This is a genomic window from Flavobacterium macacae, from assembly GCF_003865365.1.
GTDB classification, from domain to species: Bacteria; Bacteroidota; Bacteroidia; order Flavobacteriales; family Flavobacteriaceae; genus Flavobacterium; species Flavobacterium macacae.
The window spans coordinates 1-57,671 of record NZ_RQVR01000015.1 but is presented as its reverse complement, the minus strand read 5'-3'; the positions used below and the strand labels follow the sequence as shown (position 1 = coordinate 57,671).

At 34.5% G+C, this 57,671-nt stretch carries 49 protein-coding genes (1 of these 49 running past the window's edge); 29 read left to right on the top strand and 20 right to left on the bottom strand.

Annotation, left to right across the window (positions count from 1 at the left end; translation table 11 throughout):
- From gyrB to EG849_RS12615, 5 genes are all read right to left on the bottom strand, one after another.
- Positions 1 to 959: the 5' portion of a DNA topoisomerase (ATP-hydrolyzing) subunit B gene (gyrB, locus tag EG849_RS12635; RefSeq protein WP_125013452.1), read on the bottom strand. The gene continues 982 nt to the left of window position 1, outside the view; 959 of the gene's 1,941 nt are visible here — the first part of the coding sequence; the start codon lies at positions 957 to 959; the stop codon falls past the left edge of the window.
- Positions 960 to 1,586: 627 nt separating this feature from the next.
- Positions 1,587 to 3,203: an asparagine synthase B gene (gene asnB, locus EG849_RS12630; protein WP_125013451.1), complete on the bottom strand. Its 1,617-nt coding sequence runs from the start codon at positions 3,201 to 3,203 to the stop codon at positions 1,587 to 1,589.
- A 318-nt stretch (positions 3,204 to 3,521) separates the two neighbouring features.
- On the bottom strand, positions 3,522 to 3,971 hold the full coding sequence (locus tag EG849_RS12625; protein WP_125013450.1) for a hypothetical protein: 450 nt from the start codon (positions 3,969 to 3,971) through the stop codon (positions 3,522 to 3,524).
- Positions 3,972 to 4,078: 107 nt separating this feature from the next.
- Positions 4,079 to 5,839 (bottom strand): TonB-dependent receptor, encoded by a 1,761-nt coding sequence (locus tag EG849_RS12620; RefSeq protein ID WP_125013449.1) that lies wholly within the window; start codon positions 5,837 to 5,839, stop codon positions 4,079 to 4,081.
- A gap of 33 nt (positions 5,840 to 5,872) precedes the next feature.
- Positions 5,873 to 8,890, bottom strand: a complete 3,018-nt coding sequence (locus EG849_RS12615; protein WP_125013448.1) for a tetratricopeptide repeat protein — start codon at positions 8,888 to 8,890, stop codon at positions 5,873 to 5,875.
- A gap of 445 nt (positions 8,891 to 9,335) precedes the next feature.
- On the opposite strand from EG849_RS12615, the gene EG849_RS12610 reads away from it, so the two are divergent.
- The 3 genes from EG849_RS12610 to EG849_RS12600 are packed head-to-tail and all read left to right on the top strand — an operon-like array spanning position 9,336 to position 11,852.
- Positions 9,336 to 10,019, top strand: coding sequence for a cell division ATP-binding protein FtsE (locus tag EG849_RS12610; protein WP_125013447.1), 684 nt, complete (start codon positions 9,336 to 9,338; stop codon positions 10,017 to 10,019).
- A complete protein-coding gene (locus EG849_RS12605; protein ID WP_125013446.1) occupies positions 10,019 to 10,906 on the top strand; it encodes a glycosyltransferase family 2 protein in 888 nt (295 codons plus the stop codon). The genes EG849_RS12610 and EG849_RS12605 overlap by 1 nt, the downstream gene beginning before the upstream one ends.
- Position 10,907: 1 nt before the next feature.
- A complete protein-coding gene (locus EG849_RS12600; protein ID WP_125013445.1) occupies positions 10,908 to 11,852 on the top strand; it encodes a glycosyltransferase family 2 protein in 945 nt (314 codons plus the stop codon).
- Here EG849_RS12600 and EG849_RS12595 read toward each other — a convergent pair.
- Positions 11,849 to 12,916 (bottom strand): glycosyltransferase, encoded by a 1,068-nt coding sequence (locus tag EG849_RS12595; protein WP_158611951.1) that lies wholly within the window; start codon positions 12,914 to 12,916, stop codon positions 11,849 to 11,851. The genes EG849_RS12600 and EG849_RS12595 overlap by 4 nt on opposite strands.
- Positions 12,917 to 12,981: 65 nt before the next feature.
- Between EG849_RS12595 and EG849_RS12590 the strand changes: the two genes are divergently transcribed.
- On the top strand, positions 12,982 to 14,118 hold the full coding sequence (locus EG849_RS12590) for a glycosyltransferase family protein (RefSeq protein WP_125013443.1): 1,137 nt from the start codon (positions 12,982 to 12,984) through the stop codon (positions 14,116 to 14,118).
- 19 nt (positions 14,119 to 14,137) lie between these two features.
- On the opposite strand, the gene EG849_RS12585 is transcribed toward EG849_RS12590, so the two are convergent.
- From EG849_RS12585 to EG849_RS12565, 5 genes are read right to left on the bottom strand one after another with little or no spacing between them, the layout of a single operon-like run.
- Positions 14,138 to 15,490, bottom strand: coding sequence for a hypothetical protein (locus tag EG849_RS12585; protein ID WP_125013442.1), 1,353 nt, complete (start codon positions 15,488 to 15,490; stop codon positions 14,138 to 14,140).
- Positions 15,491 to 15,508: 18 nt separating this feature from the next.
- Positions 15,509 to 16,438: a hypothetical protein gene (locus EG849_RS12580; protein ID WP_125013441.1), complete on the bottom strand. Its 930-nt coding sequence runs from the start codon at positions 16,436 to 16,438 to the stop codon at positions 15,509 to 15,511.
- The gene (locus EG849_RS12575; RefSeq protein WP_125013440.1) at positions 16,435 to 17,868 is read right to left on the bottom strand and encodes an MBOAT family O-acyltransferase; all 1,434 of its coding nucleotides are present in this window, start codon (positions 17,866 to 17,868) and stop codon (positions 16,435 to 16,437) included. The genes EG849_RS12580 and EG849_RS12575 overlap by 4 nt, the downstream gene beginning before the upstream one ends.
- A gap of 7 nt (positions 17,869 to 17,875) precedes the next feature.
- Complete coding sequence (locus EG849_RS12570) at positions 17,876 to 18,601, bottom strand: glycosyltransferase (RefSeq protein WP_125013439.1); 726 nt, start codon at positions 18,599 to 18,601, stop codon at positions 17,876 to 17,878.
- A gap of 52 nt (positions 18,602 to 18,653) precedes the next feature.
- Positions 18,654 to 19,928 (bottom strand): O-antigen translocase, encoded by a 1,275-nt coding sequence (locus tag EG849_RS12565; protein ID WP_125013438.1) that lies wholly within the window; start codon positions 19,926 to 19,928, stop codon positions 18,654 to 18,656.
- A 179-nt stretch (positions 19,929 to 20,107) separates the two neighbouring features.
- Between EG849_RS12565 and EG849_RS12560 the strand changes: the two genes are divergently transcribed.
- The gene (locus EG849_RS12560) at positions 20,108 to 21,913 is read left to right on the top strand and encodes a gliding motility-associated C-terminal domain-containing protein (RefSeq protein ID WP_233581800.1); all 1,806 of its coding nucleotides are present in this window, start codon (positions 20,108 to 20,110) and stop codon (positions 21,911 to 21,913) included.
- Here EG849_RS12560 and EG849_RS12555 read toward each other — a convergent pair whose 3' ends face one another.
- Both EG849_RS12555 and EG849_RS12550 read right to left on the bottom strand, forming a co-directional pair.
- Positions 21,914 to 22,516 (bottom strand): trimeric intracellular cation channel family protein, encoded by a 603-nt coding sequence (locus EG849_RS12555; RefSeq protein WP_125013458.1) that lies wholly within the window; start codon positions 22,514 to 22,516, stop codon positions 21,914 to 21,916. It lies immediately after the preceding gene.
- Positions 22,517 to 22,564: 48 nt separating this feature from the next.
- Positions 22,565 to 23,308: an RDD family protein gene (locus tag EG849_RS12550; protein ID WP_125013437.1), complete on the bottom strand. Its 744-nt coding sequence runs from the start codon at positions 23,306 to 23,308 to the stop codon at positions 22,565 to 22,567.
- Positions 23,309 to 23,328: 20 nt separating this feature from the next.
- Here EG849_RS12550 and EG849_RS12545 point away from each other — a divergent pair, with 20 nt between their 5' ends.
- The 19 genes from EG849_RS12545 (at position 23,329) to EG849_RS12460 (ending at position 45,331) form a co-directional block, all read left to right on the top strand.
- Entirely contained in the window at positions 23,329 to 24,297 is a 969-nt protein-coding gene (locus EG849_RS12545) for a stage II sporulation protein M (RefSeq protein ID WP_125013436.1), read from the top strand.
- A complete protein-coding gene (locus EG849_RS12540; protein WP_125013435.1) occupies positions 24,294 to 25,250 on the top strand; it encodes a hypothetical protein in 957 nt (318 codons plus the stop codon). Before EG849_RS12545 ends, EG849_RS12540 begins: the two co-directional genes overlap by 4 nt.
- A complete protein-coding gene (locus tag EG849_RS12535) occupies positions 25,243 to 26,013 on the top strand; it encodes a DUF4129 domain-containing protein (RefSeq protein ID WP_125013434.1) in 771 nt (256 codons plus the stop codon). The genes EG849_RS12540 and EG849_RS12535 overlap by 8 nt, the downstream gene beginning before the upstream one ends.
- Positions 26,013 to 27,236 carry a DUF4350 domain-containing protein gene (locus EG849_RS12530; protein WP_125013433.1) on the top strand — a complete coding sequence of 408 codons (1,224 nt, stop codon included), beginning with the start codon at positions 26,013 to 26,015 and terminating at the stop codon, positions 27,234 to 27,236. Before EG849_RS12535 ends, EG849_RS12530 begins: the two co-directional genes overlap by 1 nt.
- A gap of 14 nt (positions 27,237 to 27,250) precedes the next feature.
- Positions 27,251 to 28,267, top strand: coding sequence for an AAA family ATPase (locus EG849_RS12525; protein WP_125013432.1), 1,017 nt, complete (start codon positions 27,251 to 27,253; stop codon positions 28,265 to 28,267).
- Between the two features lie 2 nt (positions 28,268 to 28,269).
- Positions 28,270 to 29,601: a DUF58 domain-containing protein gene (locus EG849_RS12520; protein ID WP_125013431.1), complete on the top strand. Its 1,332-nt coding sequence runs from the start codon at positions 28,270 to 28,272 to the stop codon at positions 29,599 to 29,601.
- A gap of 71 nt (positions 29,602 to 29,672) precedes the next feature.
- The gene (locus tag EG849_RS12515) at positions 29,673 to 30,458 is read left to right on the top strand and encodes a TrmH family RNA methyltransferase (RefSeq protein WP_125013430.1); all 786 of its coding nucleotides are present in this window, start codon (positions 29,673 to 29,675) and stop codon (positions 30,456 to 30,458) included.
- 19 nt (positions 30,459 to 30,477) lie between these two features.
- Entirely contained in the window at positions 30,478 to 31,998 is a 1,521-nt protein-coding gene (locus tag EG849_RS12510) for a serine hydrolase (protein WP_125013429.1), read from the top strand.
- A 141-nt stretch (positions 31,999 to 32,139) separates the two neighbouring features.
- Complete coding sequence (locus EG849_RS12505) at positions 32,140 to 34,359, top strand: RelA/SpoT family protein (protein WP_125013428.1); 2,220 nt, start codon at positions 32,140 to 32,142, stop codon at positions 34,357 to 34,359.
- Between the two features lie 385 nt (positions 34,360 to 34,744).
- Positions 34,745 to 35,209: a Fur family transcriptional regulator gene (locus EG849_RS12500; protein ID WP_125013427.1), complete on the top strand. Its 465-nt coding sequence runs from the start codon at positions 34,745 to 34,747 to the stop codon at positions 35,207 to 35,209.
- 27 nt (positions 35,210 to 35,236) lie between these two features.
- Complete coding sequence (locus EG849_RS12495) at positions 35,237 to 36,508, top strand: adenylosuccinate synthase (protein ID WP_125013426.1); 1,272 nt, start codon at positions 35,237 to 35,239, stop codon at positions 36,506 to 36,508.
- 221 nt (positions 36,509 to 36,729) lie between these two features.
- Complete coding sequence (locus tag EG849_RS12490; RefSeq protein WP_125013425.1) at positions 36,730 to 38,376, top strand: OstA-like protein; 1,647 nt, start codon at positions 36,730 to 36,732, stop codon at positions 38,374 to 38,376.
- Between the two features lie 57 nt (positions 38,377 to 38,433).
- Entirely contained in the window at positions 38,434 to 39,627 is a 1,194-nt protein-coding gene (locus tag EG849_RS12485; protein WP_125013424.1) for an aspartate aminotransferase family protein, read from the top strand.
- Between the two features lie 133 nt (positions 39,628 to 39,760).
- Complete coding sequence (locus EG849_RS12480) at positions 39,761 to 41,155, top strand: tetratricopeptide repeat protein (RefSeq protein ID WP_125013423.1); 1,395 nt, start codon at positions 39,761 to 39,763, stop codon at positions 41,153 to 41,155.
- A gap of 68 nt (positions 41,156 to 41,223) precedes the next feature.
- A complete protein-coding gene (locus tag EG849_RS12475) occupies positions 41,224 to 41,970 on the top strand; it encodes a shikimate dehydrogenase family protein (protein ID WP_125013422.1) in 747 nt (248 codons plus the stop codon).
- A gap of 172 nt (positions 41,971 to 42,142) precedes the next feature.
- A complete protein-coding gene (locus EG849_RS15640; protein ID WP_158611950.1) occupies positions 42,143 to 42,307 on the top strand; it encodes a hypothetical protein in 165 nt (54 codons plus the stop codon).
- 2 nt (positions 42,308 to 42,309) lie between these two features.
- Positions 42,310 to 44,331 (top strand): DUF349 domain-containing protein, encoded by a 2,022-nt coding sequence (locus EG849_RS12470; protein ID WP_125013421.1) that lies wholly within the window; start codon positions 42,310 to 42,312, stop codon positions 44,329 to 44,331.
- Positions 44,332 to 44,446: 115 nt separating this feature from the next.
- Complete coding sequence (locus tag EG849_RS12465; protein WP_125013420.1) at positions 44,447 to 44,794, top strand: hypothetical protein; 348 nt, start codon at positions 44,447 to 44,449, stop codon at positions 44,792 to 44,794.
- Between the two features lie 81 nt (positions 44,795 to 44,875).
- The gene (locus EG849_RS12460; protein ID WP_125013419.1) at positions 44,876 to 45,331 is read left to right on the top strand and encodes a hypothetical protein; all 456 of its coding nucleotides are present in this window, start codon (positions 44,876 to 44,878) and stop codon (positions 45,329 to 45,331) included.
- A 70-nt stretch (positions 45,332 to 45,401) separates the two neighbouring features.
- Here the strand turns inward: EG849_RS12460 and mazG are convergent, their stop codons facing one another.
- From mazG to EG849_RS12440, 4 genes are all read right to left on the bottom strand, one after another.
- The gene (mazG, locus tag EG849_RS12455) at positions 45,402 to 46,175 is read right to left on the bottom strand and encodes a nucleoside triphosphate pyrophosphohydrolase (RefSeq protein WP_125013418.1); all 774 of its coding nucleotides are present in this window, start codon (positions 46,173 to 46,175) and stop codon (positions 45,402 to 45,404) included.
- A gap of 111 nt (positions 46,176 to 46,286) precedes the next feature.
- Positions 46,287 to 47,756 (bottom strand): aminoacyl-histidine dipeptidase, encoded by a 1,470-nt coding sequence (locus tag EG849_RS12450; protein ID WP_125013417.1) that lies wholly within the window; start codon positions 47,754 to 47,756, stop codon positions 46,287 to 46,289.
- A gap of 144 nt (positions 47,757 to 47,900) precedes the next feature.
- Complete coding sequence (locus EG849_RS12445) at positions 47,901 to 48,179, bottom strand: (2Fe-2S) ferredoxin domain-containing protein (protein ID WP_125013416.1); 279 nt, start codon at positions 48,177 to 48,179, stop codon at positions 47,901 to 47,903.
- 85 nt (positions 48,180 to 48,264) lie between these two features.
- Complete coding sequence (locus tag EG849_RS12440; protein WP_125013415.1) at positions 48,265 to 48,999, bottom strand: hypothetical protein; 735 nt, start codon at positions 48,997 to 48,999, stop codon at positions 48,265 to 48,267.
- A 184-nt stretch (positions 49,000 to 49,183) separates the two neighbouring features.
- Here EG849_RS12440 and EG849_RS12435 point away from each other — a divergent pair, with 184 nt between their 5' ends.
- Both EG849_RS12435 and EG849_RS12430 read left to right on the top strand, forming a co-directional pair.
- Complete coding sequence (locus tag EG849_RS12435) at positions 49,184 to 50,266, top strand: DUF3810 domain-containing protein (RefSeq protein ID WP_125013414.1); 1,083 nt, start codon at positions 49,184 to 49,186, stop codon at positions 50,264 to 50,266.
- Between the two features lie 36 nt (positions 50,267 to 50,302).
- Positions 50,303 to 52,516, top strand: coding sequence for an erythromycin esterase family protein (locus tag EG849_RS12430; protein ID WP_158611949.1), 2,214 nt, complete (start codon positions 50,303 to 50,305; stop codon positions 52,514 to 52,516).
- A 29-nt stretch (positions 52,517 to 52,545) separates the two neighbouring features.
- Here EG849_RS12430 and EG849_RS12425 read toward each other — a convergent pair whose 3' ends face one another.
- Positions 52,546 to 53,850, bottom strand: a complete 1,305-nt coding sequence (locus EG849_RS12425; RefSeq protein WP_125013412.1) for an NAD(P)/FAD-dependent oxidoreductase — start codon at positions 53,848 to 53,850, stop codon at positions 52,546 to 52,548.
- Between the two features lie 371 nt (positions 53,851 to 54,221).
- On the opposite strand from EG849_RS12425, the gene EG849_RS12420 reads away from it, so the two are divergent.
- A complete protein-coding gene (locus EG849_RS12420) occupies positions 54,222 to 54,716 on the top strand; it encodes an RNA polymerase sigma factor (RefSeq protein ID WP_125013411.1) in 495 nt (164 codons plus the stop codon).
- A 15-nt stretch (positions 54,717 to 54,731) separates the two neighbouring features.
- Complete coding sequence (locus EG849_RS12415; protein ID WP_125013410.1) at positions 54,732 to 55,373, top strand: hypothetical protein; 642 nt, start codon at positions 54,732 to 54,734, stop codon at positions 55,371 to 55,373.
- 29 nt (positions 55,374 to 55,402) lie between these two features.
- Here EG849_RS12415 and EG849_RS12410 read toward each other — a convergent pair whose 3' ends face one another.
- Together EG849_RS12410 and EG849_RS12405 are read right to left on the bottom strand one after the other, a co-directional pair.
- Complete coding sequence (locus EG849_RS12410) at positions 55,403 to 56,218, bottom strand: lysophospholipid acyltransferase family protein (protein WP_125013409.1); 816 nt, start codon at positions 56,216 to 56,218, stop codon at positions 55,403 to 55,405.
- A gap of 50 nt (positions 56,219 to 56,268) precedes the next feature.
- Positions 56,269 to 56,907 carry an NUDIX hydrolase gene (locus EG849_RS12405; RefSeq protein WP_125013408.1) on the bottom strand — a complete coding sequence of 213 codons (639 nt, stop codon included), beginning with the start codon at positions 56,905 to 56,907 and terminating at the stop codon, positions 56,269 to 56,271.
- A gap of 70 nt (positions 56,908 to 56,977) precedes the next feature.
- On the opposite strand from EG849_RS12405, the gene EG849_RS12400 reads away from it, so the two are divergent.
- Positions 56,978 to 57,421: a DUF4268 domain-containing protein gene (locus EG849_RS12400; protein ID WP_125013407.1), complete on the top strand. Its 444-nt coding sequence runs from the start codon at positions 56,978 to 56,980 to the stop codon at positions 57,419 to 57,421.
- Positions 57,422 to 57,671: the final 250 nt, after the last annotated feature.

Below are 57,671 nucleotides of genomic sequence, written 5' to 3'. Positions count from 1 at the left end.
ATCTCAAATTTCAGTTTATCTAAAAGCCCAGAAGCATCTGCATATTTTTTCAAAGAACGGGTCAAACCGGTTCTAAAACCTTGCAAGTGCGTTCCTCCTTCGTGCGTGTTGATATTATTTACGTAAGAGAAAATATTTTCAGAATAACTCGTGTTGTAAATCAAAGCCACCTCAACAGGAATTTCTCCCTTGTCGCTTTCCATACTGATCACGTGCGAAATAATCGGCTCGCGGTTACCATCCAAAAAACGGATATATTCTTTCAAACCTTCAGTCGAATGAAAAACTTCGCAGATAAATTCGCCTTTATCGTCTTTTTCTCTTTTATCCGTAAAAGTAATGGTGATCCCCTTGTTCAAATAAGAAAGCTCACGCATACGCGCTGACAATGTATCATAAGAAAACTCTACGGTCTGCGTAAAAATCGTATCATCTGGGTAAAAAGTAACAATTGTTCCTCTTTTATCTGTTTCTCCGATTTGCTTAACCGGATACATCGCTTTTCCTCTTTCATATTCTTGCTCATAAACCTTTCCATCTTTATGAACCGTAGCTCTCAAGTGATTTGACAAGGCATTTACTACAGAGACCCCAACACCGTGAAGCCCCCCAGAAACTTTGTAAGAATCTTTGTCGAATTTTCCTCCAGCACCAATTTTAGTCATTACAACCTCAAGTGCCGAAACGCCTTCTTTTTTATGTATATCAACTGGAATACCACGACCGTTATCTTCTACAGTGATTGAATTATCTTCATTAATAGCAACTGAAATGGTGTCGCAATGGCCACCCATCGCCTCATCGATTGAGTTATCGACAACTTCATAAACCAAATGGTGCAAACCTCTTACACCTACATCTCCAATATACATCGACGGACGCATTCTCACGTGCTCCATCCCTTCTAATGCTTGAATACTATCGGCTGAATAATTGTTCTTCTTGATTTCTTCGCTCATATAAATTTGTCTAAAAAAGGTAATTTTATGTTTAACGAACAAATATATAAAAACGAGGGCGATATACCGCCTTAAAAGCCGACTTTAGCACTTAAGTTATCAACATTTTATTGGGTATAAGTTATAAATTAAACGTTTTGAATTACACGATTTCAACTTAAAAAATACAGCATACACCATTGCGAACATTTTTGTTATTCGATGGGAAAAAGAAATATTTGAAGCGAATCATTTGGCATTTTCAGCCTTCCCTATTCCCGCTGGCACGACTCGCTGTTTTTCTGCCTTACATCGCAGAAAAATGAGCTCAAACAATCGAGCCATCGGGGCTATCTGAGCAACCTTAGGCATTTTTGGAAAAATTGTCACCAATGCGAAATCAGAATCGACAACTGTTGCCACATAATTATTCAAAAGACAACAAAAAAGCGAAAACCAATCTCAAATAGCCCCGATGGTGGAATTGCTTGAGCTCTTAAACCTGGCAGCGAAGCAGGTTTAAAGCGAGTTCCTCCAGCGGGAACTGCCGTTCCTGAAACAGACTGAACTTTCGCTTCAAAAACAAAAAAAGCGCCACTTTACAGCGACGCTTTTTTTAACCAACAAACAAAACTTCTAATTTGAAATTTAAGCAATAACACCTGGTTTTGCAATGGCAGTGTCCGCTTGCACGTGCGCTGCATTGGCGCGTCCGCTTGGGTCTTGGTTTTCTTGCCATTTCGGAATCCATTTTCGCACCGTTTGCGCCGCGCTCACTTGCGGGAAATGTTTGTGGAAAATAGCTCTATAAAAATACGCTTCTTTGGTCGTAGGCGTGTTATACGTAAATCTTTCTCCTGCATGTTCCAATTGATAATCAGTGATTTGAGTAGAACAATAGTCGATCAATTGGTCGATCCAGTTGTAACCAACTCCGTCAGAAAACTGCTCTTTTTGTCTCCACAAAACTTCTTGTGGCAAATAAGGATCTTCTGGCGTATCGAACGCTTTTCTCAAGATGTATTTTTCAACGCCATCGTATGTTTTTGGCTGTTTTTCTTCGGGCTGGATTTTGATTGCCAAATCTAAAAATGCTTTATCCAAAAACGGAACACGAGCTTCTAAACCGTGCGCCATTGTTGATTTGTCAGCACGAAGTAAATCGGCTGTAAATAATTTCTGAACTCTTTCAATCGTTTCTTTTTGGAAATCTTCTGTGGAAGGCGCGTTTCTAAAATACAGGTAACCTCCGAAGATTTCATCTGCTCCTTCTCCCGACAATACCACTTTTATACCTAAATCAGTAATGGCTTTTGAAAGGAAATACATTGGCGTGCTTGCCCTCACGGATGTCACGTCATAAGTTTCTAAATGCCAGATTAATTTTTCAAGAATCTCGATTCCTTGTTCAATGGTAAAATGGATTTCATGATGTTCTGTCCCTAAAAATTCGGCAACTTTTCGCGCAGCTTTTGCATCTGGAGCCTCGGCATCCAATCCGATAGAGAACGAGTGTAATTTTTTTCCTTTTTCTTTTAACAAGCGTGCCGCAATTGAGGATGTCAAAGACGAATCCAAGCCGCCAGAAAGCAAAACGCCGATTGGCACATCGCTCATTAACCTTTTGCGTGTTGCTTCGGTCAATGACTCGCGAATGTCAGTCAAATCTAAAGCTTCGGTTGCTTTTGTGTAATCTTCATATTCTGGTTTGTAATATTTTACGAAACCTGTTTTCGGTGTGTAATAATGTCCAGGAGGGAAAGTTGCAAATGTTTTACATTGGTCTGCGATGGGTTTCATTTCTGAAGAAAAATAAACGCGTCCTCTTTCGTCCAGTCCATAATACAAAGGCTTCACGCCAATTGCATCTCTTCCTGCAATGAAATCATCGCCGTCAATAACTACGAAAGCGAAATCCCCGTCCAATTTATTTAAAAAGTCATAACCGAATTCTTCGTACAAATGCACAATTACTTCAGAATCAGATTTTGTACGAAAACTGTGTGATTTCAAAACGGTTTCTCTCAATTCTTGGTGGTTGTAGATTTCTCCGTTGTGAACCATATAAGCGTTTTTTGTTCCTTTGATGGGCTGTCTTCCTGAATGCAAATCGATGATTGACAAACGTTCGTGGCTTAAGATGTGCCCGTTTTCGGTAACATGCAAATCGCTTTCGTCTGGTCCGCGATGTGACATTCTTTTAGAAAGTTGTTTTACTAACGCTTCATCTTTTCCTTTTCCTATAATTGCTAAAATTCCACACATATCTTTAAATTTTAATCTTGGTTATTTAATTGGTTATTTTGTTGAAGCAAATTTGGGTCATTTGTTTTATTTAATAAAGCTTATTTTAATTTTTAGCTATAAATTAAAACTTATAAACAAAATTTTATTCAAATTTGAAACACAAACTGCACTTGAAATATACTTTTAGTTTTAAATCATAAAAAAAGCCATCCGAATGGAATGGCTCTTTTTATTTGAATGATTATTTTGGCAGATTTTACGTTTGCAATTATATCATAAGCTATTTAAAACCTGTTTCTGAAATGCTTCTCAGCATTAACATCTAACTTTTCACTGCTATTCTACGCTTTCTATTAGGTATTTTGTTCCGTTTATTTCAAAAGTATAATCAACTTGTTGTCCCATTAATTTGCTTCCTAATGGTGATTTTGGCGAAAGTGCGATTATGTTTTTATCTTCAATTTTTATTTTTGGCAAGGCCGAAGACATAAATAATAAAATTCCGTTGGCTTTGATCAAGCTTCCAAGAGCGATAATTTTGTTTGGTTTTGACGCGTCAATTTTATCTAAAACATCTTTTTGCTCTAAATATTCCTTAATCTTATGATTCAATTTTTCCTGTTCCAAATGCATCATGGACAACGCCGTTTCGTGTTTGTCTCCGGCAGAACCTTTGGCGTCGTTTTTGGCGTCTTCGGTTAAATTAGAAATCATATCGTGAAAGACATCGATTTTATCTTGAACCAATTGTTTGTAATAGTGAAGGATTTTTTCTTTGAAAGTCATTTGTCATATTTTTTTCGGAACGCAATTTTACTGTAAACAAAACCGCAGATTCGCAGATTTTAAATTATCTGTGAATCTGCGGTAAAAGTAATTTAATTAATTTCTTTTTAGAAATCAAACTTGTAGCTGGCTCCTAACAAAACTTGAATTCCTTGAACCGGATAATTCAACCACTTTTGGTAGTCTTGGCTTGCCAAATTATTTCCTTTCAAAAACATGGTCCATCTTTCGTTGTATTTGTAACCCACGTGTGCGTTTAGGTCGAAATAACTATCTAAAGTTGTTGTCACACTTTCATCTCTCAACAAAGAAGTGTAGCTAAAAATATCTTTTCTTTCTCCTACGAAAAATACGCTTGTTCCTGCATATAACTTCTCAGTAATATTGAAATCAAGATTTGCTTTCACTTGTAATCCTGGTAAATTCCAAGCTTCTGCCTGAACATCTGTAGTGTAACTGCTGAACGTTCCGCTTACGCCGAAAGAAACATTTTTAGAAAAATCAGCTTTTAACTCTCCGAAGAAACTGATTGTTTTTACATTGTCATACACTACATCAAATGAATTTCCGAAGGCATAGCCTTCTTTATTTGCATTTTCATTATTGTAAGGATTGTTCAGAAACATCGCTTTTTGATCTTCATTTTTATAAGAACCTCTGATATTGAAACCTACGTTGTTTGCGATTTTTCCTTTCATTCCAACATAGATATCATATTTTTGGTCAGTTGGATTAATTCCTAAAGTTGGCGAAACGAAGAAGTTTTCTTGTACCAAATCTCTATAAGTATTTTGCTTCAAGCTTCCTTCCGCTCCTGCGTACGCAATCATCACGTCACCAACAATTCTGTAAGTTGCAGTAATCTGCGGATATACAAAAAACTTGTTGTCGCTGTTCTCATTGTCCATACTATAGAAAAGTCCGGCTCCTAAATTTACTGTCAAATCATCTTGCTGGTACGTAAAGCTCGGCTGCACACCGATGTTAGTGTAAGCATAATCAATGCTATTACCTAAAGCGAAATAATCTTTCTCGAAAGAACCTCCCAAATAATCCACAATGAATTTAGCGTTAACTTTTTGGCCCGAAACTTCAAAACCAACGGTTGGCGTTACAAAAAATCTGTTTTCAGAAGAACCGAACGCGTCTGAAAAATGATTGAATTTAACGGTCGCATCTTTAAAAATACTTTCTTTTGCTGCAAATCTTGCTCCAACATAAATATTTTGGTAGGTCTGTTGCGGATCAATGCTGTTAATCAAGTTGAATCTGTCTTGCGGATCAGCCAGATCTGTTGCAAAGTCATTTCTCAAACCATACCAATTGTAAATTTGGTGTTGGTAACCTGCGTCAACATTCCAAGAAAAGTCTTTTTGCTGGTTTCCGTAAGTCAAGTCTAAAGTCGTATTGTAAAATTTGTCGTCAAGCAAAATACCGTCAATTCCGCCTTGCGAAGAAATGTGACGGAACATGCCGCCCACATATTCGTTTTTATTTAGATTTTCAGTAACAAACAATTCCGCATTTAGCGTTCCATAATTTCCAACGCCAAGCGTCGCATAATTACTGAACAATTTTTCTTGTTTTGATTTATCAACCGCCGCCGCGCGACCTTTGGCTGGCGTGAACGTTGACGCTACCGGAAATGAGAAAATATTATATTTTATTTCTTCCTTTTTAGTATTGTCATCATCTTCTAAAGTCGGGGTTTCTTTTACTTTGAAAGCGTCAGAAATGGTTGGCGTGTAAGGCTTCACCACGTTTACCACTTCTGTCCCGATATTTTCATCTTTTTTTTGTGCAAAAGCGGTTTGAAGTCCTGCAAAAAGGAATACAAAGGCAATTTTATATTGAATTTTATTTGTCATAATACAAGTGTTGAAATTTAGAATTAGATGAAATTAGTTTTGAATCGATGAGTTGCGTTTTGCCTCTTCACCTTTAATAATATCCAATTCTTTTTGTGCTTCTTCAATAACATCTGGATAGTCCTTGAAGTTTTTCAAGACGCTTTCCAAAATGTAATTCGCTTGGAAACTGTCTTTTAATCCATAGAAATTCTTAGCCATTACCACCAATCCTTTCGCTCCAAAATATTTATATCCAGAATAATCTTTTGCCAGTTTTTGAACGGCCGTATTTGAAGTTTCAAACTTTCCGTCCTTGTTTTTGAAATAAGCATCATAGTACAGCGCTTCTGCTGCCAATTCTCCTTTGGCAATCGTCAATAATTTTGCGTAAGCCGTTTTTGCTTTAGCTTCATTATTGATTTTTATGGCAGAACGCGCTATGATCACTTGCGCATCACTTTTTACTTTATCATCTGTTTTTGCATTTGCCAAAACTCTTTCGGCGTAAAGCACCGAGTCATCATAATCTTTTTGCTCATAAAAAGCTTTCATCAAATTTGATTGTGCAAACGTAATATTCTGAGGATAATCTGCTTCTGCTTCCAATCTTTTCAATACCGGAACCGCTTTTGCATAATCTGCTTTTTTCAAATGGATTTGAGAAAGACGCGCCAAAGACTGTTCTGTAAATTCGTTTCTTGGTTTTGCAATTACGAATTCATAATTAGGAATCGCATTGTTTTCCAATCCGTCAGCAAAATAAGATTGTGCCAGATAGAAATTGGCTTTTAATGAATTCACACCATTCGGAAATTTCGCCACATAACTAGTCAATGCCGAAATAGCTGGTTTCAAGTTATTTTGAAGATATTGTTTTTCTGCTACTTCAAAAGCATCATTATCCAATTCAGCATCCGAAACTTCTACAAAATCTAGAGTTCTAACCCAAGTAGCATATTCATCTACTTTTCCTTTGTCAAGATAAATTAATCTTGCCGTTGAAACGGCTTCCAGAGCTTCTGGTGTATTTGGAAATTCTGCCACAACTTTTTTCAATTTTGTCAACGCCAAATCCCCTTTTTCTGCATTGTAATACACCAAACCTTGACGCAAAATTGCTTTTGAGGCATACGAGCTTCCTTTGTATTCTGCAATTAATTTATCATAGGTTTTAATGGCAAGATCAATCTTATTTTCAGCTACATAGGTATTTCCTAATTCATACAGAGCATCATCACGCAATTGCGATTTTGGAAAATTTGCGATAAAAGTGTTGAAATCTTCAATCTTTTTTTCATTTCTGGAAACAAAACCATAACTCATTGCTTTTTGATAGGCCGCATAATCAGCATCGATGCCTTTCATATCAATCGCTTTGTTGTAAGCTTCCATTGCAGGCCAATATTTTGCAGTAACATATTGACTGTCACCTAAACGAAGGTAAGCGTCATTCAAACGAACCTTGTCATCCTTTGCACCTGCAATGTAGCTTTGAAAATTTGTCGCTGCTTGGTCGTATTCTTTCAGCTTGAAATACGTGTAGCCGATATTATAGTTTACGTTTTTATTTTCAGGCGTGTTTTTAGCTTCGGCACTTCCGGTAAATTGTTTATAGGTTAAAAGTGCTTCTTGGAAATTACCCAAAACATACTCTGTTTCTGCTTTCCAGAAAGTGGCGCGAGCCGTAAATTTCGCATTGCTTCTTTCTCCTAACGATTTTTTAAACATCGAAAGTGCTTCTTGGTAGCTTCCATCAGTGTATAATTCTAAACCTCTGTAAAAAGTCACTTTTTGATACGCTTCCCTGTTTGAAGTTTTATTTTTCTCTAATAAAACCAAGGCTTCTTTGTAGTTTTTTGAGGTAATATACGAATTGATCAAAAGCGTTTCAATTTCGGCTCGGCTCGGATTATTTGGATATTTTTCAATAAAACCGCTTAAAACCCCTGGAATACTTTGGTAGGAATTTCCGATTTCATAGCTCAATTTGGCGTAGTTCAAATATGCATCTTCTTGGATTTTGGCATCAAATTCCATTTCAGAAGCATTTTTGAACGCATTCAGGGCTTGCTGTTTTTTATCAGTCTTTAAGTAGCTTTCCCCTAAATGGTAGTACGCATTTTGCGCTACCGAATCTTTTCCATCGATGATCTTGTTGAATTGCGCAATGGCATTTTCAAAATCGCCTTGCTTGTAATAAGCGTAACCCAATTGGTAAAAGTCAGTGTTGCTCCACTTTCCTTTTTTCCCTTTGTATTCACTCAAATACGGAATCGCTTTGTCATACTGTTTTAAGTTGAAATAGCTTTCTCCGATGATTTTATTCAATTCTGATTTTTCTAGCGCGTTTGATTTGGCCATTGCCGCTTTTCCAAGTTCGATGGCTTTGTCAAATTTCCCCAGCTTAAAATTCATATCTGCCTGAAAATAAGACATCTTGTCTTGGTATTTTTCTTCGCCCGAAACTTCATCAAATAACTTGGTTGCTTTGGTATAATCGTCTGATTCATACGCCATAAATCCTAAGTAATATTTGGCTTGAGAACCATATTCTTTAGAATTCACCACTTGGTTGAAATAATTGGACGCTTCTTTTTTATTTCCAGAAGTAAAAAAAGTATATCCTTTTTGAAAATTGTATTTATCGCGATCGTCTTGACTTAAAGTGCTTTCATCGACTTTGTCAAACCATTTCATTGATTGCGGATATTTTCCTTGTTCGAAATAATAATGCGCTACTTCAATGTAAGCTTGGTTTTGCTTGGTGCTTGTTGGATAATCTTCTACAAAACCTTCCATCAATTGGTCGGCATTGGCTTGGTTTAAACGAATGGCGCAATTGGCAATGTAATAAGCACAATCAGCTTCAACATCTGAGTTTTTATTTTCGTTTTCGGCTTTCACTTTCTCGAAAATAATTTGTGCGGCTTGGTATTGTTTCTCTTTGTAAAGTGAAACCGCCTTGTTATATTCTCTTAAATCGTTTGTGTAAATTGCTGATTGCTGTGCAAAAACCGGAGCGGTTGTGGCAAAAGAAAAAAGCAGAAATAACCTTGAAACTTTGTGCATTTTTAGATGGTTTTGTTTAAAATTCAAATATATCAAATTCTTAAGTTTATAACGGTAGCGGGTTTGGGTTTATTGTAAACATTCTTTTTAACATTTTTAGGCAAAGGGTTTGAGGTTTGGGGTTTAGGGAATTAGGTTTAAAAAAAACGTAAAATAAATGGAAATAAATTAAATTTGATTGAGCCGATTTTTAGGTCAACGACAACCATTGTAAGTAATATTGGTCCCGGCGTTTCCAAAAAATTCAAATGGTTTCTCTAATAGCCCCGATTGGCGGCAGTAGCTTTTTCTTCCGTTTTCGGAGAAAAACTACTGCAGAAAGCGGGAATTGCGTTTGCTGAAAATACCTGATGTTTCGCTTCTAAAAATTTTAAAACAATCAATTGCAATTAAATTTTGAAACCGTAGCTTAACTTATTACTTTTACAACATAAACGAAATTACTATGTCGCAACCTGTGCTTTTTTTGAGAAATGTAAATATTTACCAAGATAAAAATCCTGTTTTAATGAATGTGAATATTGAGATAAATCACGGAGAATTTATTTATATTATTGGAAAGACGGGTTCTGGAAAGAGTAGTTTGATGAAAACTTTGTATGCTGATTTGCCTTTAACTGAAGGTCAAGGAAGCATTGTGGATTATGATTTGGCGGCGTTAAAAGAGAAAAATATTCCGTATTTGAGAAGAAAAATCGGGATTGTTTTTCAGGATTTTAAGTTGCTTCCGGATCGAAATATCAACGAAAATATGGTTTTTGTTTTGAGAGCGACAGGCTGGACGGACAAAAATGAAATGCAGGCAAAAATTGAGGAAGTACTTGAAAAAGTGGGTATGAAACATTTTGCATATAAAATGCCACACCAACTTTCAGGGGGTGAACAACAGCGTATTGCGATTGCAAGGGCACTTTTAAACGACCCTGAAATTATTCTTGCCGACGAACCGACGGGAAATCTTGATCCGCAAACGAGCGTTGAAGTTATGGAAGTTTTGCGCAAAATTAACGCGAACGGAAAAACGATTATTATGGCGACGCACGATTATGCCCTTTTGATGAAATATCCTGCAAAAACGTTGAAATGCGACAGCGGTTCTGTTTTTGAAGTGGTTCAGAGAACGGTCTAATGATTTCGGTTTTAATTCCGACATATAATTACAATGTTTTTCCGCTGGTTTCGATTTTATTCGAACAGCTTGAAAAGTCCACTGTTTCTTTTGAAATTATTTGTCTGGATGACGGTTCTGAAAAATTTCATTCTGAAAACCAGCAAACCAACTTTTTAAATAATTGCTCCTACTCTATTTTAGAAAAAAATATTGGACGAAGCGCTATTAGGAATTTATTGGCAAAGAAAGCAAAATATGAAAATCTGCTTTTTTTAGATGCTGATGTGATTCCAGTTTCAGAAAATTTTATTTCAACGTATCTTTCTCATATCAATTCAGAAGAAAAAGCAGTTTATGGCGGGATTCGTTATCAAGAAGAAAAACCTGAAAAAAATCAGGTTTTACGCTGGGTTTATGGGAATTCTCGTGAAGCACTTTCGGTTGAAAAACGCAATGAAAACAATTATTTGTCATTTTTGACTTTGAATTTCTTGATATCTAAATCAGTTTTTGAGAAAGTAAAATTCAATGAAAATATTCCGAATTTAAGACACGAAGACACCTTGTTTTCGTTTGATTTAAAACAGGCTCAAATCGAGGTGATTCACATTGAAAACCCGATAATTCACAATGGCTTGGAAAGCAGTTTGGTTTTTTTAAAAAAATCAGAAGAATCATTGCAAGGTTTGGATTATTTGATTGAAAACAAGTTGCTTTCTTCTGAATATGTACGACTTTCTGAGAAATTTAAAAAGTTTAAAAAATACAATTTAGAAGGTTTGTATCTGTTTTTTTACAAAACTTTTAAAAAATCATTTTTAAAGAATTTACTTGGAAAAAATCCTTCGATGTTTGTTTTTGATTTGTATCGATTGGGTTATTTTATGGCTTTAAAAACAAAATAATATGCCTTTATTTTCGGTAATCATTCCATTATTCAATAAAGAAAATTTCATCGAAACGACTTTAAAAAGCGCTTTGAATCAGACTTTTTCTGACTTTGAAATTTTGATTATTAATGATGGCTCTACAGATAAAAGTGAAGAAAAAGTTTTAAATTTTAATGATAATCGGATTCGCTATTTTTCGAAAGAAAATGAAGGTGTTTCTGCAACACGAAATTTTGGGATTAAAAAGGCAAATGGAGAAATTATTGCTTTTTTAGATGCGGATGATTACTGGTATCCGAATCATTTGGAAAACTTATTTCAACTTTACAATCAATTTCCTGAATGTGGTCTTTATTGCACCAATTATGAACGTTTTTATAATACCAATAAAATCGTAAAACCTTTTTTTGTTGCTATTCCTGAATTTCCTTGGAAAGGAATTGTAAAAGATTTTTTCAAGTCGAGTTATATCGATAGAATCGCTTGGACTTCTGCTGTAGCAATACCTAAAATCGTTTTTAACAAAGTTGGTTGTTTCGATACAAAAATAACTTTAGGAGCCGGTGAAGACACTCATTTGTGGCTAAGAATCGCCTTAAAATATAAAGTGGCGTTGGATACAGAAATTTCTTCGAGGCACGTTCTTGATGCTGAAAACAGAATTTCGCTTTCCAATACTTTAAAGCGAAAATTTGCGAAATTTGATGAATTTAAAGAGGAAGAAAAAACAAACTTATCTTTAAAAAAATACTTAGATTTGTATCGTCTGGAATTTGCAATCAAGCACAAATTGGCCGGTGACTTGACTACTTTCAATTATTATATTGAGAATATTGACCGAAAAAACATTCCGTTTAAAACAAAAATTCTTATCTCGCTTCCTGTTTCAATTCTTCAAAAGTTGTTTTCAATTAAAAAATATTTAGAACGAAAAAATATTCTTTTTTCAGTTTATCATTAGTTGATGTTCAAATAATCCAACCATTGCTTTCCTATTTTATCTACAGAAAAACGATTGACACTTTCTTTTGCGTTGCTTTTACAAAAATCATACAATTCATTATTTTCAATCATCTCGTTAAACGCCAAAATAAGCTTGTCAAAATTTTGGTTTTCAACTAATATCCCGTTTTTTCTATTTTTAATTAATTCGCTCGGTCCTGATTTACAATCAAAAGAAATCACCGGAATCCCACAAGCTAATGCTTCTGTAATCGTGTTAGGAAGACCTTCATTCTTGCTGGTTAAAACTGAGAATTTAGCATTTTTATAATATTTGAATGGATTATTTTGAAAACCTAAAAAAACCACATTGTCTTGCTGTTTTTTGGCCAAAGCCAATTGTTCTAATGATTCTCTTTGAGGTCCGTTGCCAAGTAATAGTAATTTGATATTTTTAGACGGCAATTTTGATTTAGAATACGCTTGAATCAATTTATCAAATTGCTTATTGTTATCAAAAACCATTCTTCCGACAGCAATAATATATTGGAAATCTAATTCATTTTTTTCTAACGATAATTGTTCAATTTTTTCTATTTCTAAAGGATTGTATATCGTTTTTACGTTTCTGTACTTGTATGTTTGACTTATTTTAAGTTCAATTTCTTTTGAAACGGATACAATTCCGTAGGCTTTTGTAAAGATTTTAGAGGCTAAAAAAAGATTTTTCGGAAAATACCATTCGGTTTTGTAACTATGTATGGTAGGTATGAATGGGGAATTAAAGAGAAACTTTGAAAGTATAAATTCTTTTAATTGATTGTTTCTCATTCTGAAATCGATGATGTAATCAAATTTATTTGCTTTTAAAAAACGTCGCAATTTCAAAAATTTATTAAAATTGCTTAGAATCAAACCACCATTTTTTATCGTTCCGAGATTTAATAAGTCACCTGAAAACTGATAAGTCACGCAATCAATTAAAATGACATTATGTACCTCAATTCCTTGGCTAAAAAAATAATTTGACAATATCGCGTGAATTTTATCAGCACCTCCATTTGAAAGATTGTTACCTATCAAACATATTTTTTTTTGATGCATTTCTTACTATATTTTAATTATTTTTGAAACAAATATAAACATTTATGAGGATTCTATTGGTGGGAGAGTTCAGCAGACTGCACAATTCTCTTAAAGAAGGTCTTGTCGCTTTGGGGCACGAAGTTCATATCATTGGAACAGGCGATGACTTTAAAAAATTTCCGGTAGATTTTTCAATTTCGTCAAAATTTTCAAAGTTTTATGCTTTTCGACTTTTAAATAAAATAACTAAAAAAATAATCACTCTTGATTTAGAATCTTGGGAAAGAGGGTATCGATTTAAAAAGATTTTGCCTCAACTTAAGAACTACGATGTTATACAATTAATCAATTCTGATGCGATTGAAACACAACCCAATTTTCAGATAAAACTTTATACAAAATTATTTGAGCAGAACACTAAAAAGTTCCTTCTTGTTTGCGGAGACGAAACTCCAATTGTTGATTTTCATTTAAAAAACAAATTGCGTTACTCAGTAATGACACCGTTTTTAAAAAATCCTGATTTAAGAAATTATTATAATTATACGCTTAAATACAATACCGCTCCTTACCGAAAACTTTTTAATTTCCTTCTAAAGGAATGCGATGCTGTTTTTGCCTCAGATTTAGACTATAAAATCCCTTTAGAAAAAGAAGGATTTCATTTCAAGATGATTCCAAACCCTGTAAACACTGACAAGATTACTCCTGTTTATTTTCAGAAGAATTCAAAAATTGTAATTTTTCACGGTAAAAACAAATATTCTTTTGTAAAAAAAGGAAGTGATCTGTTTGAAGAAGCACTTGCTGTTATAGCAACAAAATATAAAAATAAAATTGAGATTATATCTTCTGACAGCCTTCCATACCATCAATACATTTTGCTACAGGATCGAGCCACAATTATCTTAGATCAAATTTATAGTTTTGACCAAGGTTATTCTGCCTTAGAAGCGATGGCTAAAGGAAAAGTTGTTTTCACCGGAGCTGAAACAGAATTTTATGATTATTATAATTTATCAAATCGTGTTGCAATCAACGCTTTGCCTGATGTTGCTGACATCATTGCTAAACTATCTGAGTTAATTGAAAATCCTGAAGAGATTGAAAATATAGGAAAAAATGCCCGAAATTTTGTTGAAAAAGAACATCATTATATCAAAATTGCAGAAGAATATCTAAATAATTGGAAAAAATGATTTTATTTTAATTTATTTTTTACTCTAGTATTTTATTTAGAAATTTAGAAAACCGAATGTATCGCTTGACAAAAAGCAATACGACGATAATCATCAAATATTCAAAGGGAAAACTGTATTTTGAATTAGTTCCATAAGTCACAAGGCCTTGAAGAACTGAAGTTGCAAAAACAATGACTACAATCATCAATTCGTTGGTGAGTTTTCTGTCTCTCAAAAATTTAAATAAATAAAAAGGCATCAATATCAAAAAGCTAAGTTTAAAACTGAGTAAAATCATTTTTTGAACAAACCATACTTTATTCATTATGCTGTCTACAAAATCTACTCGAAATGGTTTAAAAACTTCTTTGCCGAATATTTTCCAAAAATCAAACCAGGACTTTGTAACTACTTGCTCAAAATAGTCTTTGGGGTTTTCGGCAATTGTTGCTTTTCCATATTTACCTAATTCGTTAGAAAGATCAGCAAAATTGTAACACTTATAGTCAAAATCACCACTTGCATACGATCTCCAAATGGTCATTGCCACGTCTTCTTTTTGTTTTATAGAAATTTCGCGGTGTTTCACATAAGAATCACTAATCCACTGATATTCTTTGGGCCCTTTTTCTGCAAAATAAACGCAGTTTTGTGAAATATTCAGTCCATAATAAGTGGTAGAAACAAAATATCCTGTATTGATTTTATTAACATACGACCAACCCAAATAAGCAATTAAAGGAAAAACAAGAATGATTATTTTTTGACTTAAAAAATTTGAAAACTTAAAGTTTTTTAGAAGTGAAAATCCATATATTATGAAAGGAATGTATATAAAAAATGGCTTCACTAACACCAGATACCCCAATAAAAAGCTCAGTAAAACTTCTTTTTTTAAACTTCTTTTTTCTAAATAAGCATTAGTTAAAATATAAAAAACAACACTGATCAAAAACAAAGCCAGCGTTTCTACCAAAAAGGAACTTTCATATAAAAAAACATGAATAAAGCTTTCTAAAAATAATACAATCCAAAAACTATTCTTAATATTGAAATTCAAATTCAATAAGGTTTTATACCAAAAAACCGATGTAATAACTCCAATGCCGAATTGAAAAAGCAATGTTAATGTCAAAGAACCAAATGCAAAAAAATAAAGTAATGGATAACCAGGACTTCTTTCGCCAGTGTACCATTTTAAATCAAAATCAAGCATTTGATCGCCTAATGAAATAAATCCCCAACTATCAGGAAAAATATTTCCATCTTGATAAAAGCACATTATAAAAATGCGATATAAAACACCAATAATAATCAGAAGTTTTATTTCTCTGTTTTTAGTAAACCAAAATAGTTTTGAATGGAGTATTTTATCAAGCATCTTGAACATTTATTTTTAGCTTTTATTTTATAATTCTTTAGAATCTTCTGCAATAAACTGATTTAAAATCTTAGAACATTTTTCAGCTCCTTTTTCATTTAAATGATCCGTGTCATAAAAATCATTATTATCAAACTTCTTATCTTGAAATAAATTTAAGTACATCAAACTATCATTATTAAATGCAATCCTTTGGCAACTTAAATACAGTTTTTCTAATTTTAATTTATTGACCAAGCTTGCATAATAACTTGTTACCGGCATTGTTACCATCACGACTTTCACTTTGCGCTTTAAACACATTGCACTAATCCTTTCCAGTCGGTTTAAATTCACATTAAAATCTAAGAGTCCGTCTTCGTTTTTTGCCACAACATCAACAGCAGTTTCATAGTTATTATACTTTGAACTTACTCCTGTCTTTCTTGCCCAACCTTTTTTATTCCCTTCAATCAAGGTTTTTTCATCAATCCAGCTTTTTATCAAATCCACATTCATTTCAAGATTTCTTGTTAAGGAAAGACTGTAACTTTTTGGATCAAATTTTGAAATCAAAGGAACATTCAGATCCATATATTGTTCATAATAATATTTGCGATAAATATCTTCAGAAGAATTATCAATTTGACTCAGTGAAAAATAATCTACAGTCAAAACTACATATTTTAAATTCGGAAAATTTTCCAAATGCTTTTTTAAAAGCAGTTCGTCAAAATATAATGATTGGCTTATATTTGAAAAATTATATGTTTTCATTGAAAAATCATCTGGATTTATTCCATAAAATGCATGGGAATTTCCAAGAACAAGAACTTCAGAATCATAATTTTTTTTAACCTCAGAAGCTTTTTGAGTATAATTATTAGGAACAAATCGATAAAAAACTTCAATACACATCCACACCAAAAGAATCGGCGCCAAAAACAACAAGATCTTATTTAAAAATAATTTTATCAAAATTGAAAATATATGAATTGTTGATCATCTCCAGAAAAATAAAAAATCATAAATAGGAGTCCATAATAAAACAAAATACGAATTGGTTTTGGCCAATTTATCCCAAATTTTTCCAATCCGTAATTATTATTTCTCCCAAGCCATTCTATCATCATTAAAACAAGAATAAACAAAAACACTCTTTTAGGTAGGTATTTTGGAATTGAAAATAGCGAAGAGGAAAAGATTTCCGAAATATAATCAAATGCGTGATTCAAATTCTCTGCTCTGAAGAAAATCCATGCAAAAGCTACTAAACTAAAAGTAATCAGAATTTGCATGATTTCTTTAAAACCTGGCATCTTCTTTTTTATACTATTATCCAAGTTGTTTCTGTTCTTGCCTAAAAGTAAAAGTGGTAAAAAATAAAGTGCGTGAAGAAACCCCCATGCTAAAAAAGTCCAATTTGCGCCGTGCCAAAAACCGCTCAATAAAAAAATAACAAAGACATTTCGAACTTGTTTTAATTTTGAAACGCGAGAACCACCAAGTGGAATATAAATATAATCTCTAAACCAAGACGACAATGAAATGTGCCATTTTCTCCAAAATTCTGCAATATCCCGTGAAAAACAAGGAAATGAAAAATTTTTTAAAAGATCAAAACCTAATATTCTTGCGGTTCCTAATGCGATATCTGAATATCCTGAAAAGTCACAGTATATTTGAAAAGCAAAAAAAACAGCCCCTAATACCAATGTACTTCCTGAAAACTCTTCTGATTGATTAAAAATAATATTGGCATATTTTGCACAATTGTCTGCCACTACAACCTTCTTAAACAATCCCCATAAAATCTGTTTCAATCCATCAACGGAACGAGAATAGTTAAAAAATCTTTCTTTTTTTATTTGTGGCAATAAATGTGTCGCTCTTTCAATCGGACCAGCAACCAATAACGGAAAGAAACTGACAAAAAGACCGTAATCAATAAAACTTTTTTCAGGTTTTATACGCTCTTTGTATACGTCAATAATGTAAGAAAGCCCATGAAAGGTGTAAAATGAAATACCAACAGGAAGAATAATTCTTAATGTCCAAATATTAGGTTCAAAGCCAAATTTAAATAAGAAATCAGCAAAAGATTCAATAAAAAAATTATAGTATTTAAAGAAGCCTAAAAAACCTAAATTTAAAATTATGCTAAACCAGAGCCATCGCTCCTTAATTGAGTTACTGGTAGAAGAAGCTATTTTTTGAGCAGAAAAAAAATCTAAAAGTGTTGAAAATAAGAGAAGTGCTAAAAATCTATAATCCCAAAATGAATAGAAAAAATAACTGGAAATCAATAAAAACACATTCTGAGCTTTTAATTTTTTTCCAAGTAAAAGCCAATAGATTATAAAAACTATTGGAAAAAAAAGAAAAAATTCGACTGAATTAAATAGCATTTTTTTATCAAGAATGTTTTTGAAAATATATCTGAATCAATTGTAATGGAAAACTTAAAATTTCTTTCAATTTAATTTTTGTATCGCCCTTTTCAATCCAAGTTGCTAATGGAATTTCAACAACTAAGACTTCCAAATTTCCAAATTGCTTCAATCTTAAAAGCATTTCTACATCAAAAAGCCATCGGGTTTGAAACTCTTTTTCAAAAAGAAATAAAGCAATATCTGATTTGATTATTTTGGCACCACATTGCGTATCGTAAACTGGCGTTTTCAATATAATTTTGCTAATTATCGTAGCAAAAATTCTTCCTAAATAATGGCGTTTTGTGGAACGAATCACATTGTTACCGAGCAATTTTATTCGAGCTCCCATCACTATTTTTAATTCTGAATTTCTTTTTGAGAATTCTAGCAATTTTATTATTTCAGAAATCGGCGTCGACAAATCGGCATCGAGGTAACCAAAATAGTTGTAATTTAAATTTTGAGAATTTAAAATTCCGTTTCTAATTGCTTCCGCTTTTCCTTTATTTTTTGTAAGTTCTAATGTTTTCACGTTCGTAAATTTATTAGAAAAATCATTTAAAATCGATTGTGTTTTATCAGAACTTCCATCATTGACAAGAAGAAAATCAACTTCTTTAAAATTTGAAAATGACTGCATAAATTCATCCCGCGGAATTCTTTTTTCTTCGTTGTAAAATGGAATTATAAAGAGTGATTTATTCATTTGATTGCCGATTTATTTATCATCGATTACGCTCAAAAATAGCATTTTTATATTAAAATAAACTTTTTCTAAAGTAAATGCTCAGCACAATTAAATAAATACCATAAGTTAATGCATGCGACATTACTATTCCTTCAATTTGAAAAACTTCCACAAAATAAATACTCGAAAAATATAAAATGGCAAGTGAACAAATTTCAGTAATAACAAATGCTTTAGTCATTTTCTTTGCAAAAAATTGATATCCTAAAATCAACGAAATCGCTTTAAATACATCTCCTACCAATTGCCAGAAAAACAAATTGGAAACAGGCATCATTTCTTGTGTAAACAAAATTTTTACGATTAAAAATCGTAAAAAATAAATCAGTATCAATCCAAAAACAAAAATCGGGATTATAGTTTTGAAATAACTCCAAAATACTCTTTTTGTTTCTTGGTTGTCTTTTGCTAAAACCAATTTTGGCAAGAAATAAACACTCAACAATGTAGTAATAAACAGTAAATAATTAGAAGAAATTCGTTCCATTGCAGACCAAAATCCAGCTTGTTCAAGCCCCAATTTATCAATGACGTTATTTCGAATAGCCAGATAAACCAAAGGGCCGATGAATCCATAAACTAGCGCCATTATTGAATAAGACGATAAATTTTTGATTATTGAAAAGTCAAAACTTGTCCAACTTATATTTTCTTTAAACGAAAATTCTTTTGAACCATAATAAAGCGATATGAAAAACAATAAAGCCGGAGTAACAACAATAGAAACTAAAGCGCCTGAAACGTTGTAATTATAGATCAACACAATTGAAACTAAAAGTCCTAATATATTTCCTAAAATATTAATAAAAATAACGGGCTTAAATTTCCCAAATCCATTGATTATGCTGATCAAAAAGAGATTTAAAACATAAAATGGCAAGACTAAAGCCAAAATTTTAAATACAAAACCATACGAAGAGTTTTGCCCAAAAACCTCTTTATTCCAATGGCTTGCAAAAATAAACAGAACGAATCCGAATAATATCGAAGCAAAAACTAATGTGAAGAAAACGGTAGATAAAACCTTTTTAAGCCCTTCTTTATTTTCTTGGTTTTCTGCGCTGTATTTCACGATTCCGTTTTGAAATCCTAACGTAGAAATCGTTTCTACAGAAGTAAAAAAGTTGCGCATATTCCCAACCAAAGCCATCCCCGGAGCGCCTAAAAAGACTGCAATTACTTTGGAAGAAATTAATCCTGTGATGATTTTTAAAACAACGCTTACGCTGTTCAAAGAAGTAATCTTGAACAGTGATGTTTTAAATATTTGTTTATTAAAATTCAATCGATATTTTTTAAAAATTGCCTATAGCGCAACTAATTTTTTTTAGTTGTATTCAAAGTTGAAAAGTACTGTTTTTTTACATAACATTTGAAATTCCAAACAGGCTAATTTCAATACGTTAACATATTCTATCGTAAGAATATGCTATCTTTAGAGCAAGAAAACTCAAAATTTCAAGCGTGAATATAAAATTACGATTTAAAAATCTCGTGTTTTTTCTGCTGTTTTCCTGTGTGACTTTGGCGCAGGATGTGAGTTTATATGAGCAATTTAACGGTCGTTTTGATTTTATATTTATCGGAAACACGATGAACAATTCAGAGAACAACCTCAACACACTTTGCAATATTACCGCCACATCTTCTTCGGCAAATTTGAATCTTTCTTCCAATGATGAAATCCAGAAAGCTTTTTTATATTGGGCAGGTTCTGGAACGGGAGATTTTGAAGTAAATTTGAATGGAAATGTGATTAATTCACAGCGAAATTTTCCGCTCTTCCAAAATGGCTTTGATTATTTCTGTGCTTTTGCAGACGTGACCGACCTGATTTTAGCTACCGGAAACGGAAATTATACCCTTTCCGATTTTGACGTCACTCCTTTTTTAGACGCGACACATTATTGTAGCAATCGGACGAATTTTGCGGGTTGGGCAATTGTAATTGTCTATAAAAATAATAATCTTCCGTTAAACCAACTCAATGTTTATGATGGTTTGCAAGGCGTTTCGCAGACACAGCAGAATCTGACTTTAAATTTAAACAGCTTAAATGTAATTGACAATATTGGTGCTAAAATTGGTTTTGTGGCTTGGGAAGGGGATAAAAATTTAGCCATTAATGAAACGCTTCGATTCAACGGAAACATTTTGAGCAATGCTTTAAATCCTTCCAACAATGCTTTTAACGGAACGAACAGTTTTACTGGATCGACGACATTATACAATATGGATTTGGATGTGTACGACATTCAAAATTATCTGCAAATCGGAGTTCCAACAGCGGAAATAAAACTGACTTCAGGACAAGATTTTGTAATGATCAGCACCGTGGTAACCAAATTGAACAGCCAGCTACCGGATGCGACAATTGTTATTGACAATTTCAATTTAGGCTGTGATTCCCGGGGAATTTTGGTAGATTACACCGTTTATAATGTAAATAGTACGAATCCGCTTCCGGCAGGAACTCCAATTTCCATTTATGCAGACGGACAATTGATTGAAACTACTGAAACCACTGCAATTTTGCCGATGGAAGGAAGTTTCAGCAGTTCTATTTTATTGACAATTCCCGATGCCATTCCTGCTAATTTCACCTTAGACTTTGTGGTGGACGACAGTGGCGATGGAACTGGAATTGTAACGGAAATCAACGAAAACAACAATAGCTTTTCGATCAATATTTCGCTTCTGTCTTCTGTCGAATTTAATCTTTTAGACAATCTGATTTCCTGCAATTTGGGTCAAAAAAAAGGAACTTTTGACTTTTCGTCTTATGAAGAATTCGTAAAAGAAAATCAAGATCATGTGGTTCATTTTTTTGAAACCCATTCAGATGCAAACACCAATTTGAATCCGATTTTAAACTCGAATAATTATACAGCAAATTCAACTCCTAAGGAAATATTTGTGAGAATTGAAAATGAAAATTGTTTCCGCATTACTTCTTTTTTATTGGAAACAAAAAACTGTCCGCCAACACCTTTCAACGTAATTACAGCAAATGGTGACGGCTTAAATGATTTTCTACATTTTGAAGGTCTGCGTGATATTTTTACCAATTTCAAACTTTACATTTACAGCCGTTGGGGAAGATTGGTTTGGGAAGGCAATAATAATTCTAAAAACTGGTATGGCCAATCCTCAAAAGGCATTGAATTGAATATTGGCGATGTGCCAGACGGGACTTATTTTTATATTTTAGACTTAAATGATGCCGATTATCCAACGCCATTAACTGGATTTGTGTATTTGACAAGATAGTTATTTTCGTTCCAAAGCCGGAAGATACCACTGGAATTTTACAGCCATCAATCGAATGGAAATCATGACGCTGGAAACAATTAGGTATAAAACATTGTCATCTAAATTCCATCTTTTTAAGATAAAGAATAGAATACCGCCGATGATGCAGATGGTGGCATAAATTTCTTTCCTGAAAATTACTGGAATCTCATTGCACAAAATATCTCGGGTAACACCTCCAAAGCAAGCCGTCATTGTTCCCAAAGCTATGCAAATGACCGGATGAAGATTGGTGTCCACACCTCTTTCCAAACCAATTAAAGTAAAAACGCCTAAACCAATGGTGTCAAAAAGAAAAAGTGACGTTCTGAGACGGTCTAATTTTTTTCTAAAAATGATGGCTAAAAAATAGCCTAACGTAATTAGATACACATAATTCAAGTCACGCATCCAGCCCACGGGCGTCCTTCCAATTAAAATATCACGGAGCGTTCCGCCACCCACCGCCGTTACAAATGCAATGATAAAGACGCCGAATGGGTCTAATTTTTTATTCATTGCTGTTAAAGCGCCTGAGACTGCGAACGCGCACGTTCCGATAACATCTAAAAGGTAAAAAATTTTCAAAATCTAGATTTATTATTTTGACCTACAAAAGTAATCTGTAAATTACATATTTTGAGTATAAAAATTGTAATCTTTTAAAACGGTTCGCAAAAAATCTTCGTCATTGCCCGATTGGTTTTTGATTCCGGTTACTTGTTCGACTTTTACTCTCAGCCTATGAATCACTACATAATCTTTATTTCGGCTTGCGGCATGAAAAGTCTCCTTGATAATTCGGGCGTCGTTGTCGCTTAATTTAATGACCAAAGGATATGTCGGCACATAACTTTCACCAATTTCTTCTAAAATAGTATGATTGATATTGATATTATTTTTTAATGAAATTACTGAAGTTCCGGCAGTCATGTCACCCAACCGCTGTGATTTTTTGCTGGTAACGATGGTCACCAAACCGACAATTCCAAAACTAAAATTGACATCAACAATTCTAAAAACCCAACGCATCAAATAATCTCCGAAAGAAGCTTGGTAGCCATCAATTTTTACCACTTTCATTTTGAGAAGCCTTTTGCCTATCGTTTGCCCCTCAAAAAGGCTTTCCAGCACAAGTGAATAAAAAATGACGGGGAAATAAAAAAATACTTGAATAGAAGCTGCTGACCATCTGTCCATTGACGCAATCAATCTATTAATTCCTAAAAAATAAAAAAATATATAATACACTACAATCACGTAGGCAATCTTAACCAGCGTATCTACGAAAAAAGCAAGTATTCTTTCTCCTACAGAAGCGGCTTCAAAATTAATAATAACATTTTGCGTCGTATTGATCGATAATTGTGTCATATTTTATATTTTAGCAACAAATGAGAGAAGTTGCATTCATAAAGCAAAATAAAGAAAAATGGCTTGACTTTGAGCAGGCAATTTTTGGTAAAGCTAAAAAAAATCCTGATGAAATGGCCAGTTTATATGTTCATTTGATCAATGATTTATCTTATGCGCAAAGCTATTACCCTAAAAGCAAAACAGTTATTTATTTAAATTATCTCGCTTCACAGATTTATCAAAAAATTTACAAGACAAAAAGAACCGAAACCAACCAGTTGGTGCAGTTTTTTGCCATTGACGTGCCTTTGCTTCTTTTTCAATACAGAAGATACCTATTGTACTCTTTTGTACTCTTTTTTGTATTTATAGGAATTGGAGTTTTATCAGCACGATTTGATCCAGATTTTGTAAGATTGATTTTAGGCGACCAATATGTCAATATGACTTTAGAAAACATCAAAGACGGAAATCCCGTGGCTGTTTACAAAAGTGGTGGCAATTGGGGTTCTGCTTTCGGAATTACTTTAAATAATTTATTTGTTGGTTTGAGATGTTTCCTTTACGGACTTTTTGCCGGAGTTGGAACGCTTTGGATTTACATTCAAAATTGCATTATGCTGGGTTCGTTTCAATATTTCTTCTACGATCAAGGTGTGTTTTGGGAAAGTGTTCGCGGTATTTGGATCCATGGTTCCATGGAAATTTTTGCCATTGTAATTGAAGCTGCAGCCGGATTAATTTTAGGCGCTTCGATCTTATTTCCAAAAACCTATTCGCGAATGGCGTCTTTGAAAATAGGCTTTAAAGCAGGTTTTAAAATCTTTATTGCCACAATGCCTTTTACAATCGCTGCAGGTATTTTAGAAGGATTTGTAACGCGATACGCTTTAGAAATGCCAAATTGGTTGAATGTTTTTATCATCCTATCGACATTATTTCTGATTTCTTTCTACTTTTTAATTTTTCCATTCATTGTTCACAAAAAAATGAAATTAGCCCAATGATAGCCTTATTTAAAAAAAGAAAATTTAACGATTATCTCAACGATACTTTTGATTTTTTCAAGAAAGATGGAAAACATTTCTTGAAAAACTATTTTACCATTGTGGGAGTTTTACTGCTCCTTCTAGCGGTTTTTATTTATTTTATTTCAAAGGTATATTTTGAAGTGATTTTTTCTGAAATCGCAAGTACATCAGGAAATCCACAGTACAATTATTTTAATTCTTTCTTTGAAGACAACTTCAGTTTAATTCTTTTAGGCGGATTTGTCCTTTCCATTTTGATTTTACTGCTAACGCTTTTAAACTTTACATTTCCAATCATTTATCTTCAGGAATACGAAAAAAATAACGGAGCTAATTTTTCTACCAAGGAAATTTTAATCGGTTTAAAATCAAAAACCGGAAGAATCTTGTTGTTTTTCATCATCTCGCTTTTTGTTGTGGCGCCTATTTTAATGATTGTTTTTGCCATTTTAATACTGCTTTGTTTCATCATCATCGGGTTTCCATTGCTCATAATTGCTTTTCCATTACTTTTCAGCTTGATGAGCTTGACACTTTTCCATTACCTCAATAATAACGATGGCTTTTTTAGCGCTCTGGGCAAAGCTTTTACTGCTGTTTTTAAGCAATTTTGGCCCATCGTTGGCTCCACAATTTTGATGTATATGATCATTCAGGTGACCATGACCATCATTTCAATGGTTCCTTACATCATCTCTATGGTGCTTATTTTTACTTTTGCCGATACAAATAGCGCTTCCCAAACTGAAACATTTAACGGGCTGGGAATTGTAATGACCGTTCTTTTTGTATTTACGACGATTTTACATTATGTTTTCAATAACTTGCTGATGATTAACCAAGGCTTTATTTATTACAGCAGACGCGAACACCTTGAAAACAAATCTTCTTTTAACGAAATAGATAGCATCGGAAACCATTTTGAATAAATATTTATACCTACTTTTTCTTTTTTTAAGCCTAAATTCTTTTGGGCAAGATTCGCTGTCTTATGTTCCGCCAACCATTGACACTACTGCTGTTGCTGTAAAATTTACAGAAAAAGACATTTTGATTGACAGCTCATCAGTAAAAGCAAAAACGTTTCCGAAAGATTTTAAAGAAAAATATACAGACGCTGATTTTCAGTATGAAAAGAAAATAAAAGAGAAAAATTCATGGGATCGTTTTTTAGATTGGCTCGCCTATTGGCTTAGCAAAATTTTCAGTTTCAGTTCAGAAGGATCTTCGGTTTCTTTTGTAGAAATCCTTTTAAAAGTCTTGGCTGTTGGCGTTATTTTATTTGTAATTTACCTCATCGTAAAAGCAATTATGAATGGCGAAGGTCGTTGGGTTTTCGGTAAATCTTCAGATAAAAGAGTAATCAATTATGACGAAATCGAGAAAAACTTACATCTTGTTGATTTTGAAAAATTGATCAAAGAAGCTACTAAATCTGGTGAAAACCGATTGCTGATTCGTTATTATTATTTATGGCTTCTGAAAAAATTAGCCGAAAAAGAAATCATTGATTGGGATGTTGAAAAAACCAATTCAGATTACATTTATGAAATAAAAAGCGAAAAGTTGCGCGGTGAATTCACCTACCTTTCTTATTTGTACAATTATATTTGGTATGGAGAATTTAAATTGGAAGAAGAAATGCTGGCTAAAGCCGTAAAATCATTCGAAAAAACCATAAAAAGCTTATAATGAACAGAACTATTAAAATATATATTGTTTTTTTGGTACTGCTGTTAATAGGCATAATTTATATTGACGCCACGCGACCAAAACCGATTAATTGGACACCGACGTTTGATATCAGTGACAAAATTCCGTTTGGACTTTATGTTTTTAACGAAGAAAGCAAGGGGATTTTTAAGGATCAAAAAGTAAATCGAATCAAGGAAACGGCTTATGAATATTTTGAAGAAAAATACGATTATGACACTTTGATCAATACTTATACCGTAAAAGGAACAGTTCTTTCTGTTTCAAAAGAGTACTTGATTGATGACGAATCGACTCAAGAAATCTTATATTTTGCGGATCACGGAAACAAAGTTTTCATCAGTTCCTCGAATTTTCCACAGAAATTAATGGACAGCCTGAAGTTTGAATACTCGTCAAAATTCATCAATTCGGATACGATTTTTGCTTGGACAGCCAATCCAAAATTAAATCCGACGAAGTACAACATTGCCATTGGCGCCAGTAATTCTTATTTCAATAAAATTGACACATTAACCACCACAGTTCTGGGTTATCAAGGCCATAAAAAAGAAAAACAGGTCAATTTTATCAAAATCCCTTACGGAAAAGGCGAAATTTACCTCCACACACAACCCAATGTTTTCACGAATTATCATCTCTTAAAAAATAAAAATGCTGATTATGTCGCAAGTTTATTGGGGTATACTGAAGGAGATATTTATTGGCTTTTGAAAAATCAATCAGGTGAAGTGATTTCAAATTCCCAGATGCGCTATATTTTGAGCCAGCCTGCGTTGAAAGGTGCTTGGTACATTCTTATTTTTGGATTATTGTTTTTTGCAATTTTTAATGCAAAGCGAAAACAACGAATTATTCCAATACTAAAACCGTTAGAAAACACGACCGTTGATTTTACCAAAACCATCGGAAATTTGTATTTTCAAGAAGGAAACCACGATAATATTATTGAAAAGAAAACCATTTATTTCTTAGAAAAAGTTAGAAATGAGTATCTTTTGGATACCACGGTCTTGGATGAAAATTTTGAGAAAAAATTACAGCAAAAAACAGGCAAAAAAATAGAAGATATTAATCGTGCGATTTATTTGATTAATCAATACCGAAAAAATTACCACCAAAGCATTGAATCTGATTTGATTGCCTTAAATACGGCAATTGAAAAGATTTTTGCAAAAGAAAACGATACTAAAGAATCTTAATCCAATTTATAAAAATGGAAGAAAATATAGAAAATAATCCGAACGAAGTTAAATCAGAAAATGTAAATTTCACAACGCGAATCGACTTAAATCCATTACAAGAAAGCATTGAAAAAATCAGGGCAGAAATCGGAAGCGTGATTGTGGGACAGCACAAAATGATTGACCAGCTTTTGGTTGCCATTCTTTCAAACGGACACGTTTTGTTAGAAGGAGTTCCTGGAGTTGCCAAAACAATTACGGCAAAATTATTGGCAAAGACACTGAATATCAACTTCAGCAGAATTCAATTCACACCCGATTTGATGCCGTCAGACATTTTAGGAACTTCGGTTTATGACTTAAAAAAGTCGGAGTTTGAGTTCAAAAAAGGTCCGATTTTCTCGAATTTGGTTTTAATTGACGAAATCAACCGTGCTCCTGCAAAAACACAGGCCGCTTTATTTGAAGTGATGGAAGAGCGCCAAATCACAATGGACGGAACGCGTTATGTTTTAGACGCGCCGTTTTTGGTAATTGCTACGCAAAATCCAATCGAGCAAGAAGGAACCTATCGTTTGCCTGAAGCGCAACTGGACCGTTTCTTGTTCAAAATAAACATTGATTATCCAAAGTTAGCAGAAGAAATTCTGATCATCCAAAAAGAACATTCGTTACAAAACCACGGAAAATTAGACAATATCAAAACCGTTCTAACTTCGGAAGAAATTCAGAAATACCAAGCGTTGGTAAAGCAAATTATCGTAGAACCGCAACTTTTAGAATACATCGCAAAATTGGTTGTGAACACTCGTGAAAATGCATTTTTGTATCTTGGCGCTTCACCTCGCGCATCCATTGCCATTTTAAATGCGGCAAAAGGATATGCGGCCATTCGCGGTCGTGATTTTGTAACGCCAGAAGATATTAAAGAAGCCGCGGTTCCGGTTTTGCAGCACCGAGTTATCGTCACTCCAGAACGTGAAATGGAAGGAATCACAAGTACCCAAATCATAAAACAAGTTATTGAAGCAATCGAAATACCTAGATAATTTTGAACTTTTTTAAAAGCTTATACATCAACAATTTTTTCTTTTACGCGCTGATTGGCGTGGGAATTCTCTATTGCATTGCCTTTATTTTTCCGGCTTTGCTTGGCGCTGCGGGCTATTTGCTGTTGATTCTCATTGCTTTTGTGCTGATGGATATTTTGATTTTGTTCTTGGCTAAAAATGGAATTGACGGAACTCGAATCGCTCCAGAAAAACTGTCTAATGGCGACGAAAATGCCATCGGAATTAATATCAAAAATTATTACACCTTCCCGATTGGCGTAAAGATTATTGATGAAATTCCGGAACAGTTTCAAGTCCGTAATTTTGAAATTAAGCGAAAAATAAAAGCGACTTCGCAAGACGACATTCAATATTATCTTCGCCCGACGGAACGTGGCGAATATGTTTTCGGAAATTTGAATATTTATGTAATTTCTCCATTGAAATTAATTTCCCGAAGATTTACGTTTAACAAAAATCAAATGGTTCCGACCTACCCTTCTTACATTCAATTAAGAAAGTATTATTTGATGGCTTTTTCGAATAATTTATTTCAATATGGCGTAAAAAAAATCAGGCGAATCGGCCACACCATGGAATTTGAGCAAATCAAAGAATATGTGCAAGGCGATGACATCAGAACCTTGAATTGGAAAGCTACGGCAAAGAAAAATTCGTTGATGGTGAATCAGTTTCAAGACGAAAAATCCCAGTCGATTTATATGGCGATTGACAAAGGCCGTGTGATGAAAATGCCTTTCAACGGCTTGAGTTTATTGGATTATGCGATCAATGCGACTTTAGTTTTGTCAAATGTAATCTTGAAAAAACAAGACAAAGCCGGAATGTTTGCCTTTTCTAAAAAAGTAGAAAATCGTGTCGTTGCCGAAAAACGTTCATCGCAGATGCAAAAGATTCTGGAAAGTTTGTACAACATAAAAACCGACTTTTTTGAAAGCGATTACAGCCGATTGTACGCTGATATCAAGAAGAATATCAACCAACGAAGCTTGATTATTTTATACACCAATTTCGAAACTTTAGATAGTTTGCATCGCCAACTCCCTTATTTAAAAGGAATTGCAAAAAGCCATTTGCTGGTTGTGGTTTTCTTCCAAAATACAGAATTAAACGAAATTATCAATTCAAAAGCTGTCACGATTCAAGAAGTTTATGACAAAGTCATAGCTGAAAAATTTGCATTTGAAAAGCGTTTGATTGTCAACGAATTGAAAAAATACGGAATCTATTCTGTCTTGACACAACCTGAAAATCTTACTTTAGATACCATTAATAAATATTTGGAAATTAAGGCGAGAGGAATTTTATAATTTATGATTTTAGATTTATGATTTTAGAAATCTTAGTATCTTAGCATCCTAAAAACTCAGATACAATAATTTTGAAACAAATCACTTCTGTCCAAAATCCTTTTATAAAATCGCTGGTTTTACTTCAGGAAAAATCAAAAGCCAGAAAACAATCCGGAACTTTTTTGATTGAAGGCCAACGCGAAATTGAGTTAGCGCAAAAAGGCGGTTATGAAATTGAAACCATTTTATTTTTGCCAGAAATCAGTTCTGAAGTGCAGGCTAAAAAAATTTCACGTTCGGCAGAATTAATTGAAATCAGCAAAGAGGTCTATCAAAAATTGGCGTATCGCGATACAACCGAAGGAATTCTTGCCATTGCAAAATCTAAAAACCTTTCTTTAGCAGCATTAAATTTAGGAGAAAACCCATTAATTCTTGTGGCAGAAGCTCCTGAGAAACCAGGAAATATCGGTGCAATTCTACGAACGGCTGATGCCGCAAACTTGGACGCTGTAATTATCGCCAACCCAAAAAGCGATATGTTTAATCCAAATATTGTGCGTTCCAGCGTCGGCTGTCTTTTTACAAATAACATCGCTACCGGAACTACTGAAGAAATTATCGCTTTCTTGAAAGATAAAAACATCAGCATTTATTGCGCGACTTTACAAAACTCAACGGGTTACCACACCCAAAATTACACCACGCCAACGGCTTTGGTTGTTGGAACAGAAGCTACGGGCTTGACGCAAGAATGGCGCGATAATGCCACTCAAAATATCATCATCCCGATGCAAGGCGCCATCGACTCCATGAATGTTTCGGTTGCAGCAGCGATTTTAATTTTTGAAGCAAAAAGACAACGCGGTTTTTAATTTTCCAATTTTTAACATTATGAAATACAAAATAGCATTAGCAGGATTATTATTTTCTTTAAATAGTTTTGCCCAAATTACTTCTTCTCAGATTGACGAAGTTGTTGCCAAAACATTAACAACATTTGACGTTCCTGGAATCGCTGTTGCAGTAATAAAAGACGGAAAAGTAATCCATTCTAAAGGTTATGGCGTAAAATCAATCATTACGAAAGAAAAAGTAGATGAAAATACATTGTTCGGAATTGCGTCTAACAGCAAGGCTTTTACAAGCGCTTCTTTGGCGATTTTAGTTGATGAAGGTAAAATAAATTGGGATGATAAAGTCGTGAAATACCTGCCGAATTTTAAAATGTATAACGATTATGTAACCGCTGAATTTACCATCAGAGATTTGCTGACTCACCGAAGCGGACTTGGTCTTGGCGCTGGAGATTTAATGATTTGGCCGGATGGATCAGATTTTAAAGCAAAAGATATCATCGAAAATATTCAGTATTTAAAGCCGGTTTCAGGATTTAGAACCAAATATGATTATGACAACCTTTTGTACATAATTGCTGGCGAAGTGGTTCACAGAGTCAGTGGTCAGACTTGGAATGAATTTGTTGAAACTCGTTTTTTCTCTCCATTGGGAATGCAAAATTCAGGTTCTACTTGGATTCGAGTGAAAGACACTTCAAACGTAATCGCGCCACACGTTCCGATTGACGGAAAATTAAAAGTAATTACGCGTTACAAAAACACCACTTTTGATGCCGCTGCCGGAATATATTCCAGCGTAAACGATATGAGCAAATGGGCAATTATGCAGTTGAACAAAGGAAAATTTAATGGAAAACAATTAATTTCTGAGAAACAACACACCGAAATGTGGACGCCACAAACTTTGATGCCAAATAAAACTATGGCTCCTTATAATTCATTGTTTAAATCGTATGGTTTAGGCTGGCAAATTACCGATGTCAAAGGAAAATTGCAAGTTTCGCACACCGGCGGTTTGGAAGGCATCGTGACGCAAGTGACTTTAATTCCAGAATTAAATTTAGGAATAATTGTTTTGACCAACCAACAATCCGGTGCCGCCTTTAGTGCAATTACAAACACCATTAAAGACAGTTATTTAGGAATCGAACCTATTGACCACATTGCTGATTTCAGCAAAAAAGCAAAAGCTTCGGAAGAAAAAGCGGATAAGGTAACCGAAGAAGTTTGGGCCGCTGTTGCGAAAAACAAAAAGCAAAAAATTGATTTTCAGAAATACATCGGAACGTACAAAGACAACTGGCTGGGTGAAGTTGTAATTTCTGAAAAGAAAGGAAAATTGTATTTTGCTTCAAAACGCTCTCCGCAATTGTCAGGTGAAATCTTTTTTTACAAAGACACAAATTTTGTGGTCAAATGGGACAACCGTTATTTCCACGCCGATGCACACATTTTTTTCGAAAACAACAATTCAGAATTCAAGATGAAGCCGATTTCGCCTTCAACGGATTTCAGTTATGATTTTCAAGATTTGCACTTTTTCAAAACCCAATAAGATTTAAAAAAACAGACTCATTTCTAACAAAAAACCGCCCAATTTGGAGCGGTTTTTGTTTTGATAGATTTTAACATACATATTGCACAATCCAAAACTTTATTTTACTTTAGGCAGTAACAAACAAACATTTCAAACGCCATGGTCGAGATTGATATTGAACAGGAAAACAAAGCAATCGCAAGGGAATACAAAAAACTTTTGCGTATCAGTTACCAAACGCTTTCGGATGATGATAAAAAATTAATCCGAAAGGCATTTGACGTGGCGGTCGATGCGCACAAAGACCAAAGAAGAAAATCAGGGGAAGCATATATTTTCCATCCCATAGCTGTGGCAAAAATTGTGGCATCAGAAATTGGTTTGGGCGCGACTTCCATTGCGGCGGCGTTGATGCACGATGTTGTGGAAGACACCGATATTACTGTAGAAGACATTGAAAAAATGTTCAATCCTAAGATCGCGAAGATTGTGGAAGGCTTGACCAAAATCGCCCAAGTTAAAACAGACAACGAGATTTCAATGCAGGCGGAAAATTTCCGTAAAATGCTCTTGACCTTAAATGACGACGTCCGCGTGATCTTGATTAAAATCGCCGACCGTTTGCACAATATGCAGACGATGGAATCGATGGTCGATTACAAGCAGGCCAAAATAGCTTCGGAAACCCTTTATATTTATGCACCGCTCGCCCATCGCTTGGGACTTTACAATATCAAAAACCAGTTGGAAGATTTGGGTTTAAAATACACAGAACCCAATGTTTACAATGATATTGTCAGCAAAATCAAGGAAACCAAAGAACAGCAGGACGAATATATCAAGTCGATTTCTGATGTCTTAAAAGAATCTTTAGATGCCGAAGGTGTGGAATACACGATCAAGGGACGACCTAAATCGATATTTTCTATCCGAAAAAAGATGCTGGCGCAAGGCGTTACTTTTGATGAAGTGTATGACAAATTTGCCCTTCGAATTATTTACAAAGCTGAACCAAACGAAGAAAAATTCTTTGCCTGGAAAATATATTCTATCGTAACTGACCATTACCGCCCGAGCCCCAGCCGTCTGCGCGACTGGATTTCTTCGCCTAAATCAACGGGATATGAAGCGCTCCACATTACCGTTATGGGACCGAAAGGGCGCTGGGTCGAAATTCAGGTTCGAAGTGAAAGAATGGACGAAATTGCAGAAAAAGGCTACGCCGCACATTACAAATACAAACAGGGCGGCAATGAAGAGCACGGTCTGGACACTTGGCTCAATCTACTGAAAGAAGCTTTGGAAAATGCTTCGACGAATGCCGTGGATTTTGTGGAAGATTTTAAACTGAATCTATATTCCAAGGAAATTTATGTTTTTACGCCGAAAGGAGAAATAAAATCGTTGCCAAAAGGCGCAACTTCTTTAGATTTTGCCTTTAGTATTCACTCTGAAATCGGAATCAAAACAAGAGGAACAAGAGTGAACGGAAAATTGGTACCGCTGAATCACGTTTTGAACAGCGGTGACCAAATTGAAATTATCACGTCTCCGAATCAAAAACCGACAATGCACTGGCTGGATTACGTCACTACTTCACGTGCAAAAACCAAGATTAAAAATGTCTTGAACGAGAACACCAAAAAAACAGCCGAAGACGGAAAAGAACTCTTAACCCGAAAATTACGCCATTTAAAAATTACCTTAAATGAAACTTCGGTGAATGAATTGGTGAATTTTTTCAAGTTAAAAACCAGCTTGGATCTTTTTTACCGTGTTGGAATCGGCGCGATCGACAACCAGCAGCTAAAAGATTATGCGGCTCAAAAGAGCAACACGTTTATGAATTTTTTCAAAAACAAAATGAAACGTACGCATAACTCTTCGCCAGAAGTGATCAATAAACCCGAAATCAGCAACAATTATGACATGCTGGTTTTCGGCAAAGAACAAGACAAATTAGATTATAAGCTGGCCACGTGCTGCAACCCGATTCCAGGGGATGATGTTTTTGGCTTTGTGACTATTAACGAAGGAATTAAGGTGCACAAAAAAGATTGCCCAAATGCGATCAGCCTGCAATCGAATTATGCGTATCGAATCATCCAAGCTAAATGGATTGACTCGTCACAGCAAGAATTCAAGGCAATTTTAAACATTACCGGAATGGACACGTTAGGATTAACGAACGAGCTGACCAAAGTGATTTCAAACAATATGCACGTGAATATCCAAAGCATTTCATTGAGCGGTGACGCGGGAATTTTCAACGGACAAGTGGTGGTTATCGTCCAAAACAATACGATATTGAAGAAGTTGATTGACAATATTAAAAAGATTGACGGTATTGATAAAGTGACGCGGATTAATAAGAATTAATCTAAAACTCTTGGTATTTCAAGTAATTAAAACAAATCATTTTTACAGAAGGATTTTAAAAAATCAAAATGAAATCATAAGAATTCTGCAGTGAATGAGGAATCTGGCACCAAGCTTCACCACAATCTTCAGACACAAGTTCGCTAACTAGCCCCAATTATAGCGGAAAGCCCGCAGACGGAAAAGCTCTTTTTTCTTGACAGAAAACAGCGACCAGAGGAAGCTCGTTTTGTGGCTTAGAAAAAAGCTTTGACGGCGAGGACTTGCAGCGGAAAGCGGGAATAGCTTCCTGAAAAAACATCAAAAAGAACTTTAACGATCCATTTGTGCAATTCAGCAAACGAGAAACTTGGTACTTGGATAAAATAAATTATCTTTGCAGGATATGACACTAATTTCGGTAGATAACAATAAGAATCAAGAGATTGTAAAAAATGTTTTTACAAAATATCTTGAGAACAAAGGACATCGCAAAACTCCTGAACGCTATGCTATACTTCAGGAAATTTACGATAATGAAGAACATTTTGATATCGAATCACTTTATATCAAGATGAAAAACAAGAACTATCGCGTTAGCAGAGCCACGCTTTACAACACGATTGAACTTTTATTGGACTGTGCGCTGGTAAGAAAACACCAGTTTGGACAAAACCAAGCGCATTACGAAAAATCATATTTCGATAAACAGCACGACCATATCATCATGACCGATTCGGGCGAAGTTATCGAGTTTTGTGACCCTAGAATTCAAACCATCAAAAAGACGATTGAAGAGATTTTTGACATCGAAATTCACAATCACTCTTTGTATTTTTATGGAAACAAAAAGACTACACCTAAAGAATAAATAAACAACACACAAACAACTAAAAGAATGACCGTAGATTTACTACTCGGATTGCAGTGGGGTGACGAAGGCAAAGGAAAAATTGTTGACGTTCTTACTTCAAAGTATGATATTATTGCTCGTTTTCAAGGTGGCCCAAATGCGGGACACACCTTAGAATTTGACGGAATCAAGCACGTTTTGAGAACGATTCCTTCTGGGATTTTTCATAAAAAATCAATCAACATTATTGGAAACGGTGTCGTTATCGACCCAGTCGTTTTTCAAAAAGAGCTGGAAGGTTTGGCAAAATTTGATATCGACATCCAGTCAAGATTGATCATTTCAAGAAAAGCACACCTTATTCTGCCGACACACCGTCTTTTAGACGCTGCTTCTGAAGCCTCAAAAGGCAAGGCAAAAATTGGTTCTACGTTGAAAGGAATCGGTCCAACTTATATGGACAAAACAGGAAGAAACGGTCTTCGTGTGGGTGACATCGAATTGGAAGATTTCAAAGACCGATACAGAGCTTTGGCTGACAAGCACGAAGCAATGATTGCGTTTTACAATGTTGACCTGCAATATGATCTAAAAGAATTGGAAGAAGAATTCTTTGAATCTATCGAAGTTCTAAAAACATTGCAGTTTATTGACAGTGAAGAATATTTGAACAAAGCGATGAAGGAAGGAAAATCAATTTTGGCAGAAGGAGCGCAAGGTTCTTTGCTTGATATTGATTTCGGAACCTATCCTTTTGTGACTTCTTCAAACACAACTGCTGCAGGAGCTTGTACTGGTTTGGGAATTGCTCCAAATAAAGTAAAAGAAGTTTTCGGAATTTTCAAGGCGTATACAACAAGAGTGGGCAGCGGACCTTTCCCTACTGAGCTTTTTGACAAAGACGGCGAAACAATGGCAAAGGTTGGTAACGAATTTGGTTCGGTTACTGGTCGTGCAAGACGTTGTGGCTGGTTGGACTTGGTTGCGTTGAAATATGCCATTCAGGTAAACGGAGTTACCGCTTTATACATGATGAAAGGCGATGTTTTATCAGGATTTGAAAGCTTGAAAGTATGTACGGCTTACGATTACAAAGGCCAAGAAATTGACCATTTGCCATATAATATCGAGCCAGAAAATGTTTCTCCTATTTATGTAGAGAAAAAAGGCTGGAAAGCAGATTTGACAGGAATGACTTCATATGAAGAGCTTCCATCAGAATTAAAAGAATATGTTGAGTTTATCGAAAATTTTGTTGAAGTTCCGATCAAGGTCATTTCAGTTGGTCCAGATAGGACTCAAACGATAAATAAATAGTAGAAAACGCCTTGACAAAATCAAGGCGTTTTTTTTAATACCGAATTTTAAAGATTTAGAACTTACAACACAAAAAACTTTTAATGCTTAAAATTTGTAGCAAAAGAGAAAAAAATTCGTGCATTTGCTATAATTAACTGTTAAAACAATTTGCACAAATAATTCTTAATTAAAAATCAAGTTTGCAGATTTTAATTAAATTTGACCCAAAATATTTTCCATTGAAAAAACACTTTTTATTTCTTGCCGGACTTTTTATCTTGTTGAGCTTCAACTCGCTGTTTGCTCAGGCGCCACCAAAAAAGATTGTGGTTGAAAATTCAGATATGGTTGACATACAGCAGACGGAAGTTCCCGGAGCAATTCGCTATCGCGGCAATGTTCGCTTAATCCACGACGGTGTTCGAATGAGCTGTAACGTAGCCTATCTTTTTAATAAAGAGAACTATGTAAAAGCTTTTGGTGACGTAAAAATGAACCAAGGCGACACCGTTTTTATGGACAGTAAATATGCCGAATATCGTGGAAACACAAAATTTGCTTTTGCAACGGGAAACGTGGTGATGCGCGACCCAAAAATGACGCTGACCACAGACACAGTCAACTTTGACAGAAGGGTTCAGCAGGCCTATTACACCACTTACGGAACCATTAAAGACCAAGAAAATACGCTAAAAAGCAAATCAGGAAGGTATTATTTAGACCAAAAGAAATTCCAGTTTTTGACGGCAGTTACGATTACGAACCCAAAATATGTAATCAAGTCGAACCATTTGGATTATTATTCCAATTCGGGCCACTCCTATTTATTTGGGCCTTCGACAATTACCAGCAAGGAAAATTTTATTTACACGGAAAAAGGATTTTATGATACCAAGAAAAATTTTGCACACTTCGTAAAAAACTCGTACATCAAATACAACAACCGCCTGATTGAAGGGGACAGCTTGTATTATGATCGAAATAGAGAATTTGCTTCAGCGACGAATAACGTAAAAATTACCGATTCTATCAATAAAGGAATCGTTCGAGGCCATTATGGCGAAGTTTTCAGAAACCAAGATTCCTTGGTCATGACAAAACACGCCGTCGCAGAAACCTTGATTGAAAAAGATACTTTATACATTCACGGGAAAAAATTGATGGTTACCGGAAAACCGGAAAACCGAATCATCCGCGCTTTCAATAATGTTCGATTTTATAAAATCGACATGAGCGGAAAATGTGATTCCTTGCATTCCAGCGAAAAAAATGGCCTGACACAATTGATCGGAAAACCAGTAGTCTGGAATGGCGAAAATCAATTGACCGGAAAACTGATTCACCTGATTTCAAATACACAGACAGAAAAATTAGATTCCCTTAAAGTTTTAACCGATGCATTTCTCGTTTCGAAAGACACACTCGGAAAAGGCTATAATCAGGTCAAGGGCGTCAATTTATACGGAAAGTTTCGGGACAATAAATTATACGAAGTCGATCTGGTTAAAAATACTGAAAAGATTTATTATGCTTATGACAAAGGCGAATTACAAGCCATTGACAAAGGAACAAGTAGTGCGATTCATATGGAATTAGAAGACAATCAAATTACATCAGTAACGTCGCTTATAAAACCAGAAAGTGAAAGTTATCCAGAAAAAGACCTGCCCGAAAACGCACGGAAACTCAAAGGATTTATTTGGCGCGGCGATGAAATAATAAAGACAAAAGACGATATTTTTCCGCAAGAAGAAAAAGACCTTCACGAAAAGATTTTGAAACGAACCCGAGCTGAAAAAGCAAAACCAGATGTCCCGATGGAAGTTCGAAAGGAAACTTTAGATTACGACAAAAACAATCCGGAAACGAAAGCAAAAGTTCAGTAATAGATTGCAAATTTTAGATCAGTCTTACAAATAAACGATTACACGATTACACATACAATGATTAAAGATTTCCACAAATACCAGGCACAGACTTCCCCTTACCCACTCGGCATAGAAGTTTCTCACGCCATCGGTTCTTACATTTACGACACAAACAGCAAAAAATACCTTGATTTTGTGGCCGGAGTTTCCGCCTGCACGTTGGGACACCAAAACAAAAGGGTCAATGATGCGATAAAAAACCAACTGGACAAATATTCCCACGTCATGGTTTATGGAGAATATGCGCAAAGTCCGGCAGTTGAATTTTGCAAATTATTAGCGTCCTTGCTTCCAAAACCTTTAGACAAAACCTATTTGGTTAATTCTGGAACCGAAGCTACAGAAGGCGCGTTAAAATTAGCCCGAAGAGTTACCGGAAGAAGCCAATTAATTTCATGCAACAATGCCTATCACGGAAACACGATGGGTTCGATGAGCGTGATGGGTTTTGAAGAAAGAAAACAAATTTTTCGGCCACTGATACCCGATGTGGATTTCATTACGTTTAACAATGAAGAAGATTTACAGAAAATTACGACCAAAACAGCCGGAATTATTTTGGAAAGCATTCAGGGTGGCGCTGGATTTATTCAACCTGAAAATGGTTTTTTGAAAAAAGTCAGGGAAAGATGTACTGAAGTGGGCGCTTTAATGATCATCGACGAAATCCAGCCTGGCTTTGGAAGAACCGGAAAATTGTTCGGTTTTGAAAACTATGATGTTGTTCCTGACGTAATTATATTAGGAAAAGGAATGGGTGGCGGCATGCCGGTCGGCGCGTTCACAGCTTCGTCAGAAATGATGGATTTGTTAACCCATAATCCAAAATTAGGGCATATCACCACTTTTGGCGGACATCCTGTCATAGCGGCCGCTTGTTTGGCCACTTTACAGGAAATCACTGAAACTGACCTGATAGCACAAACGTTAGAAAAAGAAAAATTGTTCCGTTCGCTTTTGGTACATCCTTTGATACAAGATGTGCGAGGACGCGGATTGATGCTTGCCACAATGACTGCAGATGCCGAAATTACGAACCAAGTAATTTTAAAATGCCAAGATAAAGGATTGATTTTATTCTGGCTGTTATTTGAAGGAAAAGCGATACGAATTACGCCGCCGCTGAACATTTCTGAAGAAGAAATTAAAGAAGGCTGCGCCATTATTTTAGAAGTAATGGATGAAATATTAGCCTCATTAAACAAATAGGATTTATCACAAAAATTCACTAACTTAATAGAACAATTTCTGTTAATTAAATTGTTCACAACATTTCAGCATTGCCTCAAAAAAAAGAGACACGTTTCCTAAATTTATTAAGGATAATTTTAAAACCCAGCCTATGCATTTGAGTCACGATGAAGAAGATTACAATTTATCCTTGTCCAAGTTCGAATCTATGTTGAAAACCAATAAAGTTCTCTTCTTTGATTCAGAAGAATTTGAAGAAATTATTCTTCACTATTTGGATATGGGTAAGGCGTCACTGGCCAAGAAAGCCTTAAAATTAGCGCTTGAGCAACACCCCAAATCTACGGGCTTAAAATTAGTACAAGTAGAAATGCTGGTGTATGATGACAAGCTAGAAATAGCCGAAAGGCTATTGAATGAGCTCTACGCAATTGAGCCACAGAATGAAGAAATTTATATCCAAAAAGCAAATATTTATTCTAAAAGAGACGACCACGAAAAGGCCGTTGAACTGTTACAGCAAGCATTAAAACTTACTGATGATTATGCCGATGTCTATAATTTAATTGGTATGGAATACCTTTTTATGGACAGTCTTGAACTGGCGAAAGATAATTTCATCAAATGTCTTGAAGAAGATATTGAAGACCAAGCCGCCTTGTATAACGTGGTTTATTGCTTTGAATTTTTAGACCAAAACATAGAAGCTGTTGCATTTTTAGAAAAATATATTGATAAGAATCCCTACAGCGAAATTGCTTGGCACCAAAGCGGGCGCTTATATTACGGGCTAAAGGATTACGAAAATGCCTTAAGATGCTTTGATTATGCGTCAATGATTGATGACGAATTTATGGGTGCTTTTATGGAAAAAGCCAAATCGTTAGAAAGATTGAAACGTTATGAAGAAGCCATCGAAAGCTATAATCGTACGATTGAATTAGACGATCCGACTTCGTATGCCCTGCTTCGAATTGGAAAATGTTATGAAAAATTAGGAAACAAGCCACAAGCGTTGAAGTTTTTCCATAAAACGGTGCACGAAGATCCGTTGCTGGACAAAGGCTGGATTGCGATTACTGATTTTTACGTAAGACAGAAAAATTACCAAAAAGCATTATTCTACGTAAACAAAGCCATCGGGATTGATAACGAAAATAAAATGTATTGGAAGCGTTATGCCACAATCAACAGGGCTTTGGATTTTTTCGAAGAAGCGGAGATTGGATACAGAAAAGCCGTAGAATTTGGCGATTATGAATTAGATACTTGGTTATTCTGGGTGGATATTCTGCAATATCTAGGAGAATTTGACGCTGCGATCCACACGTTATTGCAAGCAACAGAATATTTCCCGGAAGAATTTCAGTTGGAATACCGTTTGGGAGGCTTGTATTTTATGCAAGACGACGCCACAAAAGGAAAATTCCATTTAAGCAACGGATTGCGTTTGAGTTTTGAGAATCACATTTTGATTGAAACCTTATTTCCTGCAATTTGGGAGAATAGTGAAGTTCAAGAAATTATCTCGCAACACGAAAAATAATATTTTAAAAATTTTAAAAGCCTGATAGATTTAAAACTGTCAGGCTTTTTTATTGAATCTATTTTACAATGCCAAAAACAAAAAATTGCTTTGGACTTCTGGGAAAAAACATCGGATATTCTTTTTCCGTAGGTTACTTTGCTGAAAAATTTAAGTCCTTGAATTTAGAAGATTATGAATATGTGAACTTTGACATTCCGTCGATTGAAGATTTTCCGAACATAATCAAAGACAATCCGAATTTAAAAGGAATGAATGTGACGATTCCTTACAAGGAAGCTGTCATGCCTTATTTGGATAAAATTTCTAAAAAAGCACAACGAATCGGAGCTGTAAATACCATTAAATTTACCAAATCAGGAAAACTGAAAGGATACAATTCAGACTATTATGGGTTTAAGAAATCGCTAAAACCTTTATTGGAACCGCATCATAAAAAAGCCCTGATTTTAGGAACTGGTGGCGCTTCTAAAGGCGTTGCTTTTGCTTTGGAAGAATTAGGACTTACCTACACTTTTGTTTCAAGAGATGCGACTGGTGAAAGCATTGGATACAATTTAGTGAACGCTACGACTTTTGACAATCACCAGATTGTGGTTAATTGCACGCCACTTGGCACTTCGCCGAATGTGGATGCTTTTCCGCCGATTCCGTATGAATATTTTACTTCAAAACACATTGCACACGATTTGATCTACAATCCCGAAGAAACTATTTTTTTGAAGAAAGCAAAAAAACACGGAGCTAAAATTAAAAATGGCTGGGAAATGTTGCAATATCAAGCGGAGAAAAGCTGGAGGATTTGGAATAAATAAGATTTGATTGTGTTGCATTTTAACGCAAAGATGTTTCGCAAAGAGTTTCTTTAAGTAAAATTGAATGATGTTATTATGACAAAGTAACTCGACAATCTTGGAGAAAAAGAAAACTTGTATAGCCCTGATTGTAGCGTAAATCCTTTTTCTTTTTTCTTTAAAAAGAAAAAGATTGGAACGGAAAGCAGGAATTGCATTTCCTGAAAAAGAAATGACTTTTACGCTTCAAAAAAAGAATTTAATTCTTAAAATGACTTTAAATATTGGTTTTTCTTTGAATTTTCATTCGCCTTTAGTATCTTTCCGAACGAAAGTAGTACGAACCTTAAACATTTAAAGATGTTAGAAGAAAAGAATGATAGCCTGCAAAATGCAGATGGAAATCAAGAAAACGAGGGACAAAATGTTTCTCAAAACGAAACTTCACAAGCGGAAGAAGTGAACGAAAATACTGTGGAAACGCCAGTTGTGGCTAAAACAGAAGTGGCTTCGGAAGTTGCTGATGCGGTAGAAATTTCTGCTGAAGAATTAGAAGAAACTGCTGTCGTGAGCGAAAACCAACAGGCTTTGGACGCGATTGCTGATTCAAATGCAGAAGAAAGTGAAGATGAAACGCTGAAGGAACGCCACGAATTTCCGATGCAGGATTATGAAGCGATGGATATGGAATCACTGGTTTCTGAACTTGAAAAATTGGTTTCTGTTGAAAAAGTGATGTCGGTTAAAGACCACGTTGAGGAAATCAAAACGGCTTTCTTGTCAAAATACAATCATTTTATAGAGGAAAAAAAGGAAGAATTCTTGGCCGAAAATCCAGAAACTACTGAAGAATTTCATTACCATTTGCCTCTAAAAGCAAAATTTGATACTTTATTCAACCAATATAGAGATAAAAAAAATACGCACTTTAAGAGCCTTCAAAACAATTTGAAGTCGAATCTTGATGTTCGTTTGGCGATTGTGGAAGAGCTGAAAGAGCTTATCAATCCTCAAGAAAGCATTAAAGACACGCTTAAACATTTTAACGAATTGCGTGAAAGATGGAAAAATGCGGGCCCGATTCCGAGAGATAAATACAATCACGTTTGGAACAATTATCATTTTCACGTAGAGAATTTTTATGATTACCTGCACCTTGACCGTGAGGCGCGCGATTTAGATTTCAAGCACAATTTAGAGCTGAAACAAAAAATTGTGGCTCGTGTGGAAGAATTGGTGGAAATGGCTGACGTGAATAAAGCGTTCCGAGAATTGCAAGATTTGCACAAAATCTGGAAAGAAGATATTGGTCCGGTTTCGAGAGAACACCGTGAAGAAATCTGGAATACTTTCAGTGCCTTGACGAAAAAAATTCACGACAAGAGAGAATTGATTTTTGAAAAACAAAGAGGAACAGAATCCGAAAATTTAGAGAAAAAGAAAGTAATTATTGCACAAATTCAAGCTTTGGCGACTGAAAAAGTAGAAGCACATTCTTCTTGGCAAGGTCAGATTGAAAAAGTGGAAGCGCTAAGAAATGACTTTTTTGCTACCGGAAAAGTTCCGGCTGATGTGAATGAAGACACTTGGTCTGCTTTTAAAAATGCGGTTCGTGATTTTAATTCGTTGAAAAATTCGTTTTACAAAGACATTAAAAAAGACCAACAAGACAATTTGAATAAAAAATTGGCTTTGGTGGAACGTGCAAAAGCATTAAAAGACAGCGAAGATTTTGCGACTACAACTCCGGTTATGAAGCAAATTCAGGAAGAATGGAAACAAGTGGGTCATGTGCCTAGAAAATATTCTGACAGCATTTGGAAAGATTTCAAAGAAGCCTGCAACCATTATTTTGACAAACTTCACGCACAAAGAAATGAAGTGAATTCTGAAGAAATGGAAGCTTTTGAAAACAAGAAAAATTATCTTGAAACGATCAAAGAATTCACTTTAACAGGCGAACACAAAACAGATTTAGATGCGATAAAAGCACATATTGAAACGTGGAAAGGTTTTGGAAAAGTGCCTCACGCAAGACGCCACATCGAAGGAAAATTCAATAAAATCTTGGATGCGTTGTTTGACAAATTGAGCTTGAGCAAAAAAGATTCTGAGATGGCGCGTTTCAACAGCAGAATTGACCAGCTTTCTGGTGCTGATGATTCGAGGAAATTAGAGAACGAGAAAATCTTCTTGATCCGCAAGATTGAAGAAGTACAGCAAGAAATTTTTCAATTGGAAAATAACATCCAGTTTTTTGCCAATGCAAAGAAAGACAATCCGATGGTTTTGGAAGTAAAGAAAAACATTGAAAGACATAGAGAAAGTCTTGACATGTGGAAAGAGAAACTGAAACAAGTCAGAAATATAAAAAGCGAATAGCTTTTGAAAAACTTCAAAAAAGAGCCTTGCATTTGCAAGGCTTTTTTATTTAAAAAAAGCGGTTTTATTTGATTTCCAGTTTTTTAATCTGCGTTATAAAGCTATCTTTGTAAAAATGAAGTGGATTAAAAACATAGCGCTTATTTCGGTTTTAATGGCCGTTTTTCTTGTCTTTGGAAAAAAGGACAAGAAAGCCTATTCTATTGATTTCAGTTCTAAAAAAACCATTGAGCAGATTGATTTCTTAAAAGCTTCTGCTTTTGTGAAGCAAGAAACAGCACAGCGTTTGGGAAACACTTCCCGTGCTGATTTGCCGATTTATGCCAAGTGGTTTGAATCATTTTACAACAGTAGCTTTTCTGAGTTTAGCCTCTTTAAAGCCAATACGATTTTTGCCAGACAGGACATCAACCGATGTTCTAAAGTTTCCATACTGCTTTTCCCCTATCATTTTTTTTGGTAATATTTTATCATAATTTAAAGACTTAAGCTGGTGATTCAACACTGGCAGTAATAATTATTTTAAAAAAACAAACACCAAATTATGGATAATGCCTCTCTAATTGTAGGGTTAGTACTGACATTAGTCTGTGCTTTACCTCTATTTTATATCGTAAACAAACAATCTCAAAACAGAAAAAAAGTAAACGAAATATTCAACAGCTTTGACGAGGGAAAATACAATTTCGCAACAAACGAAACACATTACAAAAAAATTTATGCTCTTGACAAGGACAACAAAGCCTTTCTTTTTTTGGATTTAGACAAAGAAACTGACAGAGCCCATTTTGTCGATTTAAACGAAATGACTTCTTGCAAGGTAGAAGAAATTACTAGAGAAGGAAATTCCAGAATTGTGATGACATTTAAGGCAGGCGCCAAAGAAACAAAAGAAATAATTCTATACGATTTAGCAACCGACAAACTCGGAAAGGCTTATTGGCTAGAAAACGAAAAGTTTGCGAAAAAATGGCAAACTTTGATTGAAGAAAGTATCTAAATTATTACCCCGTTACTTATTAATTCATTTAAAGAGGCTCAAAATGAGCCTCTTTTTATTTTAATTTTCTTTACAACTTCTTGGCTTCATTCCAAAAAACGTCCATTTCTGCAAGCGTCATATCTGATAATTGTTTCCCTGATTCGCCTGCTTTGCTTTCTAAATATTGAAATCTCTTGATGAATTTTTTGTTGGTTCTTTCCAGCGCGTCTTCGGGATTTACATTCACAAATCGGGCATAATTGATCATCGAAAATAATACATCGCCAAATTCTGCTTCGATTTTATCTTGGTCGCCGTTTTTAATTTCGTCTTTAAATTCTTGAATTTCTTCTTCTACTTTGTCCCAAACTTGATGCGGTTCTTCCCAGTCAAATCCCACGCCTTTTACCTTGTCTTGAATTCGGGAAGCTTTCACTAATGCGGGAAGACTTTTTGGAACTCCTTCCAAAACCGATTTTTTGCCTTCTTTCAGCTTTAATTTTTCCCAGTTTTGTTTTACTTCTTCTTCATTCGCAACAACTACATCGCCATAAATATGCGGATGGCGGTGAATCAATTTCTCACAGATTTCATTGCAAACATCAGCAATATCAAAGTCTTCTGTTTCGCTTCCGATTTTGGAATAAAAAACAATATGAAGCAAAACGTCTCCTAATTCTTTTTTGATTTCCTGCAGGTCATTATCTAAGATGGCATCGCCCAATTCATAAGTTTCTTCAATTGTCAAATGGCGCAATGTCTGCAACGTCTGCTTTTTATCCCAAGGACATTTTTCACGCAAATCATCCATAATATCTAATAATCTGCCAAATGCGTCGAGTTTTTGCTGTCTTGAATTCATAGGAAATGTTTTTTGTAAAAGTAAAAAATGATTTTGGATTTGCTCCAAAATTAAACCGCAGCTTCTCAGGTAAAAATCTGTGAAGCTGCGGTTAGAATAAAAATTATATATTTAGTTCTTGCTTGGAATATTCTCTAAAATCTCCAAAACAAATTTCCAATATTTTTGAGCCGAAGCAATACTTGCTCTTTCATCAGGACTGTGGGCGCCTTTAATCGTCGGTCCAAAAGAAATCATATCCATATCTGGATAATTAGTTCCTAAAATTCCACACTCTAAACCTGCGTGGCAAGCTACAACTGCTGGTTTTTCGCCATTATTTTGTTTTTCATATAGACCCGTCAAAACATCTAGGATTTCTGAATTTGCGTTTGGCGTCCAACCAGGATACGATCCTGAAAATTCAACCTCGCAACCCATCAATTCAAAAGCAGAACGAAGCGCATTGGCCAAGTCTAATTTTGAAGTTTCAACCGAAGAACGGGTCAAACATTGCACCACTAATTTCCCTTCGCCTAAAACTACTTTTGCAATATTATTTGAAGTTTCCACCAATTCGTCAAAATCAGCACTCATTCTGTAAACGCCATTATGCGCCGTGTACATTGCTCTCACAAAATAAAATTGTGCAATTGTTGGCATTACTTTCGCTGGAGTTGCTTCTAATTTCTCAAAAACAATTTCCAAATTGGGTTCTGTCGTCTTAAATTCCGTTTTGATTTCGTTTACAATTTCTTGCATGTCAAAAACAAAAGCTTCGTCATAAATAGAAGCGATAATCACCTTTGCGACGCTTTCACGTGGAATCGCATTGCGCAAGCTTCCGCCTTTGATTTCAGATATCTGCAATCCGAAATTATCAAATCCGTCAAATAAAAGACGGTTCATAATTTTGTTTGCATTCCCTAAACCTTTGTGGATATCCATTCCTGAATGTCCGCCTTTTAAGCCTTTCACGGTGATTGAATACCCCACAGAACCTTCGGGAGTTGCTTCTTCGTCGTATTCAGCAGTTGCCGTCACGTCAATTCCTCCGGCACAGCCGATATCAATTTCATCGTCTTCTTCGGTATCCAAATTCAATAGAATTTCACCGTCAAGCAGACCTCCTTTTAAACCCATTGCTCCTGTCATTCCAGTTTCTTCATCGATGGTAAACAACGCTTCAATGGCAGGATGCGGAATAGTTTTTGACTCTAAAATAGCCATAATTGTCGCCACTCCAAGTCCGTTATCAGCACCAAGTGTCGTTCCTTTGGCGCGAACCCAGTCACCGTCCACATACATTTCGATTCCTTGCGTGTCGAAATCAAAATCAGTATCATTATTTTTTTGGTGTACCATATCTAAATGCGACTGCATTACGATGGTTTTGCGGTTTTCCATTCCAGCAGTTGCCGGTTTTTTGATGATTACGTTTCCAACTTCGTCTTCGATAGTTTCAAAGCCTAAATTTTTTCCGAAATCTTTCATAAAAGCAATCACTCTTTCTTCTTTTTTTGAAGGACGTGGCACTGCATTTAAATCTGCGAATTTGTTCCAAAGTTCTTTTGGCTCCAAGTTTCTTATTTCTTGACTCATGATGTTTATTTGTTTAATGCAAAGGTATATTTTACTAAGAAAGAACGCTATTTTAAGCGCTAAAGTTTTTAAAAAATATGCAAAAAAGAACCGCAAGTTCAACGATTTTTTTAATTAATCTTTGAGTTTGCAGTTCTTTTTTATTTATTCCTTTTTTGTTTTGCCTAAAATATAATCTTCAAAAAGTTGCGGGATTTTTTTTTCGCTAACTTCTCCAAACCAAACATTATCAGGCTGAATTGAAATTACGGGTGCGCATTTACAATTATCCGTACATTCTATTTTCAACATGTCAACTTCGTTTTTCAAGCCTTCTTCTTTGATCAGGCCCCTAAAAGTTTTTCGGTTGTGCTTATTTTCCTTTCCGCATTTGCTTCCGTCACAAAAGAGAATCACTTTTGAGGGAGCATCCAATTTTTTCATCGTATCTTTTTTAAACTGAAAGTAAATTTAGCAAAAGAAATCTTTATAATAAAAAAAGGCTCCATTAAATAATGAAGCCTCTTTTTTATAATTTACTTTCTGATTTTGAAACAATCTTTGCGATTCGTTTTTTTAAATCTCCCATCAATTCTTCAAGAGCACTTTCGCACATTGGAAGTATTTTTTCTGGTTTCATAACTGGAATTCCTCCGACCATTACGCCTGTTTTCTTTGAACGCTCGTTTTCTGAAAAGGCAAAAACTTTTTCTCCTTTTTTATTATATAAGGCCATTCTTGTGGTAGCGCGCATTTTGACTGAAGCCGTTCCTCCAATTCCAAATCCTTTTTCTAAAGCAAAATTAATGTTTACGAACAAAACGCCATCTGCTTTATCAGCAAACATTTTTGCAAGCGCTTCTTCATTGAATTTTCCGTTAAATCCTTCATAAACATACTTGTATCCATCATAGACCAAATAGTTTTTTTCATCATAACCTTTTAATTCAAACTTGGGAACAAAACTTTTATAAGCCTCATTATTTATAACTTCTGACTCAGGAAGCAATTCAAACGGAAAAGCTTTTGAATAATCATTAAAGAAATTGGAATGGTATTTTTCCAACATTGGCGAAAGATTGAAATTCGGGTTGTCTCTCAAATTAAGTATATTCTTCAATAACTCTTCACTTCCAATTCCTAAATCTTCAAAACCAATCATTTTATTAGCATAAAAAGTAACAACTGCCACTTTTTTCTTTTGGCTGTGGCCACTAAATGCAACTAATAAAAGCAAAAGACTCAAGTAATTTTTTAATTTCATTTGTTTAAGTTTTAAGTTAAATACGCGATGTTAAATTTTTCTTAATAAAATGCGCCAGCAAATGTAACTGTTTAATAACTAACAATCACCAATTTTACAAAAAATTTAAAGGAAATCTCAACTCCCATAATTTGCACAAAGCAAAGCAAATTGACTATATTTATTTTTTCTTAAAGAATTCAAAATGAATAGAAAATATATATATCCTTTTTTATTACTTCTTCAATTTATATTCATCAAAATACTTTCGTTTTTCCCTGAATTTGTTGAAGAATATTATAGCAACGGATTGTATGTTTTTATTTCAAAAATTTCGAGAATCCTTCTGGGTTGGATTCCATTTTCCTTTGGAGATGTGATTTATTTGATTCTGATTTTGTTTTTGATTTTCAAATTGTACAAGAACAGGAAAACTGCATTCTCTTGGAAATCTTGGAAACTGGAATGGAAATCGAATTTCTTGGGCATTTTAAAAGTCGTTTCAATCTTTTATTTTTTCTTTAATATTCTTTGGGGATTGAACTACCACAGAATTCCGCTTTACGAAAAAATGAATTTGGACAAAGAATATACAGCGGAAGAATTGATTGTGTTTACCAAGAAAATGATTGTAAAAGTGAATGAAATTCATAGTCAAATCGAGCAAAATGCCAGTTCAAAGATTGTAAATCCGTATGATATTGAAACAATTTATGGCAAAACACAAAAGGGTTATGATCAATTAGGAAATAAATACGCTTCTTTTACCTATAAAAATCCGAGCATAAAAAAATCGCTGGTCAGTTTGCCCTTGACTTACATGGGTTTTGGCGGTTATTTGAATCCGTTTACGAATGAAGCGCAAGTAAATTATAAGATTCCGAAGTATAATTTCCCGACAACGGTTTGCCACGAAATGGCACACCAAATTGGGTATGCCTCTGAAAGCGAAGCCAATTTTGTTGGTTATCTGGCTTCGATAAATAATGATGATATTTATTTTCAATATTCAGGATATGCGTATGCTTTAAAATATTGTTTGGGAAATATAGAGCGCTTTGAAGAAGGAAAAAGCAAAGAATTGTTTCCGTTGATTCATCCCGGAGTTTTAAAAAACTATCAAGAATCAAAGGATTTTTGGGAAACGCACCAAACGCCGATTGACACTTTTTTCCATTATTTTTATGATACCTTTCTAAAAGCCAACCAGCAAAAAGACGGTATGGAAGGTTATAGCAAATTTGTAGGGTTGATGATGGGATATTATAAACACACAATAAAATTGTAAGAAAAAAGTTAATATAGAATATCAAAATATATTAACTTGACAAAACATCTCCAAAAACTAAACTATTCAAAAAAAGCGACTATAATATTTTGCATTCTATTGTATTTACAATGTTTAAATACGAATGGACAAGATTTTAATCCAAAAATTTTAGTATTACCAGAAAGTCTGTCTCTTAAAGATTTTGACTTCTTAAAAGAAGAATTAAAAAATGCTCAAATAGTATTACTTGGAGAGAAAACTCATTTTGATGGAAATGTTTTCGAAGTAAAAACTGAAATTATAAAGTATTTGCATCAAGAATTAGATTACAATACAATAGCTTTTGAATCTGGAGTGTATGATGTTTTTAAGGCACAACAAAGTATTTCGAAAGGTGAGAATGTTAGAACTGCTTTTGAAAAATCTCTCTTTCCCATCTGGAGTAGAACTAAAGAATTTGAAAGCTTTGTCACTTTTTTCGATAGAAATAAAAAGAACTTAAAAGTAATTGGTTTTGACAACCAAATTACCGGAGATTATGGTGAAAATGAACTTGTAAAAGATTTGTACCATTATTGTTCCCAAAATCAACTTTCTTTAAAACTAAAAAGTGAAGATTTAGAATTATTAATTGAATCAATTACCAACTCTGGAGTTTTCGACGAAGGCGATATAGCTTATGAAAAATATAAATCTGAACTTAATAAGTTATTAAAGAATATTGACAAAAAACCTAAAGAAGAAATTCATTTTTATTGGAAACAGATTATAAAAAATCTTTTATCCATGGGAGAAGAAAGTTATAGTCCAAAAGAAACCATTTTAAGTTCATTTAATACGACCTCTGATGATAATTTTAGAGATAAACAAATGGCTGACAACTTACTATCCTACTTAAAATCATATCCAAATGAAAAAATAATTTGTTGGGGTGCCAATGCTCATTTTGTTAATGATATGGCATCAATAAATGATTCTGTAATCAATAAGTTTGTTCCGATGGGTTCTCATATTAAAAGAGAACTGCAAGAAAAAGCATATAGTTTGGCATTAATTTCTGCTTCTGATTCTATCTTCTTAAATAAAGTTTGGAGCGAAACACCAATTAAAAAAAATTCATTTGAACAGTTTTTAAAGAATCAAGAAAAAGCCCATTTATTTATTTCGTCGAATCAAGATGAAATGAAAAAAATCCAATTAAATAGATTGTTTAGTCCCATTACTTTTATTGAATCAAGATTGGATCAATTACACGATGGTTATTTATATTTTGACCAAGTTCGGCAATCCTCAATAATTACCAATGAAGAAAATGAAAACAAATCGATTTCCTCAGAAGACAAAACAACCAGCAATTTAAATCTTGAGAATTACAATGAAGTAGAATCTAAACTAGTTGAAAACGCTCATAATTTAGAAGAAGTTCTGATAGTTTCTTACAGCAAGAAATTTTCTTATTCCATTATTAATAAAGCAATCCAAAACATAAACAAAAATTATCCAGTCGATCCTTTTAATGCTACACAGCATACAAATATTAATGTCAAAGTTCAGAACGAAACTACTTTAGATCTTAATTTCATCACTAATCAATATGACCGTGGATATAATCAAATAGATAGAAATTCTAAACGATTAAAACAAGTACAGTGGAATTTTAAGGGAGATTATAGTCCAAAAAACATTCGTGAATTTTGGAGTTTGTCATACAATAATCCTTTAATGTATGGTCCTTATTTTAATATTAGAAAATCTAAAAAGTTTGTTTTTAAAATAGTCGAAACAAAAATTTATAATGAGAAACAGGTATTTGTAATCGATTTTTCAATTAATAGAAACCATTTTACCTACACTAAAAGAAATATCCCTAGCGCTTATTCTGGTACATTATTTATAAACAAAGATGATTATGCGATTGTAAAAGTCATCGAGAATTGGGATTTTCTTGAAAACACAGAAACTTCAAAATATGAAATGAATGGTTGGATCGACAAATACACAAAAAAAGAAATTGATAATGAAAGAGTTGAAACCAATTTTAATAAAAGAAATGGCCTTTATTTTCTAACTGATTCTGAAATAGAATTGACAGGCAAATTATATGATAAAGAACAGAATATATTTGCACTAAAAGTAACTATAGATTCTAAATGGATTGATTTTAATTCAAAAAATCCATCGAAGATAAATTACAAAGATGAGCTAAATTTGTTTGAAAGTATTGAATTCAATAAGTCTTTTTGGGATAATTATAAACTCTTGAATTAATTAAATTTAATATATAGATTCACTTTATTCTAAATCTCATCAAAAGTAAAACTCGTAAAACTTTTCTTTTTGTAAGGATGAATAATCAATCGTCCTTCACGGTCAAAACGAATGTAATTGTAAGCCCAGCTCATAAAAACGATGGCTTTATTTTTAAAGCCGATTAAGGAAAAAAGGTGGACAAACATCCAGACGAACCAAGCAAAAACGCCATGAAAATGATATTTTGGCAAATCAACAACGGCTTTATTCCTTCCGATTGTGGCCATGGAACCTTTATCGTTGTACTCAAAAGGTTTCATTTTTTCATTTTTAAGAAGCTTAGCCAGATTTTCTCCTAAAAGCCTTCCTTGTTGCATCGCGGGTTGCGCCACTTGCGGATGACCGTGCGGATATTCTTCAGAAACCATCGAAGCAATGTCTCCTAAGGCAAAAATATTTTCGAAACCAACAACTTGGTTGAATTCATTTACTTTTATTCTTTCGACTCTTTCGACCAATGCTGAAGCCGGCAAACCGTTGACCATTGCGCCCTGCACTCCGGCTGTCCAGATTAACGTGGCGGTTTCAAGAACCAAATTAGTATTTGTGGAAATTGTTCTTCCGTCATAACTGGTTACCCTGACGTTTTTAAGCACATTTACGCCCAAGTCTTTTAAATATTTTTCAGCGGCGTCAGATGATTTTTCAGACATCGTGTTTAATATCCGGTCTCCGCTCTGTACCAAATTGATTTGCATTTTGCTGATGTCTAAATCAGGATAATCTTTGTGGAGAATGGCGTTTTTCATTTCAGCCAAAGCTCCGGCAAGCTCTACGCCTGTTGGCCCGGCTCCTACCAAGACAAAATTGATCAATGCGTTTCGTTCGTTTTCATCAGTTGAAAGCAAAGCTTGTTCGAAATTTTCGAGAATCAGGCTTCGGATGCTCAGCGATTGCGGAATGGTTTTCATGGCAATGCTGTTGCGTTCCATTTCTTTATTGCCAAAATAATTGGTTTTTGAACCGGTTGCAATAACCAGATAATCAAAGGAAAGTTCCCCGATATCGGCTATGACTCTATTGTTTTTAGTATCGATTTCATTGACATGGCACAATCTGAAATAGAAATCTTTGTGTTCGTGGATGACTTTACGGATGGGATACGCGATGGAACCTGCTTCAATGCCACCTGTGGCAACTTGGTACAAAAGTGGCTGGAAAGTATGGTAATTATGCTTGTCAAGAAGCACGACTTGGACGGCTTTGTTTTTTAATTTTTTGGCGAGGGCGATTCCTGCGAAACCGCCTCCTATTATGATGACTCTTGGAAGATTTGATTGTGGGATGTTCATTTTTGATTGAAAAGTTTAATGATTTTAGAACTATAAAGTAGTAACCATTAAGGCAAGTTTCACTAAGTTTTGGGTTCGTGTCGCTATATTTGGCTTTTTTCTTGCTTGTTTTCTTTTGGCTTGCCTCTATTCTTATTGAAAGATACGAAAGTTTTTTTTTGCGTACTATGAGATCGACATTTAAAAGAAGCCTAAAAGTTTGAAAAATAGCCCTGATGGTGCCTTTGTTTGAGCTCTTGCGCCAGCCTAAAAGCTGGCGCAAAGCGAGTGGCTCCAGCAGGAAATACATCTAAAGGAGGCCTGATGTTTGGCTACTGAAAAAAAATATAGTAAACTTGTAACAAATTCATTTTTTAGAACACTAATCATTTATGAATCAAGAGCTAGAGCAATCTTTTGTCAAGCAACTAAAAGATAATCAAAACATTATCCACAAGATATGCAGGTTGTATACTTCTGGGGAGGATGCTCATAAAGACTTGTTTCAGGAGATTACGATTCAGCTTTGGAAGGCTTTCCCGAAGTTTAGGGGCGATTCTAAATTTACCACTTGGGCTTATCGCGTGGCCTTGAATACCGCGATTACTTTATACCGCAAAAGTACGAGGTCGGTTGCTACCACAGAATTTGACAACACAAAGCATTTTATCAAGCAGGAAGATTATAATTATGAAGAGGAAGAACAATTAAAATTGATGTACAAAGCTGTTTATCAGCTGAATGATATTGAAAAAGCATTGATTTTCATGTATCTGGAAGACAAGGATTATCAAGAGATTTCAGAGACTTTGGGAATTAGCGAGGTAAATGCGCGCGTAAAAATGAACCGAATTAAAGGCAAATTAAAAAAAATATTAAATCCGTAAAAGGAGGAAAAACATATGGAAGAGTTAGATTTATTAAAAAAAGACTGGAAAAAGAATGAAAATTCTTTTACACAAGTTTCTGAAAATGAAATTTATAAGATGATTCATCGAAATTCTTCTTCGGTGGTGAAATGGATTATGATTATTGGAATTTTAGAATTTTTATTTTTAACAGGATTAGGCTTTTATTTTGCGGATGACAGTTACACTAAAAGTCTCGAAAAATTTCATATCGATACTTTGATGACCATATTGACGTTTGTGAACTATGCCGTTTGTATTGGTTTTATATTTCATTTCTATAAAAATTTTAAAAATATTTCTACGACAGATTCTTCAAGAATGTTGATGAAAAATATCTTAAAAGCTAGAAAGACTGTGAAATACTATGTTGCCTATAATTTGTCAATGGCTTGTATTATTTTTATCATTATACTGATTTCATCTTGTATCTATGACGAAACTACTATTAATACAATATCAAAAATTAACAGTCAGGAAAATGCTATTTTGACTTGGGCAGGCTTTATTGGCGGAATTTTATTTGTGTTAGCACTCTTACTGGGTTTATTTTGGCTCTTCTATAAATTGATCTATGGCTTTTTATTGCGAAAGTTGTATCGAAATTATCAAGAATTAAAGAAAATAGATTTATAAAAAAAGCCTGCTGTTGCAGGCTTTTTGGTTTAATATTCCCAACGTCTTTTTTTGTTCAATTCCTCTTCCACTTTAAGAACTTCTTCTCTAACTTCAGGAGGCAAAACTTTTAAAAATGAAGGATGCTGTTCAATGGCATATTCTACTTTCTCAACGATTTCATCAATGGTATCGTTTTCATAATCAATTTCCAAAGGTTCTTTAATGATGAACGATTGCAGAATTCCTTTCTTTTTTAATCGCAATCCCTTTTTGTCAAAAGAACGTCTAAAACCATCAATAACAATTGGAACAACTATGGGTTTGTGCTGTTTGATAATGTGAGCAGTTCCTTTTCTGACCGGTTTAAAAGATTTAGTCGTGCCTTGAGGAAAGGTAATTACCCAACCGTCTTTCAATGCAATTTTGATGTTTTCAGTATCGTTCAGATTTACTTCTCTCTGCACATCCTGTCCTTTTGCGCGCCAAGTTCTTTCCACCGTAATCGCGCCGGCATAAGATAAGATTCGAGGTAGAAGCCCTTCTTTCATTGTTTCTTTTGCAGCGACATAATAGATATTTAATTTTGGATCCCAGATGTACCCCACATTTTTTATGCTGTCTTCGCGGCCTTTTAAACTGGCGTTGAAAACGTGAAACATGGCCACAACATCAGCAAAATAAGTTTGGTGATTGGATATAAAAAGTACGTTTGTACTAGACAAGTCTCGGATGATTTCTGAACCATCAATTTTTAGTTCATTGAAACCACGATAGCGCCTGTGGGTCAATACCGCAAAAATACGGATCAACCATTTTTTAAGGAAAAGGATATGGCCAAAAGGATTTCTTTTAAATAATCCCATAAGAATTTATTTTTTAAAAACAGAAGGCAAACATACAAAAACGGCTTAAACTATAGCACCTTTTTTATCACTTCTTTAAGCTCATTCAGCATTTGCGAAGTAGCGCCCCAAATGTAATAATCCTTAAATTTAAAGGACGGAACCCCCACTTCTTCCATATAAGAAGTGCTTAGTGTTTTTGTGACCAAGGTTTTTTCGTCTAACAGGACCGAAAGTGGCATTTCAATAATTCCAGAAACTTCTCTGCTGTCAGGAACAAAAGTCAGTTCTTCCTGGCTATATCCTAAAAAAGGATAGACTTTGAAATTGCTCGGCGGAATATAAATTTCAGTAAACGGTTTTAGTACTGTAATTCGTTTTCTGTCAATTCCGATTTCTTCAAAGGTTTCTCTCAAAGCCGTATCTTCCAGTGATAGGTCAGAATCTTCTACTTTTCCGCCAGGAAAACCGATTTGCGAAGAATGGACTCCTTTATATGAATTCCTTAAAATTAAAACCAAATAGGTTTCATTATTTTTGGGATAAAGAAGCATTAATACGCACGCTTTTCGAGCCACAATTTTATCCAAATTTAAATTCTTAAAAATAGCAATTCTTGCTGCGGGCATCATTTTTTCGTGCGCTTCTTCGCCTATCAGGTTTTCTTTTGCTATTTTTGGTAGGTATTTTAAAAACGCGTCAAAATTCATTAAAAATGTCTTTTATTAGTGTCTTAAAGATATTCTAAAAATAAATTCTATCAAAAAATAATCTAAAAAGATGTACAGCAAAACCGAAACCTTATTTATTAAAAAAGAATTTTGGGTAAAATTCGCAGAAGAATATCCGCGAAAATGGCTTTTGTATGATACCAAAATCAAGGACTTTTCTTTTAAGTTTTATGTAGATAATAAAAAAGCGCAGGTTTTAATTGATATTGAGCCTAAAGATGAAGAAAAAAGAAAAATCTACTTCGAGAAAATTGAATCTCTGAGGCAGATTTTACTTGATGAATTTATTCCCGAAGCGATTTTCGAAAGAGATTTTCATTTGGAAACCGGAAAAGTAATCAGCAAGATTTGGGTCGAAAAAACCGGAATCAGCTTAATGAACAAAAATACATGGCCCGAAATCTTCGAATTTTTCTATGAAAACATGGATGCTTTTGAACGTTTCTTTTATGAGTATCGCGATTATATAGAGGATCTGGAGGTGAATACTTAACCAATCAGAAAATATTCTACAAAAAAGCCACCCCGAAAAGTTCTCGGCGTGGCTTTTTTTTATTTTAATTTCGATTCTTTTCACTTTCTTCCAAAAAAAAATCCCCATCAAATGAATGATGAGGATTTTATATGAAAGGCGGCGGATCGACCAAAGGGACACGCCGCTCCTATAACAAAAAAAAACGCAAGCCTTTTGAGCTTGAGTTAATAAAAGAAAGGCGGCGGATCGACCAAAGGGACACGCCGCT

Excerpts from the sequence above, each read along its gene's own strand:
- EG849_RS12400 (WP_125013407.1), top strand. The coding sequence starts at position 56,978 with ATGTACAGCAAAACCGAAACCTTATTTATTAAAAAAGAATTTTGGGTA.
- EG849_RS12405 (WP_125013408.1), bottom strand. The coding sequence starts at position 56,907 with ATGAATTTTGACGCGTTTTTAAAATACCTACCAAAAATAGCAAAAGAA.
- EG849_RS12605 (WP_125013446.1), top strand. The coding sequence starts at position 10,019 with ATGATTTCGGTTTTAATTCCGACATATAATTACAATGTTTTTCCGCTG.
- EG849_RS12435 (WP_125013414.1), top strand. The coding sequence starts at position 49,184 with ATGAATAGAAAATATATATATCCTTTTTTATTACTTCTTCAATTTATA.
- EG849_RS12450 (WP_125013417.1), bottom strand. The coding sequence starts at position 47,756 with ATGAGTCAAGAAATAAGAAACTTGGAGCCAAAAGAACTTTGGAACAAA.
- EG849_RS12440 (WP_125013415.1), bottom strand. The coding sequence starts at position 48,999 with ATGAAATTAAAAAATTACTTGAGTCTTTTGCTTTTATTAGTTGCATTT.
- EG849_RS12445 (WP_125013416.1), bottom strand. The coding sequence starts at position 48,179 with ATGAAAAAATTGGATGCTCCCTCAAAAGTGATTCTCTTTTGTGACGGA.
- EG849_RS12425 (WP_125013412.1), bottom strand. The coding sequence starts at position 53,850 with ATGAACATCCCACAATCAAATCTTCCAAGAGTCATCATAATAGGAGGC.
- EG849_RS12505 (WP_125013428.1), top strand. The coding sequence starts at position 32,140 with ATGGTCGAGATTGATATTGAACAGGAAAACAAAGCAATCGCAAGGGAA.
- EG849_RS12610 (WP_125013447.1), top strand. The coding sequence starts at position 9,336 with ATGTCGCAACCTGTGCTTTTTTTGAGAAATGTAAATATTTACCAAGAT.
- EG849_RS12410 (WP_125013409.1), bottom strand. The coding sequence starts at position 56,218 with ATGGGATTATTTAAAAGAAATCCTTTTGGCCATATCCTTTTCCTTAAA.
- EG849_RS12540 (WP_125013435.1), top strand. The coding sequence starts at position 24,294 with ATGATAGCCTTATTTAAAAAAAGAAAATTTAACGATTATCTCAACGAT.
- EG849_RS12525 (WP_125013432.1), top strand. The coding sequence starts at position 27,251 with ATGGAAGAAAATATAGAAAATAATCCGAACGAAGTTAAATCAGAAAAT.
- EG849_RS12420 (WP_125013411.1), top strand. The coding sequence starts at position 54,222 with ATGAATCAAGAGCTAGAGCAATCTTTTGTCAAGCAACTAAAAGATAAT.
- asnB (WP_125013451.1), bottom strand. The coding sequence starts at position 3,203 with ATGTGTGGAATTTTAGCAATTATAGGAAAAGGAAAAGATGAAGCGTTA.
- EG849_RS12415 (WP_125013410.1), top strand. The coding sequence starts at position 54,732 with ATGGAAGAGTTAGATTTATTAAAAAAAGACTGGAAAAAGAATGAAAAT.
- EG849_RS12620 (WP_125013449.1), bottom strand. The coding sequence starts at position 5,839 with ATGACAAATAAAATTCAATATAAAATTGCCTTTGTATTCCTTTTTGCA.
- EG849_RS12590 (WP_125013443.1), top strand. The coding sequence starts at position 12,982 with ATGAGGATTCTATTGGTGGGAGAGTTCAGCAGACTGCACAATTCTCTT.
- EG849_RS12545 (WP_125013436.1), top strand. The coding sequence starts at position 23,329 with ATGAGAGAAGTTGCATTCATAAAGCAAAATAAAGAAAAATGGCTTGAC.
- EG849_RS12575 (WP_125013440.1), bottom strand. The coding sequence starts at position 17,868 with ATGCTATTTAATTCAGTCGAATTTTTTCTTTTTTTTCCAATAGTTTTT.
- EG849_RS12530 (WP_125013433.1), top strand. The coding sequence starts at position 26,013 with ATGAACAGAACTATTAAAATATATATTGTTTTTTTGGTACTGCTGTTA.
- EG849_RS12460 (WP_125013419.1), top strand. The coding sequence starts at position 44,876 with ATGGATAATGCCTCTCTAATTGTAGGGTTAGTACTGACATTAGTCTGT.
- EG849_RS12480 (WP_125013423.1), top strand. The coding sequence starts at position 39,761 with ATGCATTTGAGTCACGATGAAGAAGATTACAATTTATCCTTGTCCAAG.
- EG849_RS12625 (WP_125013450.1), bottom strand. The coding sequence starts at position 3,971 with ATGACTTTCAAAGAAAAAATCCTTCACTATTACAAACAATTGGTTCAA.
- EG849_RS12585 (WP_125013442.1), bottom strand. The coding sequence starts at position 15,490 with ATGTTCAAGATGCTTGATAAAATACTCCATTCAAAACTATTTTGGTTT.
- EG849_RS12495 (WP_125013426.1), top strand. The coding sequence starts at position 35,237 with ATGACCGTAGATTTACTACTCGGATTGCAGTGGGGTGACGAAGGCAAA.
- EG849_RS12510 (WP_125013429.1), top strand. The coding sequence starts at position 30,478 with ATGAAATACAAAATAGCATTAGCAGGATTATTATTTTCTTTAAATAGT.
- EG849_RS12475 (WP_125013422.1), top strand. The coding sequence starts at position 41,224 with ATGCCAAAAACAAAAAATTGCTTTGGACTTCTGGGAAAAAACATCGGA.
- EG849_RS12470 (WP_125013421.1), top strand. The coding sequence starts at position 42,310 with ATGTTAGAAGAAAAGAATGATAGCCTGCAAAATGCAGATGGAAATCAA.
- EG849_RS12600 (WP_125013445.1), top strand. The coding sequence starts at position 10,908 with ATGCCTTTATTTTCGGTAATCATTCCATTATTCAATAAAGAAAATTTC.
- EG849_RS12465 (WP_125013420.1), top strand. The coding sequence starts at position 44,447 with ATGAAGTGGATTAAAAACATAGCGCTTATTTCGGTTTTAATGGCCGTT.
- EG849_RS12485 (WP_125013424.1), top strand. The coding sequence starts at position 38,434 with ATGATTAAAGATTTCCACAAATACCAGGCACAGACTTCCCCTTACCCA.
- mazG (WP_125013418.1), bottom strand. The coding sequence starts at position 46,175 with ATGAATTCAAGACAGCAAAAACTCGACGCATTTGGCAGATTATTAGAT.
- EG849_RS12615 (WP_125013448.1), bottom strand. The coding sequence starts at position 8,890 with ATGCACAAAGTTTCAAGGTTATTTCTGCTTTTTTCTTTTGCCACAACC.
- EG849_RS12550 (WP_125013437.1), bottom strand. The coding sequence starts at position 23,308 with ATGACACAATTATCGATCAATACGACGCAAAATGTTATTATTAATTTT.
- EG849_RS12570 (WP_125013439.1), bottom strand. The coding sequence starts at position 18,601 with ATGAATAAATCACTCTTTATAATTCCATTTTACAACGAAGAAAAAAGA.
- EG849_RS12500 (WP_125013427.1), top strand. The coding sequence starts at position 34,745 with ATGACACTAATTTCGGTAGATAACAATAAGAATCAAGAGATTGTAAAA.